At 43.6% G+C, this 57,671-nt stretch carries 39 protein-coding genes and 1 pseudogene (1 of these 40 cut by a window edge); 15 read left to right on the top strand and 25 right to left on the bottom strand.

All coding sequences use genetic code 11. The annotated features are described in order from the left end of the window. From AC1RJL_RS04755 to AC1RJL_RS04745, 3 genes are all read right to left on the bottom strand, one after another. Positions 1 to 1,949, bottom strand: the 5' portion of a protein-coding gene (locus AC1RJL_RS04755) for a peptidase domain-containing ABC transporter (protein WP_492911591.1). It extends 280 nt beyond the left edge of the window; the window shows 1,949 of its 2,229 coding nt (coding positions 1–1,949); the start codon lies at positions 1,947 to 1,949; the stop codon falls past the left edge of the window. Further along, positions 1,949 to 2,959 (bottom strand): HlyD family secretion protein, encoded by a 1,011-nt coding sequence (locus AC1RJL_RS04750; RefSeq protein ID WP_492911772.1) that lies wholly within the window; start codon positions 2,957 to 2,959, stop codon positions 1,949 to 1,951. Before AC1RJL_RS04750 ends, AC1RJL_RS04755 begins: the two co-directional genes overlap by 1 nt. A gap of 231 nt (positions 2,960 to 3,190) precedes the next feature. Then, a complete protein-coding gene (locus tag AC1RJL_RS04745; RefSeq protein WP_492911590.1) occupies positions 3,191 to 4,375 on the bottom strand; it encodes a glycosyltransferase family 2 protein in 1,185 nt (394 codons plus the stop codon). 427 nt (positions 4,376 to 4,802) lie between these two features. On the opposite strand from AC1RJL_RS04745, the gene AC1RJL_RS04740 reads away from it, so the two are divergent. Beyond that, positions 4,803 to 7,466, top strand: coding sequence for a winged helix-turn-helix domain-containing protein (locus AC1RJL_RS04740; RefSeq protein WP_492911589.1), 2,664 nt, complete (start codon positions 4,803 to 4,805; stop codon positions 7,464 to 7,466). 37 nt (positions 7,467 to 7,503) lie between these two features. Here AC1RJL_RS04740 and AC1RJL_RS04735 read toward each other — a convergent pair whose 3' ends face one another. The 4 genes from AC1RJL_RS04735 to AC1RJL_RS04720 all read right to left on the bottom strand — a co-directional run bounded on the left by AC1RJL_RS04735 (position 7,504) and on the right by AC1RJL_RS04720 (position 13,954). Continuing rightward, entirely contained in the window at positions 7,504 to 8,427 is a 924-nt protein-coding gene (locus tag AC1RJL_RS04735) for an ABC transporter substrate-binding protein (RefSeq protein ID WP_492911588.1), read from the bottom strand. A 131-nt stretch (positions 8,428 to 8,558) separates the two neighbouring features. After that, complete coding sequence (locus AC1RJL_RS04730; protein ID WP_492911771.1) at positions 8,559 to 9,926, bottom strand: purple acid phosphatase family protein; 1,368 nt, start codon at positions 9,924 to 9,926, stop codon at positions 8,559 to 8,561. A gap of 271 nt (positions 9,927 to 10,197) precedes the next feature. After that, positions 10,198 to 13,029: a TonB-dependent receptor gene (locus AC1RJL_RS04725; protein WP_492911587.1), complete on the bottom strand. Its 2,832-nt coding sequence runs from the start codon at positions 13,027 to 13,029 to the stop codon at positions 10,198 to 10,200. A 70-nt stretch (positions 13,030 to 13,099) separates the two neighbouring features. Further along, complete coding sequence (locus tag AC1RJL_RS04720) at positions 13,100 to 13,954, bottom strand: HDOD domain-containing protein (protein WP_492911586.1); 855 nt, start codon at positions 13,952 to 13,954, stop codon at positions 13,100 to 13,102. 240 nt (positions 13,955 to 14,194) lie between these two features. Between AC1RJL_RS04720 and AC1RJL_RS04715 the strand changes: the two genes are divergently transcribed. The 4 genes from AC1RJL_RS04715 (at position 14,195) to AC1RJL_RS04700 (ending at position 22,790) form a co-directional block, all read left to right on the top strand. Further along, positions 14,195 to 16,234, top strand: a complete 2,040-nt coding sequence (locus tag AC1RJL_RS04715) for a PhoX family protein (RefSeq protein WP_492911585.1) — start codon at positions 14,195 to 14,197, stop codon at positions 16,232 to 16,234. 781 nt (positions 16,235 to 17,015) lie between these two features. Continuing rightward, complete coding sequence (locus tag AC1RJL_RS04710) at positions 17,016 to 19,955, top strand: ribonucleoside-diphosphate reductase subunit alpha (RefSeq protein WP_492911584.1); 2,940 nt, start codon at positions 17,016 to 17,018, stop codon at positions 19,953 to 19,955. Between the two features lie 123 nt (positions 19,956 to 20,078). Next, entirely contained in the window at positions 20,079 to 21,401 is a 1,323-nt protein-coding gene (locus tag AC1RJL_RS04705) for a ribonucleotide-diphosphate reductase subunit beta (RefSeq protein ID WP_492911583.1), read from the top strand. Positions 21,402 to 21,686: 285 nt separating this feature from the next. Then, complete coding sequence (locus AC1RJL_RS04700) at positions 21,687 to 22,790, top strand: hypothetical protein (RefSeq protein ID WP_492911582.1); 1,104 nt, start codon at positions 21,687 to 21,689, stop codon at positions 22,788 to 22,790. 496 nt (positions 22,791 to 23,286) lie between these two features. On the opposite strand, the gene AC1RJL_RS04695 is transcribed toward AC1RJL_RS04700, so the two are convergent. The 5 genes from AC1RJL_RS04695 to mblB are packed head-to-tail and all read right to left on the bottom strand — an operon-like array spanning position 23,287 to position 29,775. Continuing rightward, positions 23,287 to 24,423 carry a hypothetical protein gene (locus AC1RJL_RS04695; RefSeq protein WP_492911581.1) on the bottom strand — a complete coding sequence of 379 codons (1,137 nt, stop codon included), beginning with the start codon at positions 24,421 to 24,423 and terminating at the stop codon, positions 23,287 to 23,289. Positions 24,424 to 24,457: 34 nt separating this feature from the next. After that, complete coding sequence (locus tag AC1RJL_RS04690) at positions 24,458 to 25,246, bottom strand: hypothetical protein (protein WP_492911580.1); 789 nt, start codon at positions 25,244 to 25,246, stop codon at positions 24,458 to 24,460. Positions 25,247 to 25,250: 4 nt separating this feature from the next. Further along, entirely contained in the window at positions 25,251 to 26,327 is a 1,077-nt protein-coding gene (locus AC1RJL_RS04685; RefSeq protein ID WP_492911579.1) for an MBL fold metallo-hydrolase, read from the bottom strand. Positions 26,328 to 26,374: 47 nt separating this feature from the next. Continuing rightward, positions 26,375 to 28,621: an anti-phage 6A-MBL system cap2_3 protein gene (gene cap2-3 / locus AC1RJL_RS04680; protein ID WP_492911578.1), complete on the bottom strand. Its 2,247-nt coding sequence runs from the start codon at positions 28,619 to 28,621 to the stop codon at positions 26,375 to 26,377. After that, positions 28,621 to 29,775 carry an anti-phage 6A-MBL system MBL-fold protein gene (gene mblB / locus AC1RJL_RS04675; RefSeq protein WP_492911577.1) on the bottom strand — a complete coding sequence of 385 codons (1,155 nt, stop codon included), beginning with the start codon at positions 29,773 to 29,775 and terminating at the stop codon, positions 28,621 to 28,623. Before mblB ends, cap2-3 begins: the two co-directional genes overlap by 1 nt. 277 nt (positions 29,776 to 30,052) lie before the next feature. Between mblB and AC1RJL_RS04670 the strand changes: the two genes are divergently transcribed. Continuing rightward, a complete protein-coding gene (locus tag AC1RJL_RS04670; RefSeq protein ID WP_492911576.1) occupies positions 30,053 to 31,207 on the top strand; it encodes a patatin-like phospholipase family protein in 1,155 nt (384 codons plus the stop codon). Positions 31,208 to 31,845: 638 nt separating this feature from the next. Here the strand turns inward: AC1RJL_RS04670 and AC1RJL_RS04665 are convergent. From AC1RJL_RS04665 to AC1RJL_RS04640, 6 genes are all read right to left on the bottom strand, one after another. After that, entirely contained in the window at positions 31,846 to 32,673 is an 828-nt protein-coding gene (locus AC1RJL_RS04665; RefSeq protein ID WP_492911575.1) for a hypothetical protein, read from the bottom strand. A gap of 226 nt (positions 32,674 to 32,899) precedes the next feature. Then, positions 32,900 to 33,814 (bottom strand): hypothetical protein, encoded by a 915-nt coding sequence (locus AC1RJL_RS04660; RefSeq protein WP_492911574.1) that lies wholly within the window; start codon positions 33,812 to 33,814, stop codon positions 32,900 to 32,902. Positions 33,815 to 33,878: 64 nt separating this feature from the next. After that, on the bottom strand, positions 33,879 to 35,666 hold the full coding sequence (locus tag AC1RJL_RS04655; protein ID WP_492911573.1) for a hypothetical protein: 1,788 nt from the start codon (positions 35,664 to 35,666) through the stop codon (positions 33,879 to 33,881). 17 nt (positions 35,667 to 35,683) lie between these two features. Further along, complete coding sequence (locus tag AC1RJL_RS04650) at positions 35,684 to 36,700, bottom strand: trypsin-like peptidase domain-containing protein (RefSeq protein WP_492911572.1); 1,017 nt, start codon at positions 36,698 to 36,700, stop codon at positions 35,684 to 35,686. A gap of 86 nt (positions 36,701 to 36,786) precedes the next feature. Next, positions 36,787 to 37,818, bottom strand: coding sequence for a DNA/RNA non-specific endonuclease (locus AC1RJL_RS04645; RefSeq protein WP_492911571.1), 1,032 nt, complete (start codon positions 37,816 to 37,818; stop codon positions 36,787 to 36,789). A gap of 4 nt (positions 37,819 to 37,822) precedes the next feature. Next, on the bottom strand, positions 37,823 to 38,416 hold the full coding sequence (locus AC1RJL_RS04640) for a hypothetical protein (RefSeq protein ID WP_492911570.1): 594 nt from the start codon (positions 38,414 to 38,416) through the stop codon (positions 37,823 to 37,825). 423 nt (positions 38,417 to 38,839) lie between these two features. Between AC1RJL_RS04640 and AC1RJL_RS04635 the strand changes: the two genes are divergently transcribed. The 3 genes from AC1RJL_RS04635 to hyoA all read left to right on the top strand — a co-directional run bounded on the left by AC1RJL_RS04635 (position 38,840) and on the right by hyoA (position 44,251). Beyond that, positions 38,840 to 39,295 (top strand): hypothetical protein, encoded by a 456-nt coding sequence (locus AC1RJL_RS04635; RefSeq protein WP_492911569.1) that lies wholly within the window; start codon positions 38,840 to 38,842, stop codon positions 39,293 to 39,295. Continuing rightward, positions 39,292 to 39,678: a hypothetical protein gene (locus AC1RJL_RS04630; RefSeq protein WP_492911568.1), complete on the top strand. Its 387-nt coding sequence runs from the start codon at positions 39,292 to 39,294 to the stop codon at positions 39,676 to 39,678. The genes AC1RJL_RS04635 and AC1RJL_RS04630 overlap by 4 nt, the downstream gene beginning before the upstream one ends. A 295-nt stretch (positions 39,679 to 39,973) precedes the next feature. Next, on the top strand, positions 39,974 to 44,251 hold the full coding sequence (gene hyoA / locus AC1RJL_RS04625; protein WP_492911567.1) for an NACHT domain-containing antiphage protein HyoA: 4,278 nt from the start codon (positions 39,974 to 39,976) through the stop codon (positions 44,249 to 44,251). Between the two features lie 528 nt (positions 44,252 to 44,779). Here hyoA and AC1RJL_RS04620 read toward each other — a convergent pair. The 4 genes and pseudogenes from AC1RJL_RS04620 to AC1RJL_RS04605 form a co-directional block, all read right to left on the bottom strand. Then, a pseudogene (locus AC1RJL_RS04620) lies at positions 44,780 to 44,869 on the bottom strand (hypothetical protein); the annotation flags it as partial. A gap of 49 nt (positions 44,870 to 44,918) precedes the next feature. Then, the gene (locus AC1RJL_RS04615; protein ID WP_492911566.1) at positions 44,919 to 45,470 is read right to left on the bottom strand and encodes a hypothetical protein; all 552 of its coding nucleotides are present in this window, start codon (positions 45,468 to 45,470) and stop codon (positions 44,919 to 44,921) included. Between the two features lie 143 nt (positions 45,471 to 45,613). Further along, positions 45,614 to 46,054: a hypothetical protein gene (locus tag AC1RJL_RS04610; RefSeq protein ID WP_492911565.1), complete on the bottom strand. Its 441-nt coding sequence runs from the start codon at positions 46,052 to 46,054 to the stop codon at positions 45,614 to 45,616. Positions 46,055 to 46,219: 165 nt separating this feature from the next. Beyond that, positions 46,220 to 47,521, bottom strand: a complete 1,302-nt coding sequence (locus AC1RJL_RS04605; RefSeq protein WP_492911564.1) for an HNH endonuclease — start codon at positions 47,519 to 47,521, stop codon at positions 46,220 to 46,222. Positions 47,522 to 48,063: 542 nt separating this feature from the next. Between AC1RJL_RS04605 and AC1RJL_RS04600 the strand changes: the two genes are divergently transcribed. Further along, positions 48,064 to 48,471 carry a hypothetical protein gene (locus AC1RJL_RS04600; RefSeq protein ID WP_492911563.1) on the top strand — a complete coding sequence of 136 codons (408 nt, stop codon included), beginning with the start codon at positions 48,064 to 48,066 and terminating at the stop codon, positions 48,469 to 48,471. A 133-nt stretch (positions 48,472 to 48,604) separates the two neighbouring features. Here the strand turns inward: AC1RJL_RS04600 and AC1RJL_RS04595 are convergent, their stop codons facing one another. From AC1RJL_RS04595 to AC1RJL_RS04585, 3 genes are all read right to left on the bottom strand, one after another. Next, a complete protein-coding gene (locus AC1RJL_RS04595; RefSeq protein ID WP_492911562.1) occupies positions 48,605 to 49,036 on the bottom strand; it encodes a DUF6957 family protein in 432 nt (143 codons plus the stop codon). Positions 49,037 to 49,125: 89 nt separating this feature from the next. Further along, entirely contained in the window at positions 49,126 to 49,452 is a 327-nt protein-coding gene (locus AC1RJL_RS04590; protein ID WP_492911561.1) for a helix-turn-helix domain-containing protein, read from the bottom strand. Positions 49,453 to 49,695: 243 nt separating this feature from the next. After that, entirely contained in the window at positions 49,696 to 50,103 is a 408-nt protein-coding gene (locus AC1RJL_RS04585) for a hypothetical protein (RefSeq protein WP_492911560.1), read from the bottom strand. A 116-nt stretch (positions 50,104 to 50,219) separates the two neighbouring features. Here AC1RJL_RS04585 and AC1RJL_RS04580 point away from each other — a divergent pair, with 116 nt between their 5' ends. From AC1RJL_RS04580 to AC1RJL_RS04560, 5 genes are all read left to right on the top strand, one after another. Then, a complete protein-coding gene (locus AC1RJL_RS04580; RefSeq protein WP_492911559.1) occupies positions 50,220 to 50,627 on the top strand; it encodes a hypothetical protein in 408 nt (135 codons plus the stop codon). Positions 50,628 to 51,569: 942 nt separating this feature from the next. Beyond that, complete coding sequence (locus tag AC1RJL_RS04575; protein ID WP_492911558.1) at positions 51,570 to 52,256, top strand: hypothetical protein; 687 nt, start codon at positions 51,570 to 51,572, stop codon at positions 52,254 to 52,256. Further along, entirely contained in the window at positions 52,253 to 54,151 is a 1,899-nt protein-coding gene (locus AC1RJL_RS04570) for a transposase (RefSeq protein ID WP_492911557.1), read from the top strand. The genes AC1RJL_RS04575 and AC1RJL_RS04570 overlap by 4 nt, the downstream gene beginning before the upstream one ends. A gap of 67 nt (positions 54,152 to 54,218) precedes the next feature. Beyond that, entirely contained in the window at positions 54,219 to 55,169 is a 951-nt protein-coding gene (locus tag AC1RJL_RS04565; protein ID WP_492911556.1) for a TniB family NTP-binding protein, read from the top strand. Beyond that, positions 55,166 to 57,100 carry a TniQ family protein gene (locus AC1RJL_RS04560; RefSeq protein WP_492911555.1) on the top strand — a complete coding sequence of 645 codons (1,935 nt, stop codon included), beginning with the start codon at positions 55,166 to 55,168 and terminating at the stop codon, positions 57,098 to 57,100. Before AC1RJL_RS04565 ends, AC1RJL_RS04560 begins: the two co-directional genes overlap by 4 nt. The last annotated feature ends 571 nt before the right edge of the window (positions 57,101 to 57,671 follow it).

The raw sequence follows: 57,671 nt of genomic DNA, 5'->3' as shown, positions 1-57,671 counted from the left end.
TGCCCTCCGGAAAGCCAGGTGCCCATATCGCCAACCAAGGTATGGTAGCCCAGCGGCATGGCTTCGATTTCGTTACTGATAGCGGCGAACTGGGCACAATGCTTGATGTGTTCAAAATCAGGATTCTGGGTAAAAAAAGCAATATTTTCTGCAATTGATCCTGAGAGCAATTGATCATCCTGGAGCACAACACCGATCAATTCCCGATAAGTGCGCGTGCCCACTTGGGATAAATTTATTCCACCATATAAAATGTCGCCGGACTCGGGTTCGTGGGCGCCAATCATTAATTTCAATAGGGTGCTCTTACCACAGCCGGATGCTCCGACAATAGCAATGCTTTCCCCTTCATTGATTTCCAAAGAGCAGTGATCAAGGATTAATGGTTGTTTATTGTCATAACGAAAACAGACATTGCGCACAGTAAATGAGGCAGGCAGGGTGTCAGTTTGAATGCGCGAAGGATATTCCTGTTCGGCCGGTTCAAGCACAATGTCTGAGAGACGTTCTACCTGGATATCCAGCATTTTGAACTCAATGATTTTATCGACCACACCGATGGTTCGATCAACAAACTGGCCGCGGTAAGCATAAAACGCCAGGAACATACCAACGGACCAAACGCCATCGATAACACTTAAGGCACCCAGCGCAAGAATGGCGATGCGCTCTGCAGCAAACAGTATCCAATTACTTGCTTCAATAATAATGGATAAGCGCTGCATACGAAGGCCGGCATTGCGTTCTGCAACCAAGCGATTGGCCCAGCGAGCCTTGCGATTTTCGGCACCGTTAAATAAACGAATGGTATTGATACTGCGCAGGGTTTCCAGGAATAACGATTGTTGCTGCGCAGAAATCACTACGTTTTCTTCAGTGGCTCGGCGTTGGGCCCGAAACCATAGCATCCTGACCAGGAAATACAGGAAAACAGTAGCAACCACGATCAGAGCCAGTTTCGCGTTATAAATAATAATAACGATCAATGCTCCCAGCGACATGATGCCGTCAAGGCCGACTTCAATAGAGCGCGTAGTGACCATGCCCTGGATGGGATGGACGGCATCAAAGCGTGAGCCAATGTCACCTATATGCCGTTTTTCAAACCAGGGAATCGGCAGGCGTATAAGGTGTGAGAATACGTTCGTTATCCATTGAATATTCAGCGTTGCGCTCAAGATCATTACCGACCAGGCGCGCAGTGTATTCAGTGCTACACGGGTAAGCTCCAGGAATATCATGCCGAACACCAGCACAACCAGCAAATCGGTATCTGCCGTGACAATAACGTGGTCAAATGTTAATTGAGTGGTCAGCGGCAGTAACAGTAACAGCGCTTCCATCGCTAACGCCAAGGCACTGATCTGCAGCAAAGAGCGCTTGATACCGCTGGTACTGCCGACAAGGCGCCGCCAGGAAAATCGTTTTTTCTTTTCTTCGATGGGCGATTCAGCCGTGATTGCCTTGTAATATTTATTGGTCTTTTTTCGGCTGTCACTGTCTTCAGCATTAACAAAATCCACCAACGGACTGACTTCTATTGCCGTACCATGGTAATGGCTGGCCAACTCCTCTGGCGTAAAATATTTTACTTCTCCTTGTGGATCATGGATGAGTAACTTGCCTTTATTGATTTTGCTCACAATAACAAAGCGGTTGAAATCCCACTGCAAGATACAAGGAAGTACAAGCTGGCTGAGATTTTCTGCCGCCACTTTGACAACCTTGGCCTCCAGCATAAGTTGCAGTGCAAGTTCAACCATGCGTTCAATGCTGACTCCACGCCGTGAAATATCAACCGTGTGTCTTATCTGTGCATAATTAACTTCGCCATGATGGTAACTGATCAACATAGCCAGGCATGCCAACCCGCTTTCGGCAGGGTCAGTTTGTAAAATCAGCGGCAGTTCTTTACCAAAGCCGAACTTTAACTTATCTGAAACACGCATTATTTTTTTCTCGATATACCCAACAGTGGTTCAAATAACCATTCATACAATCTTCTTTTATCAAGCAAAATATCTGCATCAATTTCCATACCCGCCTGTAATTCTTCTGCACGCCCATAAGCAACCATATGCTGCTCCGGCAAGGTAACAGTTATCTTATAAATTGAGTTTACCGATGATGCGCCAATGGCTTTGCCGGCATCACTTAATGATGCCCTGGAGATGTAGCGAACGATGCCTTCATGTTGACCGAATTTCTGGTAGGGAAACGCGCGATAACGCAACAACACCTTATCGCCTTGGTTCACAAAACCGATAGCATTGCTAGGTGCATAAAGTTCTGCGTAGAGTTGTGAATTATCGGGAATGATACTGAGTAGCGCTGAAGCTGAATCAACATGTTGACCAGACTTCGCAGATATATTGGCTACTACGCCATCGCCGGGAGCAATGACATAAATATATTGTGTCGAATCATACGCTAACAATTTGTCTTTAACTTCGTCCAGCTTCCTTTGCAAAGCCGCCAATAGACTTTGCCCACGCAACTCTTCCATTAATATAGCGTTATTCAAAAACTCGATTTGCCGGACAGCTGCATCGCGTTCATTTTGAAGCTGGACTTTTTGGGTTTGCGTATCAAGGTATTCCATACGCTTTTCTTGCGCCTGTATCTTTGAAAAAAGATTTTGTGCTACAAGTTTTTCGTAACGATCCAAATTGTTTTCAGAGATAACAATTTTTTCATCAAGCAATTGGATTTTTTGTTTAATAATTAACAATCCGGATTGCAAGCCATGCAATTCTCTCTGCCTGTTATGTACCTCATCCTGGTTGAGGTTTTCCTGGCGAACGATATCATCTTGTAAGCTTTCTTCCATGGAAGCCAGACGGTTACGCCGTTCAGTCCTGATAAGTTCCGTTTCAGCAATTGCCCTGTCACTCAGAATTTTGTACAGCAATTGCCCCTGCTTTACCGCTTGGCCATGTGTTACCTCAAGGTTTACCACCAAACCGGCATCCGGTGTGATTATATTAACCAGGCCTTTATCCGGTACTAAAATGCCTTGCGCGCTGTGCTTTCTGGTGTATTGGGCAAAATACAGCAGCGAACATATCGCGACCGTAATAATGCACAAAATAACAGTCCAGATCGTCAAGCTGATCGGGCGGGTGATTAAAATACTTTGATCCAACGATGACATAGCTGAGCTCTTAAAAATGATCTTGCGCAAGCATGATTAGCCGCGTGTCATCCACGATTTTGCCTTACCAAAAATTTCATCAAAAAATCCAATTACGTTAGGACGCCATAGAAAAAGCTCAAACAGCGAATTGTAATAAGTGGAATGAAAAATATCTTTGGCGCCTTTGCGCAGTTGCTGTGGCAATTGTTTTTGATAGAGTAAAAACATGCTGATGGATAAAAATGTTGACAGGGCAATCAGGCCAAATACCCACCACTGCTGATAAACAACAGCAAGAATTGGCAGCGCACACAACGTTGGCGGTAACAAACTGAGCATGTATAGAAAAAAATAAGGGATCAGGAAGATGGCACGAATAGGAGAAGTCTCAACCGCTGTCCGATATGCCTCCACACGTCCCCTGGCCCAGCGGCGGCGTTGTTTAAACAGGCAACGGGGATTAGTCGGGGCATAGGTGTAGGCGACAGCATCTGGCGAGTAACCTGTTCGATAACCGCTGGCCAGCGCTTTCCAGGTCCAGGCAATATCTTCAACAATCCAGTTACCCCATCCGCCAATTTCCCTCACTACGGACATACGATGGACAACAAAAGCACCTGCCATTATCGATACGATACCGAAGGCATCCTGGGCACTTTTTACTGCAGGATAAATACCTATATGTTCAAAATACTGTAGCTTTTCCCAAATAGTGGTGTGCTTGTTGGCGGGCACTAGAAAACCGCATACAGCTGCGCATTTATCATCTTGCCACATACGCTCGACAACTTTACGCACACTCTGCGCTTCCAGATAAGTGTCACTATCAACCACTACCAAGGCTTCTGTAGCGGAAGGCACGTGAGGTAAGGCAGCATCCATGTTTTTGCCTTTACTGCCATTATTTTTTTCAAATTTTATCGATAGGTAATGTTGCTTTCTGGGTGACTTGAGCCACTCTTCCAAATGCTTCTGAATACCATTAGTAGAACCATCATCAGCTAAAACAACTGTGATCTGTCGGGGGTAATCCTGATTTTCAATAGAGTTCAATGATTGTAATAAATATTCCGGGTTTTCATTGTAGTGGGGAACCAAAATAGCCACTTCCGGATATTGTTCCAATGGCTTAAATTTTCTTCGGACCAACGGATATAGAATTAACCAGGAGCAGAGTATCAACATCCATAAGCTGCTGGTGAATAGCGGTATTGATAGAAATATAAACACGTACCACATTGATCAAGCCCCTGTGTATGAAATTGCCGGCATAGTCTTATTGGATAAATATGAAATAGTCTTATTGACCACTTATGAAACAGATCTTCGGTACTTAACTTATCCGTGGTAAATAATAAAAATGGCTATCGCGAAGGGCTGGCATAATCAGGAATCGGGTGGTAGGGTGTAAATACAACTTTCGATACATTTTCAGGCTGTATAGCCTGGGATGTTTCGGATGGGCAGTGGATGACGTTATGTGTTAAATAGGAATACCCAGCCAGGGAGCATGAAGGGTTTAATAATTTAACGGCTTGATCCAGGTTACTGCCCTTTGGTTTATCAAATAAGGGTTCATCAAATAATAAAAAGCTTCTTTCTATACAAAAAAGACCACTTCTGCGCATTAAAAAAATAAATCGGATGAAGCATTCATTTAAGCGCTATGAAGATAAATAGTGAAAAAAAAGATTTAATTTTATTTCTGAACAGATATAACCTGCTTTATTCGAAAATAGCTCCACACGGTAATGCGCCTAACAATGTTCCGCGCCTACAGTGCCTTCGCCGTCTATCTGACAGTGGTTGGCAGACTGCCCTCATTGTTGCCCCAGCCGGCTTTGGAAAATCCAATCTGCTCCGACAATATGTCAGCAGCCAACAACACTCTTTTTGCTGGGTATCCATCGGCACTGACGAAAACGATATCTATCGATTTGTTTATTATTTAATTGCCGCCATAAAATCAGTTAATTCCAGTTTTGACGAATCTGACAGCTTAATTAAAGATCTGGTTGAGAGCTTAGGGAAATTCAAAACCAACTTTGTTAATGAACTGGCCCTTTTGGACAGTTCATTGGTGATTGTGCTGGAGGATTTTCACAGCATCGATAATCCTCAGGTAAAAGACCTTGTCAGGTATATGATTACCCACTTGCCTGAACCTATAAAAGTGATGTTGAGCAGTAGAAAGCCCATCAGTTTAAACCTCGCGAAACATCGCCTTGACAGTAAAATCATTGAAATAAATTCGATTGACTTACGCTTCAACCGCAATGAAATTGCTTTTATGTTTCTGAAATACAGCTCTATTTCTCTTTGCGATGCAGACATTAAAAAAATTGAAAAAAGGACAGAGGGGTGGCCAGCAGCCCTACAGCTTGTATACATATCGGAAAAGAGTGAAATAAACCAGGGCAACAACCTTCCCAACTTTACCAATAATTATATAAAAGAGTATATTCGCGAAGAAATATTGGAACATTATTCAGATAATGTGAAAGATTTTTTATTAAAGTCATCCATTCTTTCAAGCTTAACACCAGACTTGTGCGAGACGATTACGGGGGCCGCCAATGCCAACGAAATACTCAAAGAACTGCACCGATCAAATACGTTTATTATCCTATTGGATAACAAGGATAAATGGTTCAGGTTCCACCATATTTTTGGCGATGTACTGAGCAATGAATTTATCAATCATTACTCAGAACAAGACAGGTCATTGATTCATAAAAAGGCCAGTATATGGTACGAAAGAAATGGTTATCTTCAAGAGGCCATAGGCCATGCAATCAATTCAAATGATTATGTCTTTATTGATGAATTTTTAGATAGGAATGTAGAAGGAAGGGTTCTTTTAGGGCAACTTAACCAATTGACCCAGTGGTTTGGCAAGTTGGAAGAAAAAAAGATATCCTCCCCAATCGCTAAAATATGGATCGTGTGGTTAAAGCTGTTTTCTCATGATGTTGACCGCCGTGTTATTGATTATCTTATTGGTTGTGCAGAGGATGCCTGTAAAAACCATCGGAATAATAATGATGTGTATGCGTTGATACCTGTTCATATTGCTGCCATTCAGGGTTTTATAGCAACCTTCGATGAGGATTACCATACCGGTATTCGATTATCCATAGATGCTTTGCACATGTTACGTACTATCGGGATTATCAATAAATCTTTGGAAGGTACAGCTATTTTCAACCTGGCAAGATCCTACTTCCAACTGGGCGACCTTACTAAAACAATTAGTTACTCCCGTGAGGCAGAAAGTTTGGGATTTTCTGTCGGAAATTATTATGGGGCAACTGCTTCGATCAATTTGCGCGCACAAGCAATGATTCAGCTTCTTGATATTGAAGGGGCTGAAAAATTGTATTTGGAAGCACTGAAATTTTTATCGGATAAAAACCTGGCTGACCAACCTTTTTCTGCTTATCTGTATAATGGGTTGGCGGAAATTGAGTATCTTCGCTATGACTTTGACAAAGCGATTAGCCTTTTGCAAAAAGCTGTTGAGCTCAGTTCCCGCGGGAAAGAAATTAAAAGCCTGATTAATGGGCACAGATTGTTGGCAAAAATTTATTTGATTCAGAAAAATAAACGAAGGTTGTATTTTCATATTAGAAAGCTTGATGACTTGATGTTAAAGATCTCTGCAAAAAATTGTCTGCATGAGATTCGTGCATTTAAGGATTATATTAATTTGTTTGAAAAAAATATCTCGAGTCATGAATTTGTTACGGCAGACAATGATTATTGCAATATAAATAATCTTACGGATATCAAGGAATATGAGATGTTTATTTATGCCAACGCATTAATGATCAAAAAACAACCAAAAGATGCTTTGAAGGTTATCCGTCATCACATGGAATTGGCGGAAAATTTGGATAGAAAAATGAGCCTGTTAAGTTTCCGTTTTATAGAGGGCAGGGCATTGGCTCAGTTGGGAAGAAAGTCGGACTCCATAAAGTCCATGATTGTCGCTATACAAATGAGCCTGTCTTCAGGTGTTGAGATATTTTTTGTTCAGGCAAAAAAGTGGCTACCGCTGAAATTGTCGGCGAATGTCAGTTCGGCCATGGTGCTTGCTATGTTGCGTTCCATGTGCAATCAAGAGAGCGATGCAGCCCATCTACCGGATTTGTATAAGAGTGCGCTAACAAAACGGGAGCTGGAAATTATGGAAAAAGTCAAAGAGGGGCTATCGAATAAACAAATTGCAAATAATATGAATATTTCCGAAGGAACGGTTAAACGTCATGTGCATAATATTTTTTCCAAGCTGAATGTTAAAAATCGAGTGGCTGCAACCCGTTATTAACCTATTAGTGTCTCCAATACACTACCAACAATGCGGACTAAGAACTCCACTGAAAAACCTCTCCAAACCGCGCCAAACTCCGCGCCCGGTTAGTCTCCGACAGATTCCCCTGCGGCAGCACACGGATATCATTCACCGATGGCCGGCGCGTAATGATGTCGGTGCGCGCCGGCATTAACCACGCGGCGGCGGCACCGGCCTGGCCTTCGTCGGAAAGCAGGTAGTCGATAAACTCGCGGGCGAGTTGCGGTTGGCGGGCGTTTTTCAGGATCATCATGGGGCGCGGTACTGTGACTGTGCCGCTGTGCGGGAAAATAACCTTGATACGTGCGCCCTTTTCCATCGCCGCATAGGCGACATAGTCCACGCTGCCGAATACCGCAGATTTATCACCGCGCAATACCGGTGCCAGTGCCTGGTCGTTGGCGCCGCAAATATCCAGGCCATTTTGTTTCAGGCGGGCAAACAATTCCCACGCGGCTTCGCCCAATGCCTGTTCCAACCCCAACAGCAAATCCACCGAGGCGCCGGAGAGTGCCGGGTCAGGCATGGTGACTTGACCGTTGAAGGCCGGGTCAGCCAGGTCCGTCCAATCGGTCGGCTCAGGGGTGTCGCTGTCCTTGTTCCAGACGATGCCTAATGCCGAAACCGCCTGGGCGATATAGCTGGAGGTTTTCAGATGGGCAGGCACCTGGGCGGCGTAGTCACTGTGATACGGCTGCAACCAGCCGCGCTTGTCCAGCTCCTGGGCCAAATCCCAGGAGGCGGAGATAAAGACATCGGCTTGCGGGCTGTCGGCTTCGGCTTCCAGTCGCGCCAGCACTTTACCGGTGGTGGCCTGGAACAGGTTGACGCGAACGCCGGTGCTGGCCTGGAAGTCGACGACCAGGCTTTTCATCAGGCTACCGGGGCCGGCGGCGTAAACGTTTAACGGGCGGGACGACGGGGAATCAGAAAACACGATGAAACATCCTATAGAACACTCTCACAAGGTAGATAACAGGTAATGACAAACCAGTAGATTTTTCAGTTTGGTATTTAGTGTAGGTCGCAGTCCGTTTGTCATAGGACATGAGGTACCTGTTTATCAGGTTATTGCAGCTCCGTCACCTCCCGGCAACGGGGTTTGTAAATAGCATGGGGGGATGATGGGACGGGTTCCGGTTTGCCGCAATAGCGCTCCGGTATCAAGTCGGCAGGATAGCTTTCCACTCGCGCCGCTTTGCCAGGTTGTTTGACCACATCGAAAGCATCGTAAAGCTCACCTTCTACCGTCCAGGCGCGGTATTGCAAACGCTCGCTGCTGAAATCAATTACCTGATACCACTGGGTATCCTCCCCTACCCGTTGCATCAATTCACGCGCCTTATCGTGCACGCGGTTTTGTTTGGCACCGGCGACCGAGATGGTATACACAGGTGTCCCCTGCCCCGGTTGCCAGCGGCCATAAATATGGTCATCGCCTTGCAGCACCAGATCCACGCCGTAGCGCTCGAACAGGGGCTGCCAGTGAGTGGCGATGGCCGGGGTGAGTTGCGCACGGGTGCCGGACAAGAGCGGATGGTGATAACTGACTATCGTCCAGCGGTTGGGATTATCGGCAAGCAAGGGTTCCAACCATTGCGCCTGCTGCTGCGCGGCAGCCTCGCTGTGCAACGCTGCCATGGAGTCCAAAACAATGTAACGCACGCCCTGATAATCAATGTAATAAACCGTATCGCGCAGTGTTTCCGGCCCGTTGGTCGGCAGCGCAAAATGGGCTGGCCACGCAGCTTTTAATTGCGGCAAGGCACCGGGGCTTTCGCGGTATTCGTGATTACCTACTACGGGCACTTGCGTGATGCTGCTAAATATCCAACTGCCCGCCGCAAACCATTGCCGCCACAATTCATCTTCAGGGCCGCTGCGATCGGTTAAATCACCGGCATGCAACATCAACCGCGCATCGGGTGCCGCTGCAAACGCGGCGCGCATAGTTCGTGCACCGAGTGACTGAATGTGATTTTGGGTATCACCCAAATAAATCATGCGATAGGGCGTAAAGGTTTCTGCCGCCGTGCGAAAGGCATTCCACTCACTCCAACCCTTTTCACCTTTCACGCGATAGGCATAGCGCGTGTCGGGTTTTAATTGTGTAAAAGTGACGCGATGATGGAATGTTTTTCCGGCAGCTTTTTCGATAGTTTGCCCGGCAAGGATTGCGTGCGATTTACTTACACCTGAAATTTGTTTTGCATGTTGTACCAGCGCGGGCGACGCGGTGGATTCAGTAATTTCTGCCAAGCTCGGCACCGCATTTCGGGTTCGCCAGGTAACCGTTTGGCTATGGGCTGGCGTTGCGGTTGGCAGCAGTATGATGCGTTCAGGTGCTCCATCGGCATAAACCACAACAGAAAAAATAGCTGCAACGGCATACAAGCCGATAAAAAATAGAGGGCGAAAAAAATTTATTGTTGTCATCACTTTTACAAACCAATCAAAAAATTCCGGGCAAATTATTTTCAATGCATCCATTAGCACTTAGCAGTGGGGCGGAGGACTACTTGTGAGACCGTGCGCGGCCAAGGATGGCCGTGCCGAGCCTACAGGGAAGTATTCACGGCGTGTCTCACAAGTAGTCCTCCGCCCCACTACGATCTTCATGAAAACACTCATCAAAAATCATCCAGATAAAAATAAAAAACTCCGCCGAAAAATCCGGCGGAGTTAACACACTTTTTTTCATTAATTTTTAAAAGCTCAAATCCACACCCAAAGTATATTGGGTACCGTAATACACCACACTGGTTGGATTATCGCGCGAGCCCTGGAACTGCACGGTGGCTTCATTGGTGAGGTTTTTCACGTTGAAGAAAATATTGTGCTGATCCATCACACGGTATTTCATCGCCAAATCCCACACGGTTGACGCCGCATTGTATCTGTCCAACGACTCGCGCCCGCCCACCGCTTCCAGGCGATCAGGCATTTTGTTCGCCGACAAACGCACACTGAATGGCCCCTGCGCATAGGACACAATACCGTTGAGGATGTAATCCGGTGAGTTCACCAGCGACAGCTCATCATTGCGCCCCGGATAAGCCCCTTCGGAATCCAGCAAGGTGTAGTTGGCCTCAACCCCCAAACCGCTCAACAAACCCGGCAAAAAGGTCAGGTCCTGCGACCACACAAACTCCATACCGCGCACCTTGCCGCCCTCGCCATTGACACGGGTACGCTCATCCACGCCATCCGCCGCAATCCGGCTGGAACTGAACACAAAGTTATCGATGTCCTTGTAGAACACACCGGCAGACACCACCCCCAGCGGCGGCAGGAAATATTCTGCGGTCAGGTCGTAGTTGATGGACTCCGCCGGCTCCAGCGTCGGGTTGCCGATAATGCGCTGGTTCATTTGCGCATTTTCCTGCTTGGACGGAATCAAATCCCCAGGTGGAGGACGCGAAATCGCTTTGCTGACGGAACTGCGCACAATCAAGCGGTCATCAATCGCCGCATAGCGCAGGTGCAAACTGGGCAGCATATTGGTGTAGTCATTGCTGTCACTGACGCGGGTCACGTTGCTTACCTGGCCATTATTTACCGTCACTTCATTGGCTTCGCTGTCGATACGCGTGGTTTCCACCCGCACACCGCCGAGTACCGTGAGGCGATCAATTTCCACATTGCCCATCAGGTAACCGGCATAAATATCTTCACCGATGCTGAAGTCGGCATTGGCCAGGGTTTCAGCACTGAACAATTGCGCCGCTGCGTTTTGGGTAAAAGCGGCGGGATTGGTTTGCTGTAACTCGCGGTATTTGCGCCAGTCAGGGAAAAACGGCAGCAGTTGCGCGCGGCCGTTGGACTCGCTCATAAAATCGCTGTTGCTGTACTGCTCCAGCAAACTGGCGGCAGTGACACCGGTCAAACCGCTGTAACGCACCGTCTCCGGTTGCGCCTGGGAGGCATCTTTAACCGTTGCACGCAAACCGGTTTTGATACTCCAGGGGAAGCGGCCGGTGTTGAATTCGCGCAGGGCATTCACATCAAAACTGACTTCGTCTTCAACGCGCGGCACCTGGTTGGTATCAAACTGGCGGAAAGCCACTGCGGCGGGATTGTTGATATCCACCGCATTGTTGATGGTAAATACCGGGAAATCGCGGTCGCTGCGGTCGTAGCTGAGATTGACACCATTAAACGAATTCACCACCTGCAGGGTAACCGGATAATCCTTTTTCGCTTTGGAGTAAGCCGTGCGGCCATCCAACACCCAATCGCCAACACGATGTTCGATGCCGGCGGTATACATTTGGAACACGTTTTTGGGATCGCGGTAGAACGCTATGGAATCGACGCGGCCACCGGTAGATGAAGCCCTGTCAGGTGTGACATCAAATTGCGTTGCCGGATTCGGGCGGAAGTCGGTGCCGCGATGCAAGAGTTCGCGGTAATCGTAGTGATAAACCGCTTTCACGTAAGCGCTGGTATCGTCACTGGGGCGATAGTCAAACATCAAACCGGCGCCAACTTTGTCCTTGATTTCCTCGCGGTCGTAATAGAGTGAACGGTTGATAAAGAAACTGTCGGCAGGACTGACGGTATAGGCCGTCTCCACCACGTCATAGCCGCGCTCATCGCGGAAATAAAATACCGAGCCGAGCAGACCGAACTGCTGGTTATCACCAAAGGTATCACCCAGGGTGATGCCCGCCTGTTTGTTCCAGCTATCGCGCAGGTCATTGAGTGTCGCTCCCAGTTGTACTTCAACTGTGCTGCCATCGCGGTCGTAAGCTGAGCGGGTTACCAAATCGACTGTACCGCCGATGGCATCGGCGGAAATATCCGGCGTCGGCGCTTTAATCACTTCCACCCGCGCCAGTAAATTGGCCGGGAAACTGTCGAGCGCGATATCGCGGTTGCCGTCCACGTTGGTCATACGCAAACCGTCAACTGTAACGGTGTTGTACTGTGGCGCCAGGCCGCGAATGGTCGCGGTGCGCTGTACACCGGCGCGGGTTTCCACCGACAAACCGGGCAAGCGCACCAGTGCATCGCCGATATTGCCTTCGCGGATCTGCCCCAGCGCATCGGCAGACACTACGGTGCGGATACTGTCGGCATTGCGCTGCAGGTTAATGGTCGAGGCATAACCTTCGGCACGACCAATTACCAAGAGTTCTTCCGTGTCGAATCGCCCGCTGGTGAGGCGCACATCCTGACGCTGGCTGGTGCGAGCAGTCACGGTAACGGGCAGGCGCTGTGAATCCAGTCCGCCGTAACTGACTTCAAGCGTGTAATTGCCCGCAGGCACATTGGTCAGCACAAAGCTGCCGTCGCGCCCGGTGGTCACTTCGCGGTTTAATTCAAGCAGGCGCACACTTGCAGCTTGCAATAAACTACCTGTGGCCTGGTTGATCACACGGCCCGTCACACTGCCGAGCTGGCTCGCGCTGGTGGTTGATGCAGTAGCTGTTGTTGCCGGGTTTTGCGCAAGCGCAATACCGGTATGGGTTGTCATGGCACAGACAATCGCCAACGACAATATGGATTTTGCGGTTTTTAACGGTGTAACTAGCATGGTGTATCCTCTTTGGGATTTGATCGGAGACGCCATGCTAGACGTTAAAAACTACATTACGATGACAGGCTTAAAACAAACTCTTCGCCAACATACGGATTTCCTGCACATTGGTCATCACCAATGTCAGGCTACCGGCAACTACACCATTTTGGGGCGGCTCCAATTTTTTATAGGCCGTCAATTCGGTAATCGGTGGCAAATCCGTTTTGGTATGCGTCAGTTTAAGCGAGTGGTACAAACCCAAATTGATTACGTCGCTAAGATTAATCGATCCCGGACTCTCGCCCGTCCAGTTGCCCACCTCTTGCACTACTTTTAAATACTGCTCATCCACCTGCCATTTTTTTAAGGTGACCACACCGAGCGATTTTGCGTATTCGCGGCAGAGCGCAATATAAGTAGGAATATCCGGCGTCTCCTCGCTGCTTTTAAACGCAGACAAAACAGCAAGGGTTCCTACCTCGCTCAAGAGTGCAGCCATGAGGACATGATCAGGCACTACTCGCCCCAAGTGCTTGGTGATGTAGGTGCTCAAACTGGCTTTTAACGCCATGCGCCGCCAAGCCTCCATAAACAGGCGCCTATGTTTGACTGAATGAATCGAGAACAAGCTTTTAATTGAGTGAACCATGGTGATTCGTTCGACCTGGTTCATCCCCAATAAACGCACGACATCGAGGATACTTTGGGGCGGATTTTGGCTGCCAACCAAAGGGCTGGATGCATACCTGAGAAGGATGGCAGACAAGGCAGTGTCTTGGGCGAGCAGCTTGCTGAGTTCCCCCATGGAAAGATCTGGTTGCTCCAGCGCTTTACGGATCTCAAAAGTAATAGCCGGCAAACTGGGCAATTGCTCATCGTCTTTTAATAGATCGCTGACTACTTTGCGATAGGTTGAATAATCTTCTTGAACAGACTGCACACTGAATTCCATCTTATTGAATATTCGAAAATTAACTGGCTATGGATGCCAGACTAGCAGATTTAAACGCGGTGATAGAAGTTAAGTCTGCTTGAGAAAAGGACTACGCTAAACGTGCCTACCCCGCCTTATTTTATTGTAATTATCAAATCTTCAAAAAACTGTCTCTGAACTGACATAAAGCGTCGCTTTAATCGTTGCCTACCTATATCCCTCTCATAAAACTACAGGAAGCAACCGATGACTGACCATACCATCTACAAAATCGATAACTCCGGCATAGAGCCGCTTTCTAACCACTCCAGCAACCCCACTTTTGCACAGGTCATGACCGAGCGCCGCCAATTCCTGAAAGGCAGCTTGGGCACGGCAGTCGCGGCATTTATGGGTGTGGGTCTAGTGAGTTGTGGTGGCGATAATGATAAGAAAAGCATCAGCTCTTCCAGTTTATCCAGTTCCAGCGCGCCAGCCTCTTCCAGCATTGCAGCGTCTTCTTCTGTCGCACCGCTGTTAGGTTTTACTGCAATTGCCACCAACCGCAATGATGCCATCACTGTTCCGGCCGGTTACACCGCTACTGCATTCGTACCTTGGGGTACTCCGCTGACTGGCACAATGCCAGCTTACAAAGACGATGCCACCAACAGCGGTGCGGATCAGGAACAACAAGTAGGCGCGCATCACGATGGCGTTTTCTTTTTCCCGATCGATGCCAAGACCACTCACACCAATTCCAGCGAAGGCCTGCTGGTAATGAACCATGAATATATTGATGAAAAAATCTTTCACATTAATGGACCTACTCTGGGTGCAGTTCGACCGGCTGATGAAGTGCGCAAAGAGATCGCAGCCCACGGTGTGAGCGTGATCCACATCCGCAAAAACGGTAGCAACTGGGAAGTAGTAAACAATAGCCCATTCAATCGCCGTATTACCGGTGCTACACCTATGGATATCCGCGGCCCGGCAGCGGGCTCGCCGCTGCTGGCTACCAAATACAGCCCTAACGGCACCGCTACTCGCGGCACCTTGAATAACTGCGGCATGGGCGCAACCCCATGGAATACTTACCTGACTGCCGAAGAAAACTGGGCGGGTTATTTTGTCAATAAGGATGCTACCCAACCGCGTGAACACAAACGCTACGGTGTACCTGCCACAAATGGCCGCTACTTCTGGGAGAATGCAGATTCAGGCGCTGACGAATACATTCGTTTTAACGCCTCAACCAAAGGCGCCACCGCTCTGGATGACTATCGCAACGAACCCAATACCTTTGGCTGGATGGTCGAAATCGATCCGTTTGATCCGGAAGGCCGCCCGCAAAAACGCACCGCTCTCGGCCGCTTTGGCCATGAAGGTGTTATCTTCGCCCCTGCGGTAGAAGGCAAACCGGTAGTGTGTTACTCCGGGGATGATGCAAACAATGAATACATCTACAAATTCATCTCGGCCGACAACTTCTATAAAGCAACCGCTGGCGGATATCTGCTCAATACCGGTACCTTATATGTGGCCAAGTTCAATGCCGATGGCACTGGCGAATGGCTGCCGCTGGACATCACCAACAGCACCTTTAACGCCAAAGCGGCGGCGGTCGGTGTGACGTTTGCCAATCAGGCTGACTTGCTGATCAATACCCGTTTGGCCGCCGATATCATGGGCGCCACCAAGATGGACCGCCCTGAATGGGGCGCGGTGCACCCAGCTACCGGCGAGGTTTATTTTACTCTCACCAACAATACCGCCCGCACTGAAACACAGGTCGATCCTGCCAACCCACGTGCCAACAACACTACTGGCCATATCATTCGCTGGAATGAAGATGCTGATAAAGCTACCTTCAAGTGGGACATTTTTTTACTCGGTGGTGATGTAGGCACTGTGACCGGGACTGGCGACAAAGCCGTTACCCTGACCGCTGACAATCACTTCGCCAGCCCGGATGGTATCTGGATTGATGGCCGTGGCGTTGTCTGGATACAAACTGACATGAGCGGCACCCAGCAAGGCAGTGGTCCTTATGGCAACAACCAGATGCTGGCCGCCGACCCGGTGACCAAGCAACTCAAGCGCTTCTTTGTTGGCCCAATCGACGCAGAAGTTACTGGTGTAACAGGGACTCCGGATATGAAAACCATGTTCGTCAACATCCAGCACCCAGGCGACCGCTCTACTCCCACAAGCTTTACCAGCAACTGGCCAGAAGGCGGCACTGCACGTCCACGCTCAGCGACTGTGATCGTTACTAAAAATGATGGTGGATTGATAGGCTCTTAATGAATGGCCTTTTAATTGATTGCTTCTTAACCGTAACGTCATCATTCAGTAACGTTTAAGGCTCAACATAAAAAGTGTTACAGCAAGGATGACAACAGGCAAGGATGTATACAGGGAGGTTGAAATGCGCATCACAAGGGGCTTCGGCCCCTTTTTTTACCTTTCTGCGTCACCTAAATACAAAGTGCTGCTAAAAACTACAAACACAATATGTAGTCATATCACGCTCATCTATGTATGCCAAAAAAATCTAAGTTTCACGTCAAAATGTCATTTTTGCTATGAATCACGGCAATGCCGCATTTTCAGTAGTTCCATGGCGATTTTACCAGTTGCCCCCAGTTTTTCCCGCAGCCACGCACACCTTATCCACAGGTTTTCAAGCTTGCATAAAACCCCTAACCGCATTATCTTGTAGCCCATTCACGATTTACCCCTAGATATAGGTGTTGAAGGCGCTAAGCGCCCTATCATCGCTTATCGCTCATGGAGTTATTCGTCAAGCAGATTTTTGACTCAATTGAACGTTAATCACAGCAGCGGCGAAAAAAACGCCTGTTATTAGCGGCCAGCAAGGTGTTTCGATGCGCCAGAGCAGGCATCAGTAGTATGGTCACAATCGGCTGTCCATCCACCACTAGATATAGTGGTGGATGGACCAGCAGGAAATGGTGTTCTGAACTCTGATTTTAATAAGTACTCTCAGAAAGAGAGAGTGATCGGTTACAGCTTTTATCACGCATTACATTCAACTGGGAAAGACCTCACGCGGGAGACGTCTATGCACACTGACATTGAACAAACCACCGGCACAACCAATATCCAACACGACATCCACGGCGGCTCATCGAGCCTCACGGCAACAGCGCCGGGGCAATTGCGCGTAATCAAGCGCAATGGAACGGTGGTTCCTTTTGATGCCAGTAAAATCGCCATCGCCATGACCAAAGCCTTTTTGGCAGTAGAAGGTGGCAAAGCCGCTGCTTCTACCCGCGTGCGCGAGATGGTTGAAAACCTCACCCAACAAATTACCGCGACCTTCAAACGCCGTATGCCGTCTGGCGGTACTATCCATATTGAAGAGATCCAGGACCAGGTTGAATTAATCCTGATGCGCTCCGGCGAACAAAAAGTCGCCCGCGATTATGTGCTCTACCGTGAAGAACACGCCCGCCTGCGCGCCCAGAAACACCCTGCATCGCAAGAACCCGATCCGGATTATCCAAGCCTTAACGTGATTCTCGACGACGGCTCCCGCGCCCTGCTCGACATCGGCCGCATGCGCACCATCGTGCGTGAAGCCTGTTCCGGCCTCGCCGGTGTAGAAGAGAAAGCCATCCTTGACGAAGCCATGCGCAACCTTTACGACGGCGTGGCAGCAAAAGATGTAAACACCTCGCTGGTAATCACCGCCCGCACCCTGGTAGAAAAAGAACCGAACTACTCTTTCGTTACTGCCCGCTTGCTGATGGATAAACTGCGTGCCGAAGCCCTGAGCTTCTTTGGTGTTGCGACTTCCGCAACCCAGGCTGATATGGAAACCTACTACGCGCAAACCCTGCCGTTGTACGTGAAAAAAGGCGTGGAGCTGGAGTTGGTTTCGCCTGAGTTGTTGAATTTCGATCTGGAAAAACTCGGCAAAGCCCTGATCGCCGAGCGCGACTTGCAATTCACTTACCTCGGCCTGCAAACCCTGTACGACCGCTACTTCATCCACAGCAACGACACCCGCATCGAACTGCCGCAAATATTCTTTATGCGCGTGGCGATGGGCTTGGCAATTCAGGAAGAAAACCGTGAAGACCGCGCGATCGAGTTCTATCGCCTGCTCTCTTCCTTCGATTACATGAGTTCCACCCCAACCCTGTTTAACTCCGGCACTTTGCGTCCGCAGTTATCCTCCTGCTACCTGACCACTGTACCGGATGACCTGCACGGCATTTACGGCGCCATGCAAGACAATGCCATGCTCAGTAAATTCGCCGGTGGTTTGGGTAACGACTGGACACCCGTTCGCGCACTCGGCGCTTACATCAAAGGCACCAACGGTAAATCACAAGGTGTGGTTCCATTCCTGAAAGTGGCCAACGACACCGCTGTAGCAGTAAACCAGGGTGGCAAGCGCAAAGGCGCTGTGTGTGCGTACCTGGAAACCTGGCATATGGATGTCGAGGAATTCCTTGAGCTGCGCAAAAACACCGGTGATGACCGTCGCCGTACCCACGACATGAATACCGCCAACTGGGTGCCCGATGCCTTTATGAAGCGCGTGTTTGATGATAAAGAGTGGACCCTGTTCTCGCCGAACGATGTGCCAGACCTGCACGATCTCTACGGTAAAGCCTTCGAAGAGCGCTATGAACATTACGAGCGCGAAGCAGCACAAGGCAAAATCAAAGTATTCAAAACCGTGCGCGCATTAGACCTGTGGCGCAAAATGCTGGGCATGCTGTTTGAAACCGGCCACCCATGGATCACCTTCAAAGACCCATGCAACCTGCGCAGCCCGCAGCAGCATGTCGGTGTAGTGCACTCATCCAACCTGTGTACCGAAATCACCCTCAACACCAAAGCCAACGATGAAATCGCGGTCTGTAACCTCGGCTCCATCAACCTGGCGCAACACATTGTTGATGGCAAACTCGACCAGGCCAAACTGGAGCGCACCATTAAAACTGCAATCCGTATGCTGGATAACGTGATCGACATCAACTACTACGCCGTTGCGACGTCCAAACAGTCCAACCTGCGCCATCGTCCTATCGGCCTCGGCATCATGGGCTTCCAGGATGCGCTCTATGAACAACGCATCGCCTACAGCTCACAACAAGCCGTCGATTTCGCCGATACCTCAATGGAAGCCGTAAGTTACTACGCGATCAAAGCGTCAAGCGAATTGGCAGCCGAGCGCGGCAAGTACTCCACATTTGATGGTTCACTCTGGAGCAAAGGTATTCTGCCAATTGACTCGATTGAACTGCTCGCGCAAAACCGTGGCGAGAATTACATCAAAGTCGATCGCAGCCAAACCTTCGATTGGGACACCCTGCGCGCACAAGTGAAATCCCAAGGTATGCGCAACTCCAACGTGATGGCGATTGCACCGACCGCAACTATTTCCAACATCACCGGCGTAACCCAATCGATTGAACCGACTTACCAAAACCTCTACGTGAAATCCAACCTGTCCGGCGAATTCACCGTAGTAAACCCGCACTTGGTACACGACCTGAAAGCCCGTGGATTGTGGGATGCGGTAATGGTTAATGATCTGAAATACTACGAAGGCTCACTGCAAAAGATCGACCGCATTCCAACCGACCTGAAAGCCATCTACGCCACCGCGTTTGAAGTAGAACCGCGCTGGATCGTAGAAGCCGCCAGCCGCCGTCAAAAGTGGATCGACCAGGCACAAAGCCTGAACCTCTACATCGCTGGCGCTAACGGCAAGAAGTTGGACATCACCTACCGCATGGCGTGGTTCAGCGGTTTGAAAACCACTTATTACCTGCGTGCATTGGCAGCGACGACTACCGAGAAATCCACCATTAACACCGGCGCATTAAACGCAGTGTCTTCTGGCGGCGCGAGCGGTTTGTCAGCAGCACCAGCTGCAGCAAAACCAGCCATCTCGGAAGTAGAAGCAGCCAGTTTCGCCGAAGCAGCACCAGTGCCATTGGCCTGCTCGATTGATAATCCGGATTGCGAAGCCTGCCAATAAGATGTTGCGGTTCGTTCCTCACCAGCAACCTACGAAGCACCCTGTAGGTTGCTGGTGAGCTTGCGAACCGCAACAAAAACGCAAAATACACGATACACGCACACAGAATTAAACGAGGATCACATGCTAAGTTGGGATGAATTCGACAGCGAAGAAGCTGTAAAAGAAACCGCCCGTCAGGACGCGATTAGCACTGCATTGAACAAAGCGGCTGAGCCAGTTGTGCAACCAACCCAAGCGCAAGTTGCGCAGGCACAAGCCAAAACTGCACAAGCGCAAGCGAGCGCTGCCGCTGAAGCACAATCAGTTAACACTGCATTTGCCGAAGCGGCTAAAGAACCCGGCATCAGCCCTGAACTCGCCAAAGCGCGCGCGAGCCTCGCTGCACTCGACCCGGCTCCCGGCTTGGAAGAATTGGAAATGGGCGCCGCCCGTATCCAGGTTGATGAAAAGCGCATGATCAACTGCCGCGCCGACCTGAACCAACTGGTTCCATTCAAATACGACTGGGCATGGCAAAAATACCTCGACGGCTGTTCCAATCACTGGATGCCGCAAGAAGTCAACATGACTGCCGACATTGCCACCTGGCGCAACAAAGACGGCCTGACCGATGACGAGCGCCGCATCGTCATGCGCAGCCTCGGCTACTTCTCTACCGCTGACTCACTGGTAGCCAACAATCTTGTACTCGCGATTTACCGTTTGATCACCAACCCCGAATGCCGCCAATACATTTTGCGTCAATCATTCGAGGAAGCAATCCACACCCACGCCTATCAATACTGCATTGAATCGCTGGGCATGGATGAAGGCGAAATCTTCAACATGTACCGCGAACTGCCATCCGTTGCGAACAAAGCCGCCTGGAGTTTGAAACACACCCAAACACTGGGCGATCCAACTTTCCAAACCGGCACACCGGAAACTGATCAGGAATTGCTGCGCAACCTCGTTGCATTCTACGTAGTCACCGAAGGTATTTTCTTCTACTGCGGATTCAGCCAAATCCTCAGTATGGGCCGCCGCAATAAAATGACCGGCGTTGCAGAACAGTTCCAATACATCCTGCGCGACGAATCCATGCATTTGAATTTCGGTATCGATGTCATCAACCAAATCAAATTGGAAAACCCACACTTGTGGACTGCAGAATTCCAACAAGAAGTTCTGCAAATGATTCTGGAAGGCACAGAACTGGAAATCCAATACGCCCGCGACTCAATGCCCCGCGGCGTCCTCGGCATGAACGCCGCCATGATGGAAGAATACCTCCACTTCATCGCCAACCGCCGCTGCGCACAACTCGGCCTGAAAGAACAATTCCCCGGCGCGCAGAATCCATTCCCGTGGATGAGTGAGATTATGGATTTGCGTAAAGAGAAGAATTTCTTTGAGACGAGAGTTATTGAATATCAGACTGGTGGGGCGCTTTCTTGGGATTAAAAATTATTTAACGGTGAACGACACATCCTGTGGTCAAAACGACACATCCGTTGGTCAATAACGACAGATCTTTTAGTCAAATATAACATAAATACCGCTTAAACCCTGCTTTGCGGGGTTTTTGTCAAATGGGACGACACATTTTGTTTGACTGAATAGAGGGTACGTTTGAAGTTAAATTTTAATAAAAAGAAGATATGGCGTGCCTAAGAGTGAAGCAATCTCTCTCAGCAAATTGCGAATATGGATTAACTCAGTCATGCGTCAAACGCTAAGCAAACTACTATGCAAAAAATATTGATTAACAAATTATCTCCCGTGCTTAGCATTATAATCGTGGTGCTAATCGGTATTTACGCATCTGTAAGAGCAACTTTACTAGGAAACACTTTCCCATTTGCATGCTGGTCAACATCGCAAGAATGCTCGGATTGGTCACTCGAGGTTTTAATTTTTTATTTGATCGCGCTCCCATCATTGATATTGATTGTTTGGATACAAACGACTGCCACCCAAACCGAAAAAGATGAAACCGAAAAATTATTGAAAGATACTCAAAAGCTAATAAAGGCTGCACCACCTTTACATCTACTAAAGTATACCCAAAAGCAATATTTTTCAGTTCAGACAGCAGTTGAAGAAACCCTAAAAGGCCAGAGCACAACCATTGAAGATATTTCTTATTGCATAAGACTCGTACTTCGATCAATGTTAAATATTGCTGCTTATTGGGATACTCATAAAGAGGATCGCGAGGACGGCGATCTAATTTACCGAGCCACAATAATGAGAGCAATCACATCTAAATCCTTTTTGGAAAAGGAAGAGTATTTAGAACAATTGCGTACAAACGCCAGATTCATGGATCTCAATAAATTAGCTACACAAGAAGGCATTTGCGAGTTTGAATATTATCTATCGACTGAACCGGAATTCAGAACCGGCAATCACTTAGAGGATTCCGGTGATTGCGATGCGACCATAGGAACAATAATATTAGCGGCTCATAAAAATGGAAAATCACCGGCCGAATCACCAGAAAAAATAATATTAGGTGCACCTACTGCGCTCTATTATGGATTAGTTCAATATATAGATGATACCTCTAAAATATTAGAGGCTTGCCAGAAAGATAGTTATTTAAAAACCTTCGCATCAATAATTGAGGACTACTACACGACTGAAAAAATTGCAAAATCGATCCTTTCAATCCCCATTCCCATTGATAATGCACCTGAGGATCATGATTACAGTGCCGTTGTTAATATCTTTAGAAATGATGTAGGCCTGCTGGGTGGGAGTGACGAAACTTGCCAGCACTACGTTAGCTTGATATCACCTATGATATCTCTATTAGATTCATTGCTTGAGGTGCATCTTGAGCACTAATTTTTTTATGCTAATATGTATATAAATGACATCTATCCAGAGGTATTAATATGTCAATTTCCAAATTACCACGGCCCACTCCGAGCCCTAAAAAAGTTAAGGCATACCCTGGGCTAAAAGTTCATAAATCTCCTGATGGTATGGTCAGTGAACGACTATTGAAAATAGGTAAGGAAATGAGTTCGAAGTCATCTGAGCCTTTATCAAAGATGACAGTAATGGCATGGTAGAAAAAAGGAATTAAAAAGATACTTTAAATTCCATTTTGATATATGGAAGTTGCGTCCTTCTCCGTTAATTTGGAAGCATAGGTCGCTCAACAATGCGTACAATTCATGCTCTCCTCTCCCCGGAACCCCGCTCTCGCGGGGTTTTTACTTACATATGCAGCAAATTAAATTGAGAGACAAAATGCACTAATTGCCAGGATGAATTAGCTTATGAGGAAAGCCAATCAAGAACTCAGAAACTAAATCGATCAATTCACCATTCCATCTTATGAAAACTTCAAATCAGCATAGGTAGAGGGCTTATCTACACGCGCGAAAGAATTCCCCAACAATGGATTTTTCTTTGACAGCTGTCGAAAATATTCTTTTACTCGCCTGTCAACCGTAAATATATCTACAACTAAAACAAAAACAGACATATCTCTATCGATAATATTGCTGCCATGCGCTCTTTTTTCATTTTTCATGGCCTCGTCCAGAAAACGCCATATCATCCATACGCCGCTATTGCTTGGGGAAAGCTTATTTTCACTTTCGGGTGGAATTCCGACAGACTCCAGAATCATTTGAACCCACTGATTATAAACAGATATGTATCCAAACTCCCCAACAGTCGTGTCGGGCGTGACCTGATCTAAACGCACACCTGCATTACGAACAAAGGCTTCGTACAAGTTTGTATTGGTATCAGAATAAAGAGACGAAGCGAACTCTCGGACCTCCTTCGCAAAATAATTTGCCGACTGATGAGCATCAGCCAAGCCTTCATCACCTAAACTTTGTAGACCTAATAATGTCTTTTTTTCAATATTTACAAGGTAATCCTTGAATGCTTTTTTTGAATCCAGTGTTGAATGAAGTAGCTCACGCAATCGCATAGAGTTAACTTTTTTATCTTGCAAGTGAGACAGAGACTCTAGCTCTTTGTTTCTATTCAAATCAATAAATCCAAACTCGCGAATATTCATGTAAAGAGATTCGAATCTATCTATAAACTCATTACCTGAGCAATATTGAACGAGCTTTTCTTTTATTTTTGATCTCAATCCACTTATTTCGAATGTTTCATTCTCAATATTAGAGATTACCTCCATTTTATTGATATCAACAATAGAACCCAACACTCTCGCATCATCAAAACTACACATCCAAGCAACAGTATGGAATTTCCCAATTAACGACCAACGTTTTCGGACAACACCTCTGTTTTCATGTTGAATAATTTCTTGAATATGATGCGCAGTCAAAAAAATAACATACCCACTTTGGTTAATTTCATTTACAACACATCTTGCTTTTTTACTTTTTATTTCATCACCAGAAAAATAATCTTTTGCCATCTTCCCAAAAATTGATGTATCTAAAGAGATAAATTTTGGTGCAATCACTGGATAATCTTCCATTAAATATTAGTTAAGATTCAATTCAAAAAAAGCGCTAATTTTTGGTTTGCTTCTGCAATTTTTTTCTAGGCGTAGGTAAATGGTTTAGGCTTTCGAATAGCCGTTCCGCATATACAAGCCCAATTCTTTTGACGGATGCCTCATTAAAATAGAAAAGCCAAGACATCAACAACGAAGCAGATATTGCAAAAGTTATGGCTCCTGACAGGCCTGGATTTAGGATATGGATAAAATTGAAGGCTACTGGTTCAATCGACACTGTTTCCGTAACTATCAAAAAATAAATTAACCCAATAACAGAAGTTATGATACCAATGGGTTTCATTCCTAACATATTTCTATGAAATCCGTACGATATATTTTCTTTGAGTAAAAGAGTCTTATTATCTCTGGTCAATTCTCGTAATCGCCTAGCAACACTTCGATAAACATCATCTGCATATGAAGGATTTTCCTGCTCCTCCACTTGAGTAGGAGTATCAATATCAAGTTTAGATTTGATTAAATCTCGATAACGCTGCTTTGTGTAACCCTCTAAAAAATGATCACTGTGGCGCAAACAAATAGTTGTTGGCATTCCACCCCATTTTGAAACTAATTTTTCTTCAACAAACTTTCCCCGTCCTCTCGCAATACTACCTAAGGCATATATTACGCCGCACCCAGCGAACAACGTGATAACACTAGTCAATATTGGGTGCTTAGGTCCGTAAGTGCACAGAAGGGGAACCATCAACGGCAATACAGTCAGAAGCCCCGGCGTGATCCTCGCCTTTCTCTCGTATGGATCACGCATTTGATCAACTAATTTGAGATAAGACATTTACCTAAGCCTCTTCCATTTCATTTGGATATTCATCGGGAACCAACGGAGTCCAGTCTGGTCGCGCAATGCCATCACTGTAGCGGATCGATCTTCCTTCCGTGGCATTAAACTGAGCGCCTCGGTGGATAAACGCGCGCTTGACTACCTTTCGAGGATGAGCAGTATCTGCCTTAGCCGAGCTGCAAACTGCCAAACAACTGAACGACGAGACGGGCTCCGTCAGCCTCGCACCAACAATTCTGTCCAATATCTCAGTTGAAACATTATGTCGACCACCATGGTGGGGAACCTGAATACAATCTAATCCAGGAAGGTGCAAACCTGCAATTGGAGCATAATCAGCTGCCTCATTTAGAGCGTCGCGACCAGCATCTCCGGTTAATAAAATGTTTTTTCCATTCAAATGTGCGTATTGAATTACACTCATTTCATTTTCATTGCTTGTACTGGACACAGGGAAGGCTTCGTCACCCCAAGCAGCAAGGAATAAATTTTTTATATCTGCCGCAATCGCAATAGCCTGGTCTAAAAAAGAATCTGATTTAGCTTCTTCTACTTGTTCCGGGGTTTTATCGGAACTGACTAAGAGGTCAAGATATCTTGTTTTCGTAGGCGCAAGAACAGTGAATGCTCCGATTCTTGAACCTTGAAATGGTTCAAGAATCTCAATGTCCTTTTCCTCAGCAATTCTTTCCAATTCTGCAACTGCCGCATAGCATTGCTTCAGCCGTCTTTTCAACGCATCAACAGATTTGTAAGTTTCAAATCGGTCAATAATTTCATCTGCATATAACCATGGTCTGTGCATCCACAATTTTCCAACAGAGCAATTTTCTAATATGTAGCGCAAACCATTTGCATGATCCTGATCTTGATGCGTAAGCACAACATGATCGATATGGGATGCGTTGTCATAATATTTAGAAATGTGCTCATGTATGCTCTTACCAGTATCGATGTAACCTCCATCGACGACATGAATAACCACTTCACCATCTATTGAATAGCGAATTGCGATAGCATCACCGCTTTTTTTAGTTTCAACAGCCAAAAAATCAATTTCAAAATAGTTACTCATATTTCCCCAAGCTCCATGTAAAAATTTAGTTAAATCAAACTTACAACTTAAATCTGGTAATTAAATGCACCATATATAAGGGACAACTCATTATCTCCAACGATTATCTGCAATGCAGGCAAACCCTCATCTGCCATATTGCGGCAGAGATAGATCATTTGTTCGATATCGTGTTTACTCGGATTAGTTGAATGTTCAGGAGGATGACTATGCCACTCGCCCACATAACCTACGATGCTTGCAGTTCTTCGGCTAGCTTCATTAACTGCCTCAAGCAATCCTTCCACCCCCCGATCAAATGAGGTTGGCGTGGAAACACTATCTTCAGGTGCAGGTAAAGCGCATACGATAACCAACGAATTTATATTAAAATCGTAGTACCCTAGGATGACCCCACCAGTTTCATTTGGTAGTGCAGAATGTCTTAGTGAGAAAAGCTGTTCACGCACGCCATCGTCTAAATATATTTTTGTATCACCGGCAATGACCTTGAACTCGTTTTGTGGAGCAAAAGAATTAACGGCAATGGCTCCAGTTAAGGGATCTCTATTCCAAATGCGAAGCAACGAGTCATGCGAAAGAGATGCTTTTTGTATTTGGTCCGCGAGAGTGCTTGCGTGCACTAGCACATCGGTATAAGGAAGAACCGAAGATACATCGCGACAGCTTGCGCCACTCCAGAATGATCCGTGACTACCCTCAAGATGTTTTTCGCCCCACTCACTATTAATTACAGCACGATAATATTGAGCTTCAATGGTACGAAGTCTAAATGCGCGCGCCTCATCTTCCGCCATTAGAATCGCTGAATTTCCGTTAGGTGTGATAAAGACAGAGAAGTGTCGTGGAAGCTTTTCCAGTTCACTGGCCTTACGCGGAATTTCCAATGTCGTCGAGACATCAATAATTATTTCTGAGTCCGCCATAAACTCCAATGATGTAGAACAAAGTAACTCATTCGCATCGGCATTAAGCGCTTCTATTTCCCTTGCCCCAGCGGTGACGCATCTATATAGATGACAAACCGCATCGGTTTTGCTCATTCCAACATGCATTGTGAGAGCAGTATGCCTAGACAGATTGTGCGGCTTGATATGATCCTTATCGATTAATTTCCATTTACCCCAACCGTTTCTTGACCACATATTAAGCATGGCGCTACCTAGCGCGCCAACACCAATCAAAGTCATTTTGGGATCATTAGAGGGGGTATTAGAATACTTTCTGAAAGCTTGAATATTATTGTGATAAAGAACATCCATCACACCAATTTGATCCGCATATATCTCCGCGTGGTCATTTTTAGCAGCCATACCATCTTTATAAAATTTTTTCTCATGGACGCAGAGCACAGAAAGGGATACACCGAGCTGTAGTAGCCCCTTTAAAACCATAAATGCTTTGTGTTCAAACCGGTCAGGAGCACGACCCTCCTCTCGACAAATAGGTATACGAATTATGACTATCGTATAGTCACTGTCGTGATCAAGGGGAACCCCTATACTTGGCACCAAATCATCAACATAGTTTTTCAGCAACCCCCAAAAATCAATACCCTTCCTAGACAAGTAGGCTGACAACCCTCCAAGCGTTTCTGGATTCTTTTCAATAATTCCGTGCACCACCGGGGAAGTCTCAATGTTAAAAATTCCTGCCAGCTTAGCGCTTGAATTTTTATCAGCCCGCTCCATAAGAAAAGTGGCCTTTTTATCGAAACGTTCTGAATATGCTAATGTAAAATTTGAAGATTTATCTTTGATTTGCTCCTCGTAGTCCCAAGGCAAAACAAGCTCGTAAGGAGTGATATAAAAAAGTTGTTCAACAGGTTGATCAGCGGCATGTAATTGATCGAGTGCGGTCTTCGTAAGCCACCACTGAATACGATGCAAAAATTTGGGAGCGGTCCAAGTGCGCGATACACTTGAAGTTGGCTCAAAATACAAGCATAAGCTGGTGGGATGTGCTTCACCATGCTGGTTTTGATGTGGAGTTAGAGGAAACGATTTTCTAAGCGGGTAAACCTCAATCAACTTGTTTTGATCCAACGGAACATATATCGCGAGCTGTTCACGATACAAAATGCCCCATCTATTATTTGGTGGAACCTCATCAGATTCGACGCTGACCCACAGCATCTCGCCGCAATTGGATTCAACTGGACCACAAGCGACTGCCGAGAGTTTAAAATCCCGGTTTGACTCGATTGCTGCAATCAATTGCTTAGAACGAGGTAGCTGCAATCTAGAAAAGTCGAACTCTTGTTGATAAAGGGGAAAATCCCAAACCCCCTCCATCAGCCAGCCCTCGGTGCGACTGAGCTGATAATTGCAGGTGCACCAATTGCTACGAGTTTTTTGAGAATCACCCCTGCCCAAGTAATTTCAAATACAATTGGCGCTGGCTTTTCTTCGTTGGGCTCCTCCATAGTCACGAGGAATTTCCGACCTCCGACTTGGTTAAGATAATCAACATATGTGTTTTTTGCTTGCACGTGAGGGGGCTGAATCTGTTCGTATGCAGCGAGATTATTTGAGATTGGCTTACTGCAACTCACGATATAAGCATCACTCTTTCCCATCAGAAGCAAATCTCTAATAAGAGGCTTGGGTTCTGTTTTTGAATCACCTTTTTCATCACCTAATGCAAGGTAACTACAGTGGTGAGGGATGTTATAAAGGTTCCACGAAAGACGATCTTCGTTACCATGCTTTTGAGTTGTATCTACAATTTCCTCTAACGTTTCCCAGGTGGCATCACCCACCTCTAAGTAATCAAAATGCTCTCCATTTGCGCGAAATCGGACATTAAATACAAGCGAAGCATCGTTGCGGATAATGTCAACATTGTCACAATGTTTTATAAAAGGAGAATGACAAAAAAACTCAACCTTATCGTTATTCAGATCAAAACCGGGAACCAAAGTACCGGCATCAACGAACAAGTGACCCCTTGCAGATATGCTTTCGCCCCTTTCTTTTAACCGAGGCTCTAGCCAGTCAACCAAAGCTTGAGGCTGCGAAAATACTCGAATACCTTTTCCTTCCAGCAAACGATGCCTTGCCTCTTGCCGCAAGATGATGAACTCTTCAGATTGCTTGTCGTTCTCAGCTACCTCCAGCAGCATTGCGGCTGGAACCCAGAGCTCATTAATTTTTATCCGTCCACTACCTTGATATTTGGCTGCATGTCGGAGCTCAAAAAACTCTGTGCTGCCACGGATGTGATCAAGATCGGCATGCGTGAAAGCAACCACATCGAAGTAGTCTTTATTTGCATCCTTGAGATCAGCCCTCAGATGGGCTTTCAAATCTATCTCGGGCTTATCTTTTTCTTCTGCTCCTGGGCAGTGATGAAAATCAAATAGAATTCGACGTCCGCCAGTCAAAATAATTTGTGTGGTGTCTCCATTACTTACCGGATAAAAAATAACTTTGTGCACGTCGGTCATATCGCCCCCAAGAAAATAATTGATTGATTAATACGGGAGCCAAGATGAGTTAATTTGTGTAATGGCGCCGTAATTGACATCATATGTGCGCTATGCCACATTACTTCAAGTGTGATGCAGGTTTATTTTTTATAGTTTATTTTAATAAGAAAATTATTTTAAATTTCCATTTACATCTTTGGACATCTATTGAAGCTTTAAGCGACACAAATGATAAGGTGGAATGCACTTTATGAAATGGTCCTGGATTCGAAGACTCCAATAAGGAGGAGAGATTATGGATAACGTGATTGCGGATTTGGAGTCAATTGGACTGGCATTATCGGGAGGTGGCGTTCGTGCCGCTGCTTTTCATGCAGGTGTATTGAAATATTTAGCCGAGCAGAGCTTATTGGAAAATGTCGTGCACATCTCATCGGTATCCGGCGGAGGCCTTTTTACCGGCTTGGTATTTCACCATTCAAATTATAAATGGCCAAGCTCGTCAACTTATCTGGAAAAGACACTTCCAGCTATTAGAACCATTCTTACTTCAAAATCCATTCAACAGTCGGCTATCTTGGCGTTAGTCTTAAATCCATTCAATTGGCAATTTATTTTGTCTCGGGCAAATGTCTTGGCGAAGGTGGTGAAAAGCCTTTGGGGTATTGATGCCCCCTTATCTAAGATTAACAGCAACCTTGCATGGTCAATTAACTGCACAACCGGAGAGACAGGTCGCAGATTCAGATTCAAAAAATCAACTATGGGCGATTACGAGGTCGGTTATGCAACGACCGAAGATTTTCCTCTCGCTAAGGCAATGGCGATATCTGCGGCATTTCCCGGAGGCGTCGGCCCGCTAACAATAAAAACTGCTGATTATTCTTGGAAAAAGCGAAAAGAGTGGGCATCTGAAACTTCCGAAACATTTTTACCTCCGTACAAAAAACTGCATTTGTATGATGGTGGACTATACGACAATCTCGGTCTTGAACCACTATTTGATGTAGGCAATCAATCATTTAAACAAGATGAAGATGTGAAACTCACTTACTTGCTCGTCTCGGATGGAGGAGCCCCACTGACGAGGCAAAATATTCCTCACCCATTGAATCCTTTTCGCTTTAAACGAATTGCAGACATCGCTTTAGATCAAACTCGGGCTCTAAGAGTACGATCTTTTGCTAATTTCGTAATTGAACATCCATTTAAAGGGGTGCTTGTTGGAATCGGAACCGATGCGAAATCAGCGATTAAACGTTTGGCCACGGGAAGAGAAAAGTCAGCAAAATCACTTTTAGAAAAGGTTTGGTTATCAGATGAAAAAGCAAGATACGCAGCTGAATATTCCACAACTCTCGGACGATTAAAAATTACAGATTTTGATCTTCTTGCTCAGCATGGATATGAATCTGCCAAATGGCGAATGGAGTTATTTAGCCATGTATGACACCAATACACCTCTCACAATAGAAATTTTTAAAATAATCAGAAAATAAAATATCCGGGACTGTTGCAGGTAAAACCTAAAATATTTTCAAACCACTGGAATACTTAACTATGAAAATCGAAAATATATTGTTCCCCGGTTTGAACTTGCCCCCCTCAGACGAGAGCTATATCGATTTACATTCTGTCTCGGGATTTTCATCTCGTTTACGGTATTATTGTATTGGGGGGTGGATAGAGTTACAGGTGAATTAACACCATGGTGTGAGTATGTATTGCCATTGTTTACATCCCTGAAAATGCTTAATGTGATTATCTTCTGGCTAACACCGGCATTTTTATTCGGAATAATAAAAGCGACTCTATTAAGTGTCATGCGGCAGTTTAAAAACCATTTTTGTGTAATCGCGACCATTATTACAGGCACCCTCTACTGTGTGGCCGGTATGCTTCTTTGCATCGGAATTCACGTTCAAAGAATTGAACTAGACGGGTTCGCTAGGTTATATCAACTAGGGGGCGTTTATTTATTCCTAGGTTTGTGTTTATTTTACGGGTTTCAAACCCTTATACACGAAAGCCCATTTCCAAAAGATTGGAAGTAATAGTATTCCCTAATAAGGGATGATCAAAACGTTTCTATTGTCCTATTGGGTAACTCACAATTGCTTGGTGATCAGCTAATAGCATTATTTGATCGCCTTCCAATCCGTGGAATGGAAACTCCGAGAATGGGTACCCGCTAGATGACAAGTCAAGAATCAATTCATTATCATTCAATGTTAGTTGCCGTGAGTGCGCAGGATAAGTTCCTTCATTTTTCTTTGTTACCATAAACGAAATTGGGAAAAAGCTGAGGATACTGATCAATGCAAGGTGCCCCTCATTTCTAAAGGCCACGCACTTTGCGCTCACATGTTTGTTATAGGGGTAAAACCAATAATATATGTCATGAGTTGAATTAATTGCTGAATCATCTCCCATCACAAAACCCTTCAGGGGATTAATGTAAGGAGATTCACCTGGCGCCTCCTTGCATTCGCTCACAGATGTCGCAGCTAAAATATGACCAATCATTGCGCGTGCGAATTTTTTGGCATTCACGTCTGTTCGTATAGTAGTAAATGGATGATCCGCATAGGTAAAGTAATTTTTAACTTTAGTCGTCAGAGATTTGCAAACTCGGGCCACTTCATCATCATTTCCACCTAAATGTCTACTGTTACAATCATTGCAAACGGTTTTGAATTTACTTCCATTTGGTGACAACACGCCTTTAACATTGGATCTACCGACCCCCATTATTTCTGCAACGTGTCGTTGTTCAACTTTTGTTATAGTTATTGCGCCTTTTGGTGGCACATGGTCCTGAGTTAATCGCCCGTATGAAGCACAGATCAAACAATATCCTTTTATAATTTTTGTGTGTTCAAATCTTTTGGAAATACCATCACTGAACGTTCCCATATCTGTACTCATTAATATCTGGCCATGCATTAGATTTTAGAAACAATAAAGAGGCCAAGCATCGTATATGAAATCTTGATTAGCTGATTTTATGTTTCGAATAGTCCTCACGATTTAAAAAAATATCATAGGATTCCGAGGCACAAAAATAATATAGACGGTTAATAAAATATAATAACAACCATTTTGAATTTGTCTTCCATCAACATTTACATTAACACACCATTCAGAGCATCGTTTTTGACCTATTCAACGAATCTTTTACATTATTGAGAACTACATTAATTGAGTCCAGATAGGTTTGACCTAGCATTCCCTTAATCACTTCGCTTTCTCTATTACAAAGGTACATAAGGCTTGTATCAGATGTTTTTCTAAGATAATCAGTTCTCGTTCTATTGAACTCAAAATAACAATCACTTTTAGCTCTAATCTCTCGGTCTTCTAGCACATTATGCGGTTTCATCAATACTTGAGCAGCCCTCAATACTATCGAGATGGCGATATATCCAGCTTTCTGCTCCTCAAGTGAAATAACACTGGTTTCACTTAAACCATATGTGCTGACAAACCCAGCGGAGGCGCTCGTAGTAGCAAGTAGTGGTTTAAACTTTCCAGATAATTCCTTAGATGTAACGAATATCTTGACTTGGGTCCCACCAAATCCACTAAGGCCAGAAACCAAATTATCTGCTAAAAGTTGTTTACGCTCCTTGCTGGTGACTTGCTGCACATCTGGGAAAATAATTGGGGAAAAAGCAATATGTATTTCACTTCCCTTAAAAAATGACGCAACTCTTTGTAACTCATCTGAACTAAATCCTTGGTCATAGTAGACATCTATTCCAACTGAATTATCTTTAGGGTATAGGAGATATGCTGATATAGAAATAAATATAATGAAACCTATACCAGCTACAATTTTCTCACTAGATGAATATGCTTTTTCCGATTCATCATAACGGGTTTCCTTAAAAATATGCCACAACCATGCAATCCAGATAATTGCAATACTAAGAAATGCAGTGGTAGATCCCGTTTCAGTTTTCCATAAATTGAGGATTTGACTAACAATTGCTGTAACGCCGAGAAAAATTATGATCGGCGACATGAATTTTTGAATCCAAGTTGGAGCTGCCATACATTCTTACTCCTGTAATGAGTTCAATCCCATAAAATTTTTTAGTTATCGGCCATTTCCTTTTTTACTTGTCCAATAATTCCTCTATAGCTCTCTCTGCAACCAATTTGTCTAATTGATACTCCGCATCGGAAGCATTTAACTTCGCAACATCATTTTGCAACTGCTCAAGCTGAAGCTGTTTCTTTAAAGCCTCAAGTTCTTCGTCAACTTTTGGCGCAGCTGTTAAATCTGCAAGCTCCTTTTTCTTAGTCAAAAGAGTAATTTGGTGAGATAAGTTAGCGACCTCTTCATCTCTTTGTTTTTTTAGTGCGGCTTCGGCAGCGGCTATAGATGAATCGGTTTCAGCTTGATTAGCATCTTTTTCTGCTTTCTGCATTTTTGCCTTCTGAGTTTCATAATCGAATTTCGCATTAGCCACACCTTCTAATGTTTTAGCTTGTGCCAAAGCAGCCGATTCGCTAGTTATCTTGACACGAGTTAATGCGCCTGACTCGGAAAAGTTTGCCTCAAATGAATTCTCTTGGAATGGGCCATTTTTGAATGGAAGAACCGCCAATGGTCCTGCATCGGGCACCATAAAATCTTTCGATAGCAAGTATTTATGAGCTAAGCAGTCGTCCCCCACACATACTCTTATCCTAGAGTTGGTGCTTTGACGATAGACAATGCCTTCATAAACTGGTTGTGATGAGGCAGAACTAGACATCTGCATTGAAGAGCGATTATTTGAAAGACTTTTAGTTCCTGTAATGGAACCAGTTTCGACATGAGCATCATCAGATTTTGTCGACGAGCTACTTTTTGCCTGGTTAGTCGCTGCAATAGATGAAGATTCGCTTCCAGTTACAACATCCATGTCGTCATCTATAGTGGCTAGCTCGCCTGCTGAGGCATCAGATTCCGTATGAACTGAAGTAGAAATATTCTGGCTGATATAATCGGAATCGATTTCAAATTTTAATGCCAAACTTAAACTAGTAACACGGATATTATCGCTGTATTTACCTGCGTCATTAAACCACTTTAAAAGCTCCTCAGGTAAGATGTCGAATTTCTGAGGTAACAATCCAACTTTATAAAACGTCTTCTTAATTACTAAAGTCTTTTCCAAACTTTCCCGCTCGTTCTTTTTAATCAAATATGCTTCATAAGATCGGCCTAGCAGTTTTAATGCATTTTTTAAACTATTATCATCAGCAAGCTTACCACCTGCTTCTATGATCTGTTCTCTTATTTTTATCACTTTTTCTTTTTCTGAATCAGCAACTTTCAATAACTGTTTCTCTTCTTTTACAACTCGATCAATATTTACCAAAGCATTTTGGACTTCATCTTTGCATATACTAATAAAAGATTCATCTCCTTCGGTTTGAATACCTCCAGGAGCAATAGCAAGCAATCCTGGCGCACCTCCCGCACTTAGCAAAGCAAGTTTGGTTGCAGTGCCCGCAACTGAAACTATGACGTCACCTGTTTGATCTTTAGTGGAATTGCTGATCGATTTTAAAGTTCCACCTTCATACAGATTCACCTCAAAACTATACTTTTTTGTGGCTGATTGAAGAGTTAGATAATCAATAATATATGCTTGGGATAGGCTTGATCGTGTTTTGTGGGTTACTTCAGCAGAGACAGCAATATTCGGCTTTTGTCCGGAAATCAATGGGCATTCAGTCAAGCGATAAGTTACATCAATAACGAACTCTGACTCTGGAAGAAAATAAACAATACCTTGTACAGGCGATTTCTCTCCAGGTATAACCTTTTTTACAGCGAGCTGCGTGGTGCAACCAACTACTAAAAGCGAAAACCCAATCGAAAGAATCCAATGTGTGAATGTTAATTTCATACTAATTTCCTTTAACGTTAGGCAAGTTGCAATTGCAACTTATCGAAAACAGGCTTCACTCTATTAAAGATACTTATTGACGGAGAACCAGCCATATGAATTCCAACTAGATTGTTATTAACATCGAGCACAGCTGAACCACTATCACCTCCAGAAGAAAAAGAAGTACAGGCCACTTGGTTGTAAAATCCGGCTCTTTTCCTCTGCCCATTAGGCAATGTAATTACTGTCGAATAAACACAATCAACTTCAGAAATTTGACCTAACGTCAAACCAGACTGACTACCGACTTTTTTAACCTGCATACCTCGCGTCAACTGAGTGTTAAAACCTGTGGGTCTCACTCCGATTTGGCTAACAATTGGTGATACCAGATTTCCACTTATTTCGGCAAGCGCTACATCGAAACGGTTATTATATAAAGTCGGATGAAATTCGATTTTTAAATAGGAGCTTAATTTAGCAACTATATTTCTTTGGATGTTTGCATCATTAGCAAATGATGGTTGCACTATAAGGTCACCCTGATCGACGGTGCCAAAGTCAGAAAGAACATGTGCAGAACTCATTATATAAAATCTGCCACCTGCATCTTTTACAATACAACCTATAGATCCCGACGAACCATCAATGCGACCAACACTGTAGCCAGGTGAAACTGGACGAACCTTTTGCTTTAAAGATTGAAAACTTACTTTTCCAACCTCAATAACATCGGTTTCAATTTTCCCAAATCCCGGCATTTGAATGCTTTTAGGTATTCTAGAAGTGAGCTTCGAAAGAGGCTTTTTCTTTTCCACATAGAAACGTAGAACAATTGATGAGTCATAAAATCCTTTAGTAAGCTTTTCCCCTAGACCATAGGCCTGCATTCCACGCGCATAAAGCCAGTCATGATGTTTTTTCCGAAACCTCTCAAGAGCTGATACATATTTTGATGACGTGACATCTAATGTGTCATATTTTTTACTCTCTTCATGGAGATTTCCAGTAAAAATTAATGCTAGGGAGTCTCTAATAACTTCCTCTTTCATGGTAAAATCCTTTAACTTAAGAATGATCGAAAATATGCTCTTTGAGGTCAAAATTAAAACCTTAATTATTCGTATACAACCATAAGCTAATGCCAAACGGATGATGACCGTTTGCTTTCAATTGAATCTTGTATTTCTTTGCTAATAGCACTCAAAAATTCAATATTGGTTTTTGATTCAATATCGTCAATACTAGTAAGATAGGTATCTATCTTATTTGCCGTGTTAACTTCATGCGGCATCCAGAAAGCCAGACTTTCCAACTTTATAGGATCAAATAATATTCGAGAAAAATGACTAGGTATTGCTACACCATCACCAATATGTTCAGCATCTTGAGCGACATAAGTTCCGGCAATTACTATCAATTCTCCACGTTCTTTGACCCATCCACGCTCCAAATCCTCTACACGCCCCCACACCCCATGATGTCCGAACATATTCCTGTTAAATCCCGGTAACTGCGGGGATGTATTACTTAGAAAAAAGCTTTCTTTTTGAGACTTCAAATTGAAATCCATAACTGCATTAGGTGCCATGTGCCCCTTGTCGTAGCCTGTGGATCTATAATCTGAGTTTTTAGATCTAAATTCCGCCGGAATATTTATATCCTCAGTAAAACCACCAGCTTCGTCGTGTTCTCCGATTTTCATAGCAGCGGATTTAGCTGTTACGGAATATGAAACCCATACAGGAATTTTGTAATCGTAGCTGTAACCAAGCGCATAACCCTCTCTACACAGCACTTGGTCACTTTTGTCAGGAACTCCAAAAATTAGATGACGGCCATAAGAAGTGTCTTGCTCATCGACATCAACAATTGGATCTGAATCTATGTCAGTGGTCGGAACATCTTCCTCTACAACAAGACGCCCGACAGTCCTATATACATAGCCAATGCTGCCATCAGCCAACTCGACGTTGTAATACCCATTTTGCTGAAGCCCATCTCCAACGATCAATAATTTATTTTTCTTTTTTACAGTTGCTACTGTGCTTGCATTTACCTCGGGAGCATTTTTTAACAACATATCCCTAGCGGCAACAATATAATCAGCTTTAACAAAGCCACTGAAGGCTAATACCCCAACAAATAAAAAGCCTATAATATTTTTCATGGTGTCACACCTTTGGAGGTGAAACTACAAGCACTACTGGAGCAACTGAGGTGGCTGAAATAGAGGGTGTTGCTTGCACTTGTGCACCGTCAACACTAATTGTTGAAGAAGGTGAAATAGATGTTGCTGCCAATGAATTCGCTACTACGGCTGAAGGTATATTTTGGGCAGCCTTCGCTGATTCACCATCTTCCTTGTATTCTCGGTAAGCAGTGCTCTTAAAGTCCAAAAAGTCTCTAAATAGTTTTATTGATCCTTTACTTCCACCAGCGACCACCCCAGCAGAAAAAATAAAACCCACTACAGAGACTTTTGGCGATTGAGACATAACAGCCAAAATATCTACACCTGTTGCAATACAAGCTAAAAGTGAAACAAAAAATGCAATTGGAGCCTTGTAGTTTCCTTTTCCCTCTACGTCCCACTGTTTTTGTTTTACTATGTACCAAGAACTCTCAAAAATTGGAGATAAAAATCTTTCAACAACTAATGAGAGCAACACAATTGCAGCCAATGCTTCAAAAATTGCGTCCCACTGAAAAGCAAATAGATCAGGTCTATTTTCGCCAAGATTTGGAACTAAAGATAGATCGAACATATCCGCACCTTTTTTCAGTTAAAAAAATCCCTGAGGGTATGCATAGGAAACCCATTTTAAAAATTATCTTGAAGCGGATTTTCTATAGGTAAACGTATTTTAAAGAAAGACAACTAACCATAACGGCTACTCCATGTTGATGAGAATGTAGATGGAAAAATCAAGAAATGTAAACTTTGTTTTGCGTATAGAATCACAGTTTTTTGTCGCAGTAAATAGCATACACCCAAAACAAAGATGGTTTATGCGACACTATTTTTAATGGGCATTCACGTAATAACGTGTAATTGACAATTTTATTATTAGGCAAATCACATTCGCTAGTTCAACTCCAAATTCTCCAAATGAATAAAGTCACACAAAGACTTTTTATTGACTAAATTTGTTAGCGATATTTCTTAATTTTTAACTTTCGGATAATCCATGAGCCAAACAAAGAACAAAATGAACCAAAGGAAAGACCAGCAACCTAGCAAATCTGAAGATACTCCAGCATCGAAAAATAGCTCTTTTTCATGGAAGAAAATTGCATTAATTCTTTCACCAGGATGTATCTATTTTTTCGGTTATTGCAGTCTTGCCTATTATTTAGAGGGTATCGGATTTAGCTCTCCCAAAATACCTTTTGACGTAGGCTCTACGTACTTACATGCGTTTCATAGCTTATTGTTCACAACAGATTTAGCGGTAACTGATTTCCAAACCACTTATTTCAAGCAAATCAATGACGGCTGGCTAGCAACATTCGTAATTTCAGCAATAACTTCAGTCGTTATCATATTGGTTGGTTGGGGAGTAATTCAAACTCGAAAAAAGAGCGGTGACGATAGCACCTCAAAAAAACAAAACCTGAGTTTCCATCTCCTCAACTCACAATGAAAAAAGTATTTATTTTGTCTGGTGCAGGAATATTCTCAATTAACTTTCTTACTTTTTTGATGCTCCCCCTACTAGTCGCGATGTTAGTTATGCCCACTATTATATTAATTATTCCTGCTGCTTTGGGCTCTAGGATGGCAGCCGATGAGGTGAAAAATTTCAATTGCAACCCTCTTGAAAACCGGAGATATCTCCCATGTGCAACAATCGAGTTCAGAGATAAAAGCCAGATAACAGGTAGGATTTACCTTCGCAATGAGGGAATTATCTATGTACGAACTGCCGAAGCAGCGATAGAGATACCCGAGTCAGACGTGTTGAGGGTTTTCAGAACAGATCTCAGTATTGCTAAAAAATCCGAATCAAATGTAACCCCCCATTAACAAGGAGTTGTGGATAACTGCATCTCTATTCCCAGATGGATTTGCAGTTTCTATTGTAGCTAATTCCATAATCTTTCTTGTTAAATTTCATGCTACGCACCTTTATCATCCCACACCAAGAAAGACACTAATCTATTCTGAAAATAGACCAGAAATAAAAAAATCCTACGGAATGGACATGATGGGCCTATCGATAGGCTTACTCGCTTCCAGCTTATCTCTACAGCCATGTTTACTGTAAGCTATCTACCCCTTGAACCTGAAAATTCATTAACAGAGTGGAATTAGTTAATCGATGATCGAACGAATTTTTCAAGATATACGCGAGGCGGATCTCCGCAATGCAGACCAGCAATCATTTTTAGTCAACTTAGGGTGGAAAGAAGGTCTTACATGGCAGGGATTGTTTCAGTCAAGGCGTGTGTTGATTATCTCAGAGGCAGGTGCTGGCAAAACATACGAATGCCGCAACCAGGCTCAGCGAGCGGTTGCTGCCGGAGAACCTGCATTCTTCATCGAACTCGCTTCCCTCGCCATGTCAGATCTTCGGACACAGCTTGACGCAGATGAGGAGGCTCGCTTAGACGAGTGGTTAGCATCTCAGTCTGATACAGCGACGTTTTTTCTCGACTCCATCGATGAACTGAAGTTAACCCAGCAATCATTCGAACAAGCTCTCAAACGCCTAAAAAAAGGAATAAACGGTCAGCTTGCTCGCGCTCGAATCGTAATTACCACCAGGCCGATCCCATTTGACGTTCAGCTTGTAAGACAAATATTGCCAATCCCTCCTGCCCCACGAATAGAATCAAGTGGAGAGACCTTCGCACAAATCGTACTAAACCCAAAGGGTACAAAGGTTGAAGACGATGAAGCGATAAAGGATTGGAGGACAGTAGCGTTAATGCCTCTTTCAGATAATCAAATTGTTGATTTTGCAAAAGACCAAGGGGTTGAAAGCCCAACTGAGATGCTGAGTGATTTGAAAAGACGTAATGCACAAGAATTCGCAAGAAGACCCCAAGATCTAATCGAACTCTGCGCAGATTGGAACGCACACAAACGAATTCGCACTCACCGCGATCAGGTTGAGACCAATATACATGTGAAGCTACAGCCCAGATATGGCAGGGCTGAACCTGCCGAGCTATCTATGGAGAAAGCCATCGAGGGTGCGAGTCGGCTCGCGCTCGCAATGCTTGTAACTCGCAGACTAACTATCAGGCATAACGCCGAGTCCGACTCAATTAACGATGAGGCAGCTATTGATCCAGCAATTGTACTGGCCGACTGGAACCAGAGCGAGAGAAAAGCTCTGCTTGAACGATCATTGTTTGGGTTTTCCTCTTATGGCCGTGTACGTTTTCACCACCGCTCGGTAGCGGAGTTTCTTGCCGCTCATCGCCTACAAATACTTGCCAAGCAAGGCATGCCCTTCCGTGCTCTTAAGAGGTTATTGTTTGCAGACACTAAAGGAAAAACCATAGTTCTTCCATCAAAAAGAGCGGTAGTTGCATGGGTAGCAATTTGGGATTCGAGAGTATTCGAGTTGCTACGCGACCACGAGCCAACCGTTCTACTTAACGAAGGAGATCCTGAATCCCTAACTATCCACCAGCGTGTTCAGGCGCTTAGTGCATACGCTGACCGATATGGTCGTGGTGGCTGGAGAGGATTAAGTGTTCCATACATTCAGATCCATCGATTTGCCGCGCCTGAATTATCAGATGAAATCACACGGCTTTGGCGTAAAGGTATTGAAAACTCAGAGGTTCGCGAGACGGTGCTTTCCATTATAGAAATGGGACGTATACAGAAATGTGCCGACATCGCATTCAATTGCTTTCGGAACATCAAGGGTGTGACTGCCGAAAGAATGGTTGCACTAGACGCGATGATTGCAGTTAACGATTCACGATTAACCGATATCGCACATTCAATGTCGAAAGGTAGAGCGCGATGGTCGGATGAGGTTACGCGTGCTGTTGCAATAAGAATGTTCCCAAAAAATGTTTCGATTCAGCAGTTTTGCAAATCCATTGGCAGATTAGTTAAAAAGAATCGACGAGCGGTCGATGGTCTCAGCCAGATGCCATACCTAATACGCGATGCGGAGATAAGTTTTCCTGATCTCGAAGAGCTTCGAGACGGAATCGTTAATTTGTTGTCCAGTGGACTTAAATGGACTGAAGCATGGCCACATATTGTAAGTGAACGATCACACCTGAATAGTCTATTGATTGCAACCTGCGCACGTGGGTTGCCTTTTAGTAAAAGTAAAGAATGGTTTCACGCTAGCGTGCTCGCTTTGCATCTTTATGATCGGACCTACCATGACGATAAAGTCTCCGCACTAAAAAAGATATTAACGAACCTTGGGCCAGAGGATAATTCTCGTCTTTTTTGGGTTGCAGATGCTTTCTCGCAATCACTTCACGAGGTTACCGATCCGTGGAAGCGCCTAATGGAAATTGTGGGATACCACGGCATAACGGAAATTCGTATTGATCGAGATTTGCCATGGATAACAGAAGCTCTTGGCAACAAGTCACGTTCACATAGTGAGCGGTTCATGTTATTAGAGGGCATTCTGAATCTTTTAGTAGGTCACGAGCAATGGAGGGACCGTATCCAGACACTTGAACTTCTTGTCCACGACAGTCCATACATTGTAGAAGTTATTAAAAAACGCCTTAGTTCTGCCAGCAAAGCTAAAGAAATTCAGTCATGGGAAAAGAAAGAAGCTGAGCGAAAGGAGCAACGAGAGCGAAGAGAGGCAAAAGCTCGGGCGAGCTGGATTCTGTTTTGGCGTGAAGTAGCTTTAAAACCTGATAATGTTTTTTCACCGGAAAGAAGCTGGGAGACTGCTTGGTCACTCTGGCGAGCAATGAGCCAGGACGGCGAAGTTGGCAGATCATCGGGGTGGAATCGACGTTTTATTGAAGAGCATTTTTCTAAAGAGACTGCCAATCAACTTCGACTTGCATTAATGAAAATTTGGCGAGGAGAAATTCCAACGATTCCAAGTGAAAGGCCTGAGAATCAGCGACGAACCTATTTAATTCGTTGGCAGCTTGGACTTGCCGCAATTTATGCTGAAGCAGAGGATCTTAATTGGGTAAGAAATATAAATGCAGATGAAGCAGCACTTGCATCAAGATACGCATTGATTGACTTTAATCTGCCTCATTGGATCGAATCTCTAATTAACGCTTATCCGAATCAAGTGGACGCAATAGTTGGTAATGAATTGATCTGGGAACTCAATAGCAAACTTGACTCACAAAGCAATTCAATACTTTTGCAGAGTATTCAGGATACTACGAATTCCATCGCTGCAATATTCATCCCGCGCCTTCAGACTTGGGTTGCTTCTTATGTTTACTATCCCGAAGAAGCAGAATTCATTAACAAAGCAGCAGAGCGTCTGCGACAAGTAATTCGCATATTGCTAAAACATGGGAGCGAAACTATTAGGCATCAGTTGCTGACGATAGCCATAGAACGTGTGCGAGCTGACTTGCCGAGTGAATTTTTATATATTTGGCTTCCGACTCTGATGAAAATCGACGCGGAACAAGGAGTTTTGGAACTTGAAAGAATTCTAAAAAATATCAAGCCCGAGTTAAAAGTCGAGGCACTTACATGGTTTGGCCTACTGTTCGGAGATAGATTTGATACAGTTAATTTAAGATCCGAATCTTTTACTCCCGCAATTTTGCTGCGACTACTTCGACTTGCGTATCAATACGTTAGACGAAATGAAGATGTAGATTATGATGATCAAGAGTCATCTGGTATTCGAAATGACGCGGAACGCGCACGAAATGAGATAGTCACCGCCTTATTCGATTCAAAAGGTGAGGAAGGTTGGGCTGCCAAGTTAGAAATGGCAAACGATCCACTTTGTGCCCACTTTAAAGATAGGATTTTTGCCGTCGCTGAAGAACGCTGGGCACAGGAAATTGATTCAGATATTTTTAGTGATGCCCAATTCGTTGCTCTTGATAAGACCGGTGAGGCGCCAGCCTCTACTAAAGAAGCGATGTTTTCGATAATGACTGATCGATTAGCGGATCTTGATGATCTATTGCTACAAGACATTTCACCAAAAGAGGCTTGGGCGGGAATAGAGAGTGAAAGAGTAATGCGACGTGAAATTTCAAGAGAGCTTCGAAACGCTGCAAATAACCTTTATAAAGTTGATCAGGAAGCTGCTACCGCTGAAGAAAAAGAAACTGATATCCGACTGCGTTCTGCAACCTCGAATCACGAAGCAGTGATTGAACTTAAGCTTGCAGATAAGCGATCTGCTCAGGATTTAGTTCAAACAATTTATGATCAGCTAGTGCTCAAGTATATGGCATCTGAAAATAGTCGTTCTGGATGCTTGCTTATTACGATTGCGATAAATCGCATGTGGGAACATCCTGAAACCGGCAAACGAATTGGCCTAGGAAAATTGAAAGCTTTACTTATGAACGAAGCAAAACGTGTAGAGAAGATGATGGGAGGTGCCGTATTGCTTGCGGTACATGTATTAGATCTTCGGCCTAGACTATCTAAAGAATAAAAGCTAAAAATCGGAATCACCATCTAAAAGCAGAGAATTCGAATTACTGTTCGTTAATTTACTTAATAGCGGCACCGTACTGGTCATAATCAAGGTCAGCAAGATCAATTCCTGCCGACCGCCACTGAGGTCTCCATTCGAGACCCAAGAGTCTTATTATCAGGATAATTATTAAACACTAATGCGAGTCAAATTTGCGCACAATTCAACACCGACCTCCCCATGATTCAAAGTGCTCCTTGTTTCACTTCGGAGGTATAAACCGGCCAAAATTTCGCAGATAACTATGAACTTATATAAAAATATACTTATTTATCAATAAGATATTAATTATAGAAGCGGCCATGAAAGCGGCCAAACCAATCGTACAGTTGACCTGTTTATGGCTAGCTTAATAATGGAGAAGTGCGCTCGCCTCAAAGATCGCTACCAAATGCTTCAACTGGGTGTTCCAGGTATCTTTCGTCAGATGAGGATAATTACCATCACAACGACGGAGGCATACATTCATTAAATTCAAAGGCAAGGTCAGCACATCTTTCTAAATAGGTTGCTCACCGGAAAGTACGACTGCTGTCGTCGAATAGAATGAATACCTGCCTGAACATAGGAATTTAGTACTTTCCATGAATTGTTTTTGAATCGGTTAAGGTGCTGGACCGACTCGTTAAATTGGGTATTTAGTTGCGAATATTTTAGATTGTATTTTCTTTAATGGTACAGACATTCCAAATGGGGAAAATATATCCCACTGCGCATGAACAAACTTAAATGAGCCTTCGAATGTTTGATTGAGACACATGAAAAATTCTTTAGTAATTGATGGTGAAGGACTTTTTAAACATGAAGGACAGCAAAACATTTTAGGATTCTTTTTAAAGTGTAAGGCGCTCTGGTCAAATTTTATTTTCCAGTTGTGAGTACAATTTTTGCACTGAAAGCTCATTGTTTCTTTAAGCCAGCTAAAATGACCAAGATCCATTATGTCTTTCGCTCCTGCCCCGACAAAGGATATTCCTTCTGCCGCCATTGCTTTTTCAGAATGAACGAGGCGAGAGTAGAATTGCAAAAAAGATTGGACGCCAGCCCCAACTGTTTCATATTTGCATGATGGACATTCGATTCTACCTAAAATTTGAGTCTCGGCACGTAATTCATTTGTTACTTCAAAAGAATTGGTGCAGCGACGACAAATTAAAACTGGATAGTTTGGAAACATAGCTTCCTCTGAGATAATTTAACGCTGAGTGCAGGGGCAGCTTAGAAGTTGTTGTTTTATGGGTTGCTTTTTGCGCAGCAAGACCACAAACCGCTACTTACAAACTGTCCAGCTCACGAAGTACATTATGCTGAAATGCTTTATTATGTGGCTATAAATAGTTGTTCGGAATTAATTAAAGTTTTGTAAATTTCTCTGTATTTTTCAAATAGTTCAGAAATACTTTTTATGTTTTCATACGGTGTATCCTCAACGGCTTTAAATAATTTTTGATGAGGAAGCTCTTTATACAAGTTTATCGCCGGATTATCCTGATTGCGCTTGGCCTGCTCTGGAGAATAAGTAAGTGGCCTTACAGCGCAGCGATAAAGATTGTTACCGTTTTGCCAGATGATGTTTTTTTCATATTTGGGTTGGTTTGATAAGTGATAATTTACTATGCCCCAAACTTTACCTTGAATATTAAAGTTTTCATCGATGATTTCTTTGGTTGGAAGCTGCTTAAAAACTGATAGTGTCATTTTACTAGAATTGACTTTAAGCACCTTGATTGTAACTGATAGAGTTTCTTGCTGAATATTCACTACGTACTACCTTTTTCACATAATAACTTTATTAGATAGAAAATTTCCGCCTTTGGCGCCAAAATATGTCTGTCTATGTTTTAAAGACTCTTTAATAACAGATCCGCCAATCGCAGGCTATTACTGAATTCAGTAGCGCTATAACTTTCCGATTAATAAGAGCTACTAAGGTGAAGATCTGATACTATCTGGCAGTTTTTCATTTTTTTCAAAACTTATATTAAACTTGAGATCCCTCTCAATATTTTGAGAAAAATCATCGTAACTAATTCCGGGAGTATCTCTAATATGGAGGAAGCAGTTTAAGAAGCCTTGGTATTCATCAGTAGTCAGAAAGCACTTTGAGTCACCATCAGAAAGCGGGACAATAAAAACATACACATAAAACGTGAATTTAAATTCCCCCACCAAATAAGGAATATTGTGGTTTTCATTATTCCTCAAATGCAACGTCAGTTCTGGTGTATTCGTAAGGGCATGTGAACTTTTTAATACAGCTATTTTAGGCAACAATTCCACATCTCTTTCACCTTTCAGCCACTTAATCGTTTCACCAAAGTGCTTGAGATGTTTTGTTTCGATGACACTCAGGGAAAACTTACACAAAGCTTTATATAAATTTTGTAATTTTATTTTTTTACCAGTATTTAAGGCTACGCCTGCTGGTAATTGATCTGCATCTCTTTCTACGTTTTCAACCACAGCAACATTTAAGTTTCCCTCGTTACTTTTAAAAAATCTAAAATCTTTTCCCTTCATTTTTGGGATAACGTTTTCTTTATTTTTTACCCCAAACACTATTCTCACAAGGTCGTGATAATGAATAAAGTCTCTCTCAACATTTTCATCGAAAAATTCGTTACAATCATCACACTCTTCATTAATAATTAATTTCTTGTTTCCTAAGGCTTCAGAAATCGCATGAGCTTCTTTTTTAAAGCTAACCTCAGGTTCGGATTTTTGGCAGAATCTGCAAATCCTTTTTGACTTTTTTGCCTCGCCAATTTTTATCTTTCTATCTCTATCCAAATCAAAATTTATAAGCTCATAATTATCCATCAAAGAACCAAATAATTTTCTAATATCTTCCTCGCTGGCCTCAGCTTTTCGATCATTAAGAATATCTAACTCCTTCTCAAGCTCATACTTCTGTTTTGTATCTAAATCAATTGGTTGAAATACAAAGAACCATTCATCACGCTGCAACTTATTAAACTTACTACCCAGGCTTTGAATTGTAGGCATTAAGCGCTTATATTTAGATATGAACGCATCTAGACGCCCCCTAAATTCGATTGTGTACTGCTGCCGGCAGTCGAGACTAATTGACTGACTTTCAACGTTAAAGTTTGCTCCAAAAACCCAAAGAAAATCAAAAACAATTTCACCATACTCTTCCGTGAATTCAATATCCAGTGTCCCACCCAACTGACTAGTAGAAAATATTTGCAATCTAAAATGTTCCATATCAAGTCATCACCTAAATTTATTATAAAACTGAAACGCAAGTTGAAAAACCTCATAACTTCGGCCAATCACAAACCATGGGGTTTCATTGCATTCGATTCTCGAACCATTTTTGGCATCCATGAATATTAATGTTGTGACACAAATGAAGATAGACGGCCCCATATATTCGGGAATGCACAGCTAACTAAATTTAAAAACCAAACTTCCGCTTTGATCCGCAGTAGTCATAGCACGTGGGATGAATTGGCGTCAATTACTGCACATAACCCAGCCCAAACACTCTGGCCGTTAGAGTGTTGGAAGGTGAAGCAAGGAGGGATTTTTAACGGCTGATACCCGTCAAAAAATGGCGGGCATGAATGACAAAACGCCTTTTTGGCGCATTTATCAACATCAAAAAATCAGGCAAATTGGTAGGCCTGCTGTACGTAATGCCCATGTACGCTTAATCTAAATGGATAATAATTTAATCTGGAATTTGTCCTGTCTAACCCCTGAACTGTCACATCTGAGCTTGATAGCCAAATATGGAGAGCGAAATGACTTTCAACTATCACGACCTGACGCCAGAGCACTTTTCCGCAAGCATAAATTGGATTACAAAAATGAGTGATGCAGCTAAATGGGATCTCACAAACGAAGAAGTAGCACTACTACTCGGAATGGATGTTAGTGAATATGTCGAAACGCAAAAAATGGCATATGCAGACATCCCTTTTTCGCTTCGAAATGAGTCAGCCGAACGCATTAGTCTCTTGCTCGGAATATGGAAAAGACTTCATTCATTAGGCCTCGATGAGCAAACATCCATCTCGGTTTTTAATAAAACTAACAGTGGTAAATTACTGAACGGAAAATCGATAAAACACTTTCTATTGGAAGAAAATTCGTTACCAGCATTTTATGCAGTTAATCTTTATTTAGAATCGAGTAAGCTTGATGATTGATCTATTCGAAAATCAAAATCCTGTTGGTAAAGAGGATCTCGGTACACAAGCTTTTGTCTTACGAGGTTTTGCGCTTCCTGTGGCTAATGATTTGTTAGAAAACATAGCATCGATATTGCAGATACTCACCGAATCAAGAAGAAAGACCGCGCATAATTGCATGCAACATAGCAGGCGAAATCGACTTTTTATGTCCTTCTCCCACCAAAATATAACAAGTATTTTTAGTGATGAATAAGCAATTTTCTTCGATGTCAACGAGATAAAATGAGCATGCAAAATCTCCAGTTCGCCAACGTGATTTGCTATCCCAAATAACATAATTTGCGTTCAAAACAAATGGTTTAAGTCCCAATTTTTCTTTTAGCAAAAACGCTTCATATTCAGTGCATTTGCACTCAACGACAGCCCACTTTTTTACTGTACAAATACCTTTATAGGGGTACTTTTCCTCACAGAAATCTATCCACTTTTCTACATCTATCTCATTGCAACCAAGATCGCATGGCACGCCAACTTCTTTATAAAATCTCGCTACTTCTTCGATGGTGAAAGTGCTATCCATGATATTTTTTACTCTTAGGTTGACCTACATTCGAGAAAATTGCGATTTTTTTTAAATCCGGTTATAAGAGGATTAGCAATAGAACATGGTTACCACGACGCTTTGGTTTTTGTTTCTTGAAGATCCCCCCGTGCACGCTTTCTCTCTTTACCTTTAAGTTTTAACAACTGAACAGGTGAAAAAGGCACCTCAGGCAAAAGTGCATCAAATGCCTGAGCTTTACCAAGTGCGATCATAATACTTGCCAATGTTTCGACAGTTAACCTCCCACTCTCTGCGGCAACAACTACCTTTCGAGAAAGTCCTGTCATAAGGGCAAGATCTTTTTGCTTCAGATTTTTGCCAAGCCGTGCGCGCTTTAACCTCTCGCCAACAGTAATAGCGATATCTTGAGCAGAATTTGAAGAAGTTATCATAAGGCACCCTTTTGGGGTCATAAACGGTAAAAATCAAAATAACGCACCCTTTGGGGTACGTTATGGACAGCAGTAAAAAAACCAACCGCACACGACACAATTGTAGAATTTGAACATTTAAGAACTCTGAATATAGCTGCGCTAAAGCCGAGAAAGGAATCTTCGAAAGAGGTAGTTAAGAGAATTCTGCCCATCAGAATTAATTGAAATTTTTCTCGCTTCTAAGACTGATTATACTGAAAATTAACCGTGACTTATTCCGGCCGCTTCATCTTGCGCAGCTATAAGCACCAGCTGTGGGCTGGATTCCAATAGGTCCTGAGGCCGCCGACCTCCCAACATCCCACATGCCCCACAAAACCAAAACGCGATGCCCCATGAGTCTTTTCGCTTTAGGAATAAAAGAATAATTTCTTGCAAAGTTGATTGCGGCCGATAATCATCGTGCGGGTTCAATGCATAAGATGGAAACAGAGTTTGGCCACCGTATTCTATTGCAAAAATGCGCTTCTCCCTCAACCAAGCATCGAGATCTTCCGATCCGATATGATATCGCTGCAAGAGATCATCAGCAGTAAGCCACTCCGCGCCAACAATCACTTGTCGCCGCGACTCTTCAAGCATTCTTTTTTCAATAAGATCAGTTTTCATATGCAGCTCCTTCTATAGCATCAGTGATTAAAGCTCTACGATTGTGCGCAATAAAGAAAAAGAGCATACTGTATGCAAACACAGTACCACTACTTTTCGGACAGAGCCAAGATGAAATGCGCTTAAAAAATTCGAATGAAGTAACTCAAAAGTATTTGGCAGACAGCATCAAATGGCTTGATCGCATGGCTGGTCACGACCAGTGGAACCTAAATGATGCTGAGGTGGCGATTCTGATGGGCGGGATAGATGTGGAACTTTATAGAAATTTGAAGCGCAAGGCTTTCCAAGGTGAAAAATTAGCAGTTCAGTGGGATATAATCGAGAGAATTAGCTTACTTCTCGCCATATCGAAATCCCTTCTTATATTGGCGCCCACCGAACTGCATGCGATTACTTGGTTCAATAAGCCAAACTCTGGCCCATTCCTCAAAAATCGGTCTGCGAAAGATTACTTACTTTCTCATCGATCCATAACCGATCTTCAAGCGCTGAGTGACTATTTAGCATCACTCATTCGATAAAATCTGGCAAAGCCAGGACTTAACAATTGAGAATCTTGCTGGGCCCGCAAATGCGGGATTCAAATCATGTCAACAGATATCCGGGATATCAAAATTGGTATTTACCTGCATGATTTTCAAAAGTGAAGATGCAATTTGTTTCTAAATTTTCAAAACATTACGTTTTCAATATCTTTAAATTTTTTATATAAAAAATTGGTAATTACCAATATTTATATCGCAGTAAAAAAAGTTTAAACGCGCGCGTGCAGACTGGCGCACCAAGTTTCAGCCTATCATAGACTGTTTTTTTCTCTAATTTGCCATTTTTAAAAAAAATAATTCTATGTCTTTGGCACAATTTCAAAGAAAAAAAAGCACCTCAAAAAAAGCTTACTAACTAGTTGATTTTCAAAACGAAATTAGCAGTTATTTAATATACCAGAATGTATTTACAGGTCGATATTATATCAAATTGTATATATTTATCAGTCACTTACATGACTATCACCTGTTGCGCGGAGCCTATTTTTAGTTATATAGTTTGTGAGTTGACGCCAATTTTTTCGGGCTTCTAAAGACTTTGAAAACAGAATTTTTTGAGAGAGCAAATGAAAATGTGACAGCGAATGAGGGAAGAGAAGAAGGATTTTTCGGGAGGCATCTTCAAGGTTCACAAATTTTTAGAACCATTCCCATCGAAAATTATGCTGACTTAAAAAAGCAAATTTTTTGCAACGGGTAAGTATTGCCCAAAGAAAATAAATCGCGAGGAATAAAAAATGTAGTGCAAATAAGAGATTAAAAAAACTGAGTGGGCCCTGCGAAAAGACCACCCAGTTTTTGGGGACGATAAGCATCATCGACAGAGATAGTCTAATCCGTCCCCCCTATAAATTCAAGATTTTCTCCCATTTTTTGGGACGATAAATCTCAACCTTTAAAAAAGATGGGGACAAAAATATGTACTCTAAAAACTTAGATTTTTACGAACAGATTGAAGCAGCATTCAAACAGAAACCCGATATCGGTGGAGTAATTCATGGGAGTCAGCGACAAGTCTTACGCGGAGCCCCAGATCGAGTTGTCTCGTTATTCCCTAGTAGAAAAACTAATGGCGGTTTTCTTGTTGAAGGCGAATTAGAACGAGCAACAGGAATCTGCCTAGAATCCTCAAGTGTTGTCTCACGTTACGTCACCCAAGCCATACGCGTGACGCTTTCTGCAAAACATTTTGTCATCCCAGACTTTGTCGTCGAGCGCACGGACGGCTCGTACGTTGTACTTGAAATAAAACCCAGTATCAAAGGTTTGGGCGACGAAGTCCTCCAAAGATACGCTCTCTGTGCAGAGCTACTTTATCGTGAAGGAATCGAATTTCGCATCATCGATAGCTATATGCTTCCTAACAAATATGAATTTCACAAACTCAACATGCTTTATGTGCGAGGACACCGAAGGTTTTGGACAACCGATGCAATGGACATTGCAATCGAAATACTCCGCAATATTTCCGCTAAAAAAATTCAAGCTGGTCGTCTTGAGCTTATACGAGAAGGGCTGCCTGGCGAGCTGTGCGACTTCCTTGTCTTTCACAAAAAATGGTCATTCACAGATGCGGTCAACTCAACAGTGGAGATCGCGGCATGAACCAGATTCAATTGCCCACGAAGGGCTCGCGCTTCGTAATGCACGACACGGAATACGAAATCCAATACGTGAACGGTGACGAAATACGTTACTCTACTATCTGCGGAGGGAAAACCTTTAAGCTTCACATCACACGATACAATTCATTGTTAGCTGATGAGTCTATTTCTGTTACACATGAAGCAAAACTAATTGTGCATGAGGATAACGTCAAAGAGCTAGCAAGGAGAATGAGGTATGTCACAGCTATAAAAGCCGGATGCGGATCATATCTTAGAAAGGACTGGGTTATACGTATAATAGAAAAGACGGCCCAAGAAATCGGAGAAGCCAAGTCACCGGCGTACAACACAGTTAGAAAATGGATTCATACCTACCAAAAATACGGGCAAAACAAGCTTGTTCCAATACGCAATGGGAATTCAAGCGCTCGCTTCGACGGCGAGACAGAAATGATCATTGCCGAGGAAATTGAAAAAGCTGTAAAAAAAGGATTGGTGCTAGTTGCAGTTGAAATCCATGCGGCTGTGGTAAGTAGACTTTTTACCGCCGGACCAGTACAGCGAGATGGTACGGTGAAAATACCGAGCCTAAGATTAATTCAACGAAAAATCAAAGCTCTCGATCATTACATCCAATTGATTGCAAAACATGGAAAGGAAAAAGCGAAAAGGCTTATTCGAGCATCGGGGAAAAAAATAATTGTCCCTTACGCGATGTCAATTGTTCAAATAGATACTCATTACCTCGACGTAATCGTCGTCGATCCAGACACCTTTGAGCCAATTGGCAGACCATATTTAGTGTTAATAATCTGTATCCACACTAAAAGAGTCGTGGGTCATTACATAAGTTTGTTTCCACCTTCTGCGACAACAACCATGCAGGCCGTGAAAGTAATGTTGGAGCATTTCGGATGTCCCTATTTGATAATCCCTGACCGAGGAGTCGAATTCATAAATACTTCTCTCTTTCATCTATGCAACAGCTTATTAATTCAACTTGAACTCTCACAGGTTAGGGAGCCAAATCATAAGGCCAACGTGGAAAGCTTTTTTAGAACAATAACCTTATGGTTAATTCAACGATTGGAAGGAACAACACATTCAAATGTACTTGCACGTGGAGACTACGACTCAGCAGAACACGCGATCTTCACCTTGGATCAAGTCAAAAGTTATGTAGATATTTGGATTAACGATGTCTACGACAATAAGCCCCATTCACAAACCAAGCGACCTCCGATTTCGATGTGGGAAAAAGCTATTGCAGAAGCGCCACTTCTTAAACTTGAAGCTGAAGAAGTTGAAAATCTAGCTCGTGCTCCTGAATCGAGAACGATACACCGTGGGCGTGTGACGATTCACGATCTCTCTTACTATTCTCACGCTTTGACTGCGTTCGAAGGGATAAAAGTGATTGTTTTGGTAGACGAAATGGATTTAGCGACTGTGTACGTTAAAGACCCTAATGATGAAAGTACCTTGATCAAAGCTGACTCAACCGAGCCGCATTACACCAACGGTTTGACACTTAATCAACACCAATTAGTGCGTGAAGAACTCAAACAATTGTCAGAAGCGGAGATGAAGAGTATTGGTGAGTACAAATGGGAGCTAGGACTAACACGATTGTTGTATAAAATTCGTGACGACGCGCTTGAAAACAAGAAGAAGAAAAAGGCCACTAACGGTAAGCGTTTGGAAGACACAACGATACATGAAAAAACTCGCGACTCAAAATCAGCTGCCGTTGCGGAAGCTGAAGCGGAGCCGAACAAACGTGCCAAAAACCAACCAAAAGTTTCCAGCACTCGCACTCGCGCATATGTAGACAATTCTGAAGATGGTTTCGAATCTGTAAATATTGACGAATACGAAGTATTGGAAGTATAGAAATCACGATCATGTATAAAAATTTAAACAATAAATCAACCAAAAAATCACTCGTGGAGATCTGATTATGCTTAACCAAAAGTTCATGGAATCACTCACTAAATTTGATAAGTGCATCGTGCCATATCGCGCATTTTCAAGCGCGATAGACAGCATAGAAGAATGCATGCAATTGACAGCATTTAGCCGCGAGACGGTGAACTGTGCGCTACTCGCGCCTTCTGGATCGGGAAAAAGTACTATTTGTTCTATCTTGCAAAAGAAATATCCAGATACTACGCGCATCGAGAACAATTTTGAAATTATTGAAAAGCAAGTCATTTGGGCCGAAGTTCCACCGAATGCAACACCAAAAAAATTAGCGTCTTCACTGCTAGTTGCCTTAGGTGATCCAAACCCTGAAGCAGGTACTGAGTTTGGGATTATTGAACGACTAATTACAAGACTCGAAGAATCCCAAACCAAGCTGGTATTGTTGGACGAATTTCATAACTTACTGAACAGCAACAGAACAACGAAATCCAAACAGGCTACATGCCAAACCCTTAAAACGTTGACAAATAAAACTAAAACTACGTTCTGCCTTGTCGGCACTGAGGAATTTTCCAAATCGTTAGATAATGAAATCTCTCGCCGGTTTGCCAAGAAACTTTACCTAAACCCACTGTGTGCTGGTACTAGCATTGAACCCGGCGAGTTTGTTTCATTTACGCTTCCAATATTCAGAAAAGCTAAAGAAATATTCGAGTTGGAATCCGTACCGAATCCAAGTAACTATCATTTTGCCAAGCAGTTTTGGGCCGCAACTGGAGGTATGCCGTTTTACATCGTGGCACTTCTCAAAGACGCGATTACACGAGCCGTAAGATACGGTGAACAAAAATTGGACATCGATAACTTGGCGCAAAGTTGGGATTCAGGTCTCACACGAGAGGTGAGCATGATAAAAATTAACCCTTTTGCTTTGAACCCGAAGGACTTAGCCATTGCTTTAGGAAGAAGGAGATCAGACAAGTGAGACGGCACCGTTTACTATCAACTCCAATACCACATGTCGATGAGTCTCCGGCCAGCATCCTGATAAGGGCAGCGGAAGGCAATCGTTATGAAAATGTGCACCAGCTCGTTTCTATAACGAAGCTCAACATTAATCAGGCATGCCTCGATTTGCTCATCAATTACTTGGATCGATTTCTCCAATTGGCAACCGCCCTCTATCTTAAATGCATTGCCCCGGAGGAGGTTCTTGAGCGTCAGGGACCGACAACGCGAACACTACGCCGTTTTCTGCTCCATTTTTTTCCAGCAGGTTTCTTCAGGCAGGACGGAACTGCGTTCTGTCCGGTCTGCTTACATGAGAAACCTTATTTGAGAAAAATTTGGATGTTTAAGCCGTATGCGACATGCCACATCCATAACCTTCCAATTCAAACACAGTGCCCAGAATGCCAGGCCGAGCTGAAGATTTCCCGAGGCGCAATCTGCGTGTGCTGCCGATGCAAATGCGATGTAACTCAGCAACCCGCGCAGGGAATACCAAACCTGGTCGCGACTTGGGTTAAGGACTTTGTTAGTGAGCAAGATCAGAGAACTGAAGAGTTCACTCAAATCTTCAGCTGGGCCAAAACGATATCAGAAGTAGATGGAGCCCTGAAAGATGATAGTGCAGCGGCCAATCTTACCTATCAGTATTTCAATAATCAGGAGGAGTTTGATCACTACCTGGTTGATTTCATGAGTTGCGACATGCGGCACCCAAAGTTAAAACTGTTACCCTTGCTTGCGACTGATGGAAAAATGAGCAAAATTGCTGCTGATATGTTGAATAAACAATTTAAAGATGTGCCTTTTTCTGGAAATGATTTGGATTGCCAGCTATCTCTGGCTGAGATCCAAGTTTTCTTGGGAGTAAGTCCAAACACCGTCGCTAAACTCTTAAAAAGAAACAGCGCTCGACCCGATGAACGCGAAACAACGATTTCGGTTGGTGAGTTATTCACGGTCCTTGAAATGGATAGCCTCCGGAAAGAGGATATCAAGGCACAAAGAATGGATCACCTATTGACCGTAACCGATGTCGCTAAAGAACTTCAAGTCCATCCAGAAATCATCCGCTCGGTACAAAAAACTGGCTATCTGCCGTTCCAAAAACAGACAGTAGCTGGCTCATTAAAATACATGCTGAAAAAAGAACAACTGGATGTTTTTCGTACAAAATATGTGCTTGTAGGGACATTGGGCAAAAAACTTGGCGTCAATTCAACTGACCTTACCGCGAAACTAGCATTTCTTGGTATAAAACCGGCAGTTAGCCCAAAGGAAAGCCAATTAAAAACATGTATATTTAGGTACCAGGAAGTATGCGATTTGACGGCTGATAACATCTCGAATATCGGAAAATGCCCGACCAACGCGGGCCGAAAACCGAAGGGAATAGTGGCTGCGGAGACACCGATTAATGATCAACACTTGAGTATAATTGAAGTCGGCGGCCGCCTGGATGCGTCCATCCAACAGGTGAAAACACTTATCCAACGCAACGTTTTAGAGCGAGTTTTGGACCCAAGACCCGGAGAATATGTAACAAGAAACTCAGTGGAAAATCTGGTTGGATACTTGGAAAACCCGGACTATATTACTTTGGAAAGCGGGGCGTCTGATTTAAAAATTAACAAGACCGTATTAAAAAGAGAGTGGGTTTCTGCTGAGATGGTTGAACATAAAGACTTCATTTATTGGGAGTTAGTCAAAGCAACCGACATTCAAAAAATCAAAGATATAAAATCTGAATATGTTAATGCTTCAGAAGCGGGTGAAATATTGGGGATGCACCGAACTCACGCGAATAATTTACACAAGAGAGGATTGTTGAATCGCCATTATTTTGACAAAGGAAATAAAATTCCACTATACAAGCGTGCCGATATTTTACTTTTAAAATCCGCTTAAACTTTTCCGTTCCTAAAAAATTGCAGATTTAATTTCTGTAATTTTTTTGAAATTTAATATATACATTTCTGTATATTAATGGCATCAAAAAATAATCTCGTATCGTATATCGATATTTTTCGCTCAATTTTTTTCAAAAAAATTTGACCAAAAGATGTGTCGTCGGTTTTTGAATTTGACCAGCTGTTGTGTCGCCAAACCTTGATTTGACCAGCAGATGTGTCGTATTATTGACCAATTCATCTGTCGCTGGCTTTTTAACTTGTTGATTTTATTAGATGTGCTTGACCACAGGATGTGTCGCTCATCGTTTAATTCAAGCGTAGGTTGGGCAGCCATGCCCAACAAACCATTACGAACGGATTACATATTCCGGAGTGAATAAACCCAAACCGCTATTGAGTTTTGTCAGAGAGTTTTCTGGTGGGGCTTGGTAGCGGTTTTTATTATGAAGGTGGAAAAATAGCATGCCGGTTGGATTCATGTAGGTTGCTGGTGAGCCTGCGAACCGCAACATTCGTAATCAAAAATGGCGCGATGCATTGAGAATGCGGAAAACCAATCAACGGTG

It is taken from the genome of Cellvibrio sp. GW822-FHT04B05, assembly GCF_058800985.1.
This window is presented reverse-complemented; position numbering and strand designations above follow the sequence as displayed.

Bases quoted from the DNA above. Each gene is read 5' to 3' on its own strand.
- AC1RJL_RS04745 (WP_492911590.1), bottom strand. From the start codon at position 4,375: ATGTGGTACGTGTTTATATTTCTATCAATACCGCTATTCACCAGCAGC.
- AC1RJL_RS04740 (WP_492911589.1), top strand. From the start codon at position 4,803: ATGAAGATAAATAGTGAAAAAAAAGATTTAATTTTATTTCTGAACAGA.
- AC1RJL_RS04730 (WP_492911771.1), bottom strand. From the start codon at position 9,926: ATGACAACAATAAATTTTTTTCGCCCTCTATTTTTTATCGGCTTGTAT.
- AC1RJL_RS04725 (WP_492911587.1), bottom strand. From the start codon at position 13,029: ATGCTAGTTACACCGTTAAAAACCGCAAAATCCATATTGTCGTTGGCG.
- AC1RJL_RS04715 (WP_492911585.1), top strand. From the start codon at position 14,195: ATGACTGACCATACCATCTACAAAATCGATAACTCCGGCATAGAGCCG.
- AC1RJL_RS04710 (WP_492911584.1), top strand. From the start codon at position 17,016: ATGCACACTGACATTGAACAAACCACCGGCACAACCAATATCCAACAC.
- AC1RJL_RS04705 (WP_492911583.1), top strand. From the start codon at position 20,079: ATGCTAAGTTGGGATGAATTCGACAGCGAAGAAGCTGTAAAAGAAACC.
- AC1RJL_RS04700 (WP_492911582.1), top strand. From the start codon at position 21,687: ATGCAAAAAATATTGATTAACAAATTATCTCCCGTGCTTAGCATTATA.
- AC1RJL_RS04695 (WP_492911581.1), bottom strand. From the start codon at position 24,423: ATGGAAGATTATCCAGTGATTGCACCAAAATTTATCTCTTTAGATACA.
- AC1RJL_RS04690 (WP_492911580.1), bottom strand. From the start codon at position 25,246: ATGTCTTATCTCAAATTAGTTGATCAAATGCGTGATCCATACGAGAGA.
- AC1RJL_RS04685 (WP_492911579.1), bottom strand. From the start codon at position 26,327: ATGAGTAACTATTTTGAAATTGATTTTTTGGCTGTTGAAACTAAAAAA.
- cap2-3 (WP_492911578.1), bottom strand. From the start codon at position 28,621: ATGGAGGGGGTTTGGGATTTTCCCCTTTATCAACAAGAGTTCGACTTT.
- mblB (WP_492911577.1), bottom strand. From the start codon at position 29,775: ATGACCGACGTGCACAAAGTTATTTTTTATCCGGTAAGTAATGGAGAC.
- AC1RJL_RS04670 (WP_492911576.1), top strand. From the start codon at position 30,053: ATGGATAACGTGATTGCGGATTTGGAGTCAATTGGACTGGCATTATCG.
- AC1RJL_RS04665 (WP_492911575.1), bottom strand. From the start codon at position 32,673: ATGGGAACGTTCAGTGATGGTATTTCCAAAAGATTTGAACACACAAAA.
- AC1RJL_RS04660 (WP_492911574.1), bottom strand. From the start codon at position 33,814: ATGGCAGCTCCAACTTGGATTCAAAAATTCATGTCGCCGATCATAATT.
- AC1RJL_RS04655 (WP_492911573.1), bottom strand. From the start codon at position 35,666: ATGAAATTAACATTCACACATTGGATTCTTTCGATTGGGTTTTCGCTT.
- AC1RJL_RS04650 (WP_492911572.1), bottom strand. From the start codon at position 36,700: ATGAAAGAGGAAGTTATTAGAGACTCCCTAGCATTAATTTTTACTGGA.
- AC1RJL_RS04645 (WP_492911571.1), bottom strand. From the start codon at position 37,818: ATGAAAAATATTATAGGCTTTTTATTTGTTGGGGTATTAGCCTTCAGT.
- AC1RJL_RS04640 (WP_492911570.1), bottom strand. From the start codon at position 38,416: ATGTTCGATCTATCTTTAGTTCCAAATCTTGGCGAAAATAGACCTGAT.
- AC1RJL_RS04635 (WP_492911569.1), top strand. From the start codon at position 38,840: ATGAGCCAAACAAAGAACAAAATGAACCAAAGGAAAGACCAGCAACCT.
- AC1RJL_RS04630 (WP_492911568.1), top strand. From the start codon at position 39,292: ATGAAAAAAGTATTTATTTTGTCTGGTGCAGGAATATTCTCAATTAAC.
- hyoA (WP_492911567.1), top strand. From the start codon at position 39,974: ATGATCGAACGAATTTTTCAAGATATACGCGAGGCGGATCTCCGCAAT.
- AC1RJL_RS04615 (WP_492911566.1), bottom strand. From the start codon at position 45,470: ATGTTTCCAAACTATCCAGTTTTAATTTGTCGTCGCTGCACCAATTCT.
- AC1RJL_RS04605 (WP_492911564.1), bottom strand. From the start codon at position 47,521: ATGGAACATTTTAGATTGCAAATATTTTCTACTAGTCAGTTGGGTGGG.
- AC1RJL_RS04600 (WP_492911563.1), top strand. From the start codon at position 48,064: ATGACTTTCAACTATCACGACCTGACGCCAGAGCACTTTTCCGCAAGC.
- AC1RJL_RS04595 (WP_492911562.1), bottom strand. From the start codon at position 49,036: ATGGATAGCACTTTCACCATCGAAGAAGTAGCGAGATTTTATAAAGAA.
- AC1RJL_RS04590 (WP_492911561.1), bottom strand. From the start codon at position 49,452: ATGATAACTTCTTCAAATTCTGCTCAAGATATCGCTATTACTGTTGGC.
- AC1RJL_RS04585 (WP_492911560.1), bottom strand. From the start codon at position 50,103: ATGAAAACTGATCTTATTGAAAAAAGAATGCTTGAAGAGTCGCGGCGA.
- AC1RJL_RS04580 (WP_492911559.1), top strand. From the start codon at position 50,220: ATGCGCTTAAAAAATTCGAATGAAGTAACTCAAAAGTATTTGGCAGAC.
- AC1RJL_RS04575 (WP_492911558.1), top strand. From the start codon at position 51,570: ATGTACTCTAAAAACTTAGATTTTTACGAACAGATTGAAGCAGCATTC.
- AC1RJL_RS04570 (WP_492911557.1), top strand. From the start codon at position 52,253: ATGAACCAGATTCAATTGCCCACGAAGGGCTCGCGCTTCGTAATGCAC.
- AC1RJL_RS04565 (WP_492911556.1), top strand. From the start codon at position 54,219: ATGCTTAACCAAAAGTTCATGGAATCACTCACTAAATTTGATAAGTGC.